Source organism: Chloroflexota bacterium (genome assembly GCA_026708035.1).
Classification (GTDB): domain Bacteria; phylum Chloroflexota; class UBA11872; order UBA11872; family UBA11872; genus JAJECS01.
Genome location: JAPOVQ010000024.1, coordinates 1 through 57,671, shown reverse-complemented (window position 1 = coordinate 57,671; position 57,671 = coordinate 1). Strand labels below are relative to the sequence as shown.

General features: G+C 69.5%; 51 protein-coding genes (1 of these 51 running past the window's edge). 26 read left to right on the top strand and 25 right to left on the bottom strand.

Annotated features, from left to right (window positions below; genetic code table 11):
• Together OXG33_10215 and OXG33_10210 are read right to left on the bottom strand one after the other, a co-directional pair.
• A protein-coding gene (locus OXG33_10215) for a gluconokinase (GenBank protein ID MCY4114296.1) crosses the window boundary here: on the bottom strand, positions 1–840 show its 5' portion. The gene continues 678 nt to the left of window position 1, outside the view; 840 of the gene's 1,518 nt are visible here — the first part of the coding sequence; it begins with the start codon at positions 838–840; the stop codon falls past the left edge of the window.
• A 115-nt stretch (positions 841–955) separates the two neighbouring features.
• The gene (locus OXG33_10210) at positions 956–1,369 is read right to left on the bottom strand and encodes a hypothetical protein (protein ID MCY4114295.1); all 414 of its coding nucleotides are present in this window, start codon (positions 1,367–1,369) and stop codon (positions 956–958) included.
• A 94-nt stretch (positions 1,370–1,463) separates the two neighbouring features.
• Between OXG33_10210 and OXG33_10205 the strand changes: the two genes are divergently transcribed.
• Positions 1,464–2,462, top strand: coding sequence for a Gfo/Idh/MocA family oxidoreductase (locus OXG33_10205; protein ID MCY4114294.1), 999 nt, complete (start codon positions 1,464–1,466; stop codon positions 2,460–2,462).
• Positions 2,463–2,473: 11 nt separating this feature from the next.
• Here OXG33_10205 and OXG33_10200 read toward each other — a convergent pair whose 3' ends face one another.
• Positions 2,474–2,875, bottom strand: a complete 402-nt coding sequence (locus OXG33_10200; protein ID MCY4114293.1) for a hypothetical protein — start codon at positions 2,873–2,875, stop codon at positions 2,474–2,476.
• A gap of 102 nt (positions 2,876–2,977) precedes the next feature.
• Here OXG33_10200 and OXG33_10195 point away from each other — a divergent pair, with 102 nt between their 5' ends.
• Positions 2,978–3,820 carry a sulfurtransferase gene (locus tag OXG33_10195; protein MCY4114292.1) on the top strand — a complete coding sequence of 281 codons (843 nt, stop codon included), beginning with the start codon at positions 2,978–2,980 and terminating at the stop codon, positions 3,818–3,820.
• 389 nt (positions 3,821–4,209) lie between these two features.
• Here OXG33_10195 and OXG33_10190 read toward each other — a convergent pair whose 3' ends face one another.
• The 5 genes from OXG33_10190 to glpK are packed head-to-tail and all read right to left on the bottom strand — an operon-like array spanning position 4,210 to position 10,635.
• Positions 4,210–4,980 (bottom strand): sugar phosphate isomerase/epimerase, encoded by a 771-nt coding sequence (locus OXG33_10190; protein MCY4114291.1) that lies wholly within the window; start codon positions 4,978–4,980, stop codon positions 4,210–4,212.
• Between the two features lie 39 nt (positions 4,981–5,019).
• Positions 5,020–6,186, bottom strand: coding sequence for a hypothetical protein (locus OXG33_10185; GenBank protein ID MCY4114290.1), 1,167 nt, complete (start codon positions 6,184–6,186; stop codon positions 5,020–5,022).
• 22 nt (positions 6,187–6,208) lie between these two features.
• A complete protein-coding gene (locus OXG33_10180) occupies positions 6,209–7,150 on the bottom strand; it encodes an NAD-dependent epimerase/dehydratase family protein (protein ID MCY4114289.1) in 942 nt (313 codons plus the stop codon).
• A gap of 51 nt (positions 7,151–7,201) precedes the next feature.
• Positions 7,202–9,154 (bottom strand): acetoacetate--CoA ligase, encoded by a 1,953-nt coding sequence (locus tag OXG33_10175; GenBank protein MCY4114288.1) that lies wholly within the window; start codon positions 9,152–9,154, stop codon positions 7,202–7,204.
• 5 nt (positions 9,155–9,159) lie between these two features.
• Positions 9,160–10,635: a glycerol kinase GlpK gene (glpK, locus tag OXG33_10170; GenBank protein MCY4114287.1), complete on the bottom strand. Its 1,476-nt coding sequence runs from the start codon at positions 10,633–10,635 to the stop codon at positions 9,160–9,162.
• A 63-nt stretch (positions 10,636–10,698) separates the two neighbouring features.
• On the opposite strand from glpK, the gene dcd reads away from it, so the two are divergent.
• From dcd to OXG33_10150, 4 genes are all read left to right on the top strand, one after another.
• Complete coding sequence (gene dcd / locus OXG33_10165; GenBank protein ID MCY4114286.1) at positions 10,699–11,298, top strand: dCTP deaminase; 600 nt, start codon at positions 10,699–10,701, stop codon at positions 11,296–11,298.
• On the top strand, positions 11,295–11,780 hold the full coding sequence (locus tag OXG33_10160) for an NUDIX domain-containing protein (GenBank protein MCY4114285.1): 486 nt from the start codon (positions 11,295–11,297) through the stop codon (positions 11,778–11,780). Before dcd ends, OXG33_10160 begins: the two co-directional genes overlap by 4 nt.
• Before the next feature lie 102 nt (positions 11,781–11,882).
• Complete coding sequence (locus OXG33_10155; GenBank protein ID MCY4114284.1) at positions 11,883–13,394, top strand: peptide ABC transporter substrate-binding protein; 1,512 nt, start codon at positions 11,883–11,885, stop codon at positions 13,392–13,394.
• A complete protein-coding gene (locus OXG33_10150; GenBank protein MCY4114283.1) occupies positions 13,375–15,006 on the top strand; it encodes a peptide ABC transporter substrate-binding protein in 1,632 nt (543 codons plus the stop codon). Before OXG33_10155 ends, OXG33_10150 begins: the two co-directional genes overlap by 20 nt.
• A gap of 156 nt (positions 15,007–15,162) precedes the next feature.
• Here OXG33_10150 and OXG33_10145 read toward each other — a convergent pair whose 3' ends face one another.
• Both OXG33_10145 and OXG33_10140 read right to left on the bottom strand, forming a co-directional pair.
• Positions 15,163–16,329 carry an MFS transporter gene (locus OXG33_10145; GenBank protein ID MCY4114282.1) on the bottom strand — a complete coding sequence of 389 codons (1,167 nt, stop codon included), beginning with the start codon at positions 16,327–16,329 and terminating at the stop codon, positions 15,163–15,165.
• 54 nt (positions 16,330–16,383) lie between these two features.
• Complete coding sequence (locus tag OXG33_10140) at positions 16,384–17,649, bottom strand: lactate racemase domain-containing protein (protein ID MCY4114281.1); 1,266 nt, start codon at positions 17,647–17,649, stop codon at positions 16,384–16,386.
• Between the two features lie 385 nt (positions 17,650–18,034).
• On the opposite strand from OXG33_10140, the gene OXG33_10135 reads away from it, so the two are divergent.
• The 5 genes from OXG33_10135 to OXG33_10115 all read left to right on the top strand — a co-directional run bounded on the left by OXG33_10135 (position 18,035) and on the right by OXG33_10115 (position 22,747).
• Positions 18,035–18,775 (top strand): metallophosphoesterase family protein, encoded by a 741-nt coding sequence (locus OXG33_10135; protein MCY4114280.1) that lies wholly within the window; start codon positions 18,035–18,037, stop codon positions 18,773–18,775.
• 66 nt (positions 18,776–18,841) lie between these two features.
• Complete coding sequence (locus OXG33_10130) at positions 18,842–19,675, top strand: hypothetical protein (protein ID MCY4114279.1); 834 nt, start codon at positions 18,842–18,844, stop codon at positions 19,673–19,675.
• Between the two features lie 2 nt (positions 19,676–19,677).
• Positions 19,678–20,589, top strand: coding sequence for an ABC transporter ATP-binding protein (locus tag OXG33_10125; GenBank protein ID MCY4114278.1), 912 nt, complete (start codon positions 19,678–19,680; stop codon positions 20,587–20,589).
• Positions 20,586–21,425, top strand: coding sequence for an ABC transporter permease (locus OXG33_10120; GenBank protein ID MCY4114277.1), 840 nt, complete (start codon positions 20,586–20,588; stop codon positions 21,423–21,425). Before OXG33_10125 ends, OXG33_10120 begins: the two co-directional genes overlap by 4 nt.
• Before the next feature lie 47 nt (positions 21,426–21,472).
• Positions 21,473–22,747: a Gfo/Idh/MocA family oxidoreductase gene (locus tag OXG33_10115; protein MCY4114276.1), complete on the top strand. Its 1,275-nt coding sequence runs from the start codon at positions 21,473–21,475 to the stop codon at positions 22,745–22,747.
• A gap of 131 nt (positions 22,748–22,878) precedes the next feature.
• On the opposite strand, the gene OXG33_10110 is transcribed toward OXG33_10115, so the two are convergent.
• The 7 genes from OXG33_10110 to OXG33_10080 are packed head-to-tail and all read right to left on the bottom strand — an operon-like array spanning position 22,879 to position 30,535.
• On the bottom strand, positions 22,879–23,976 hold the full coding sequence (locus OXG33_10110; protein ID MCY4114275.1) for a glycosyltransferase family 4 protein: 1,098 nt from the start codon (positions 23,974–23,976) through the stop codon (positions 22,879–22,881).
• Positions 23,973–25,031 carry a glycosyltransferase family 1 protein gene (locus OXG33_10105; GenBank protein ID MCY4114274.1) on the bottom strand — a complete coding sequence of 353 codons (1,059 nt, stop codon included), beginning with the start codon at positions 25,029–25,031 and terminating at the stop codon, positions 23,973–23,975. Before OXG33_10105 ends, OXG33_10110 begins: the two co-directional genes overlap by 4 nt.
• Positions 25,032–25,046: 15 nt before the next feature.
• Positions 25,047–25,718, bottom strand: a complete 672-nt coding sequence (locus OXG33_10100; GenBank protein ID MCY4114273.1) for a glycerol-3-phosphate acyltransferase — start codon at positions 25,716–25,718, stop codon at positions 25,047–25,049.
• Positions 25,719–25,739: 21 nt separating this feature from the next.
• Entirely contained in the window at positions 25,740–26,915 is a 1,176-nt protein-coding gene (locus OXG33_10095) for a glycosyltransferase family 1 protein (protein MCY4114272.1), read from the bottom strand.
• 8 nt (positions 26,916–26,923) lie between these two features.
• Positions 26,924–27,958: a lysylphosphatidylglycerol synthase transmembrane domain-containing protein gene (locus OXG33_10090; protein MCY4114271.1), complete on the bottom strand. Its 1,035-nt coding sequence runs from the start codon at positions 27,956–27,958 to the stop codon at positions 26,924–26,926.
• Positions 27,955–29,595, bottom strand: a complete 1,641-nt coding sequence (locus tag OXG33_10085) for an O-antigen ligase family protein (GenBank protein MCY4114270.1) — start codon at positions 29,593–29,595, stop codon at positions 27,955–27,957. The genes OXG33_10090 and OXG33_10085 overlap by 4 nt, the downstream gene beginning before the upstream one ends.
• Positions 29,579–30,535, bottom strand: a complete 957-nt coding sequence (locus OXG33_10080) for a GDP-mannose 4,6-dehydratase (protein ID MCY4114269.1) — start codon at positions 30,533–30,535, stop codon at positions 29,579–29,581. Before OXG33_10080 ends, OXG33_10085 begins: the two co-directional genes overlap by 17 nt.
• 1,236 nt (positions 30,536–31,771) lie before the next feature.
• Here OXG33_10080 and folK point away from each other — a divergent pair.
• From folK to OXG33_10045, 7 genes are all read left to right on the top strand, one after another.
• Positions 31,772–32,308 carry a 2-amino-4-hydroxy-6-hydroxymethyldihydropteridine diphosphokinase gene (folK, locus tag OXG33_10075; protein ID MCY4114268.1) on the top strand — a complete coding sequence of 179 codons (537 nt, stop codon included), beginning with the start codon at positions 31,772–31,774 and terminating at the stop codon, positions 32,306–32,308.
• A 446-nt stretch (positions 32,309–32,754) separates the two neighbouring features.
• Positions 32,755–33,720 carry a DHH family phosphoesterase gene (locus OXG33_10070; GenBank protein ID MCY4114267.1) on the top strand — a complete coding sequence of 322 codons (966 nt, stop codon included), beginning with the start codon at positions 32,755–32,757 and terminating at the stop codon, positions 33,718–33,720.
• Positions 33,721–33,852: 132 nt separating this feature from the next.
• Positions 33,853–34,566 (top strand): hypothetical protein, encoded by a 714-nt coding sequence (locus tag OXG33_10065; GenBank protein ID MCY4114266.1) that lies wholly within the window; start codon positions 33,853–33,855, stop codon positions 34,564–34,566.
• Between the two features lie 62 nt (positions 34,567–34,628).
• Positions 34,629–35,735 carry a mandelate racemase/muconate lactonizing enzyme family protein gene (locus tag OXG33_10060; GenBank protein MCY4114265.1) on the top strand — a complete coding sequence of 369 codons (1,107 nt, stop codon included), beginning with the start codon at positions 34,629–34,631 and terminating at the stop codon, positions 35,733–35,735.
• 96 nt (positions 35,736–35,831) lie between these two features.
• A complete protein-coding gene (locus tag OXG33_10055) occupies positions 35,832–36,632 on the top strand; it encodes an aldolase/citrate lyase family protein (GenBank protein MCY4114264.1) in 801 nt (266 codons plus the stop codon).
• A gap of 154 nt (positions 36,633–36,786) precedes the next feature.
• On the top strand, positions 36,787–37,428 hold the full coding sequence (locus OXG33_10050) for a thiamine diphosphokinase (GenBank protein MCY4114263.1): 642 nt from the start codon (positions 36,787–36,789) through the stop codon (positions 37,426–37,428).
• A 368-nt stretch (positions 37,429–37,796) separates the two neighbouring features.
• Positions 37,797–38,126, top strand: a complete 330-nt coding sequence (locus OXG33_10045) for a hypothetical protein (protein MCY4114262.1) — start codon at positions 37,797–37,799, stop codon at positions 38,124–38,126.
• An 81-nt stretch (positions 38,127–38,207) separates the two neighbouring features.
• Here the strand turns inward: OXG33_10045 and OXG33_10040 are convergent, their stop codons facing one another.
• Entirely contained in the window at positions 38,208–38,573 is a 366-nt protein-coding gene (locus OXG33_10040) for a helix-turn-helix domain-containing protein (protein ID MCY4114261.1), read from the bottom strand.
• A 543-nt stretch (positions 38,574–39,116) separates the two neighbouring features.
• Between OXG33_10040 and OXG33_10035 the strand changes: the two genes are divergently transcribed.
• The 7 genes from OXG33_10035 (at position 39,117) to OXG33_10005 (ending at position 46,884) form a co-directional block, all read left to right on the top strand.
• Positions 39,117–40,868, top strand: coding sequence for a cation:proton antiporter (locus OXG33_10035; protein MCY4114260.1), 1,752 nt, complete (start codon positions 39,117–39,119; stop codon positions 40,866–40,868).
• A gap of 122 nt (positions 40,869–40,990) precedes the next feature.
• A complete protein-coding gene (pdxS, locus tag OXG33_10030; GenBank protein ID MCY4114259.1) occupies positions 40,991–41,872 on the top strand; it encodes a pyridoxal 5'-phosphate synthase lyase subunit PdxS in 882 nt (293 codons plus the stop codon).
• 12 nt (positions 41,873–41,884) lie between these two features.
• Positions 41,885–42,463 carry a pyridoxal 5'-phosphate synthase glutaminase subunit PdxT gene (gene pdxT, locus OXG33_10025; protein MCY4114258.1) on the top strand — a complete coding sequence of 193 codons (579 nt, stop codon included), beginning with the start codon at positions 41,885–41,887 and terminating at the stop codon, positions 42,461–42,463.
• A gap of 865 nt (positions 42,464–43,328) precedes the next feature.
• A complete protein-coding gene (locus tag OXG33_10020) occupies positions 43,329–44,333 on the top strand; it encodes a hypothetical protein (GenBank protein MCY4114257.1) in 1,005 nt (334 codons plus the stop codon).
• A gap of 3 nt (positions 44,334–44,336) precedes the next feature.
• Complete coding sequence (locus tag OXG33_10015; protein MCY4114256.1) at positions 44,337–45,815, top strand: AAA family ATPase; 1,479 nt, start codon at positions 44,337–44,339, stop codon at positions 45,813–45,815.
• Positions 45,812–46,558: a dTMP kinase gene (gene tmk / locus OXG33_10010; protein MCY4114255.1), complete on the top strand. Its 747-nt coding sequence runs from the start codon at positions 45,812–45,814 to the stop codon at positions 46,556–46,558. Before OXG33_10015 ends, tmk begins: the two co-directional genes overlap by 4 nt.
• Positions 46,555–46,884, top strand: coding sequence for a cyclic-di-AMP receptor (locus OXG33_10005; GenBank protein MCY4114254.1), 330 nt, complete (start codon positions 46,555–46,557; stop codon positions 46,882–46,884). The genes tmk and OXG33_10005 overlap by 4 nt, the downstream gene beginning before the upstream one ends.
• Positions 46,885–47,056: 172 nt before the next feature.
• Here the strand turns inward: OXG33_10005 and OXG33_10000 are convergent, their stop codons facing one another.
• Positions 47,057–48,211 (bottom strand): pyridoxal phosphate-dependent aminotransferase, encoded by a 1,155-nt coding sequence (locus tag OXG33_10000; GenBank protein MCY4114253.1) that lies wholly within the window; start codon positions 48,209–48,211, stop codon positions 47,057–47,059.
• A 170-nt stretch (positions 48,212–48,381) separates the two neighbouring features.
• Between OXG33_10000 and OXG33_09995 the strand changes: the two genes are divergently transcribed.
• Positions 48,382–49,281 carry a GNAT family N-acetyltransferase gene (locus tag OXG33_09995; protein ID MCY4114252.1) on the top strand — a complete coding sequence of 300 codons (900 nt, stop codon included), beginning with the start codon at positions 48,382–48,384 and terminating at the stop codon, positions 49,279–49,281.
• Between the two features lie 150 nt (positions 49,282–49,431).
• Here the strand turns inward: OXG33_09995 and OXG33_09990 are convergent, their stop codons facing one another.
• The 6 genes from OXG33_09990 to dinB form a co-directional block, all read right to left on the bottom strand.
• Positions 49,432–50,193 carry a methyltransferase domain-containing protein gene (locus OXG33_09990; GenBank protein MCY4114251.1) on the bottom strand — a complete coding sequence of 254 codons (762 nt, stop codon included), beginning with the start codon at positions 50,191–50,193 and terminating at the stop codon, positions 49,432–49,434.
• Positions 50,190–50,828: a hypothetical protein gene (locus OXG33_09985; GenBank protein ID MCY4114250.1), complete on the bottom strand. Its 639-nt coding sequence runs from the start codon at positions 50,826–50,828 to the stop codon at positions 50,190–50,192. The genes OXG33_09990 and OXG33_09985 overlap by 4 nt, the downstream gene beginning before the upstream one ends.
• Positions 50,821–53,838, bottom strand: coding sequence for a hypothetical protein (locus tag OXG33_09980; protein ID MCY4114249.1), 3,018 nt, complete (start codon positions 53,836–53,838; stop codon positions 50,821–50,823). Before OXG33_09980 ends, OXG33_09985 begins: the two co-directional genes overlap by 8 nt.
• Positions 53,835–54,914: a hypothetical protein gene (locus OXG33_09975; GenBank protein MCY4114248.1), complete on the bottom strand. Its 1,080-nt coding sequence runs from the start codon at positions 54,912–54,914 to the stop codon at positions 53,835–53,837. Before OXG33_09975 ends, OXG33_09980 begins: the two co-directional genes overlap by 4 nt.
• A gap of 45 nt (positions 54,915–54,959) precedes the next feature.
• Positions 54,960–55,565, bottom strand: coding sequence for a DUF4130 domain-containing protein (locus OXG33_09970; protein MCY4114247.1), 606 nt, complete (start codon positions 55,563–55,565; stop codon positions 54,960–54,962).
• Between the two features lie 573 nt (positions 55,566–56,138).
• Positions 56,139–57,380: a DNA polymerase IV gene (dinB, locus tag OXG33_09965; protein ID MCY4114246.1), complete on the bottom strand. Its 1,242-nt coding sequence runs from the start codon at positions 57,378–57,380 to the stop codon at positions 56,139–56,141.
• Positions 57,381–57,671 lie beyond the last annotated feature (291 nt).

Here is a 57,671-nt window from a genome sequence, read left to right as displayed (position 1 = left end):
CCGTACCGCCGCGCTGGTGCCCAGGTTGACGACCACCGCCGGCGTATCCGTTTCCGCCGTCCCCACGTTGCTGGCCACACCGTCGCCCACGGCCGGGAACCAGGCCGCCTCGGCAAGCGCCGGCCACCGTTCCGCCCAGGCAGGCGCAAGCCCGCGCACCGGCGAGCTCTCCGTGTCGATCCGCCCGAGCGCGTCGGCATCGAGACCCAGGGCGTCCAAGGTGGTGCGATCCCAGCCCATCGCTCGACGGTCGAGCAGGCCACTCCACGCAGCCGCCGATACCCCAAGGCCACACGGGCGGCCGAACAGGCGTTCGTAGAGGTATTCACCGAATGAAACCCAGCGATCAACGCTCGCCAACAGCTCCGGCTGCGTGCGCGCCAGCCAGCGGAACCGCGGCGCCAGGTAGCTGGCGTGCAGCGGGCACCCGGTGCGGTCATAGAGCGCCGGCGCGTCCCACTCGTCACGCAAGGCGGCGGTGTCGGCGGCGTTTCTGACGTCGGCGTAGGTATAGACCGGCGTGAGCGCCTCGCCCGCCGCATCCACGCCCACAATGCTCGACGCGAACACGCTGCATCCGACCGCCGCGATATCGCGGGTTCGCGAGTCGGCCCGCGCCATGGCTTCGTCGATGGCCTCGATCACGCGGTCGCTCAGCGCCTCGGCGTCGGCGGTGACGCCGCCGTCCGTCGTCGAGAGGAACCGGTGATCGATCTTCGCGGCCGTCTTTCGGACCCGGCGGCCGCGGGCGTCGTAGAGCGCCGCGCGCGCCGACGAGCTCCCGATATCCAGGCTGAGCGCGAGCGGCGCGGCGGCGTCCGCCAACCTGACCCTGCTCATGTTCGGCAAGCGTGACGCGTCATCGCTTCACCTCCCTAGCCATCGAACCCCTACCGCCGAACCACCGGATTCGCCGCCACGTCATTGATTATGTCAAGCCGAGGCGCTGCGGGCGCTACGCGCCGCCGGATTCCTTTGGCGGCTCCTTCTCGTCCTTCGCCGCCTCCGGGCGCAGGCGCTCGCCGACGTCCTCGATCACGGACTCAACCTTCCGGCGCAGCTCTTTCGCTTCGGGCCGCTGCATGGCGGCATCCACCGCGCAACGAGCCTTCTCGCCAATCTGCTGTACGTCCTCTCGCACCCGCTGCACGTCATCTCGCGCCAGGGTCTCCTCGACCTGGCTGCGAGCCTTCGCGCCGAGAGCCTTCGCGTCCTCGCGCAGGCGCTGGGCCTGATCGCTCGCCAGGGCATCATCCACCGCCGCCCGCGCCTCGCCGATTCGCTGCTGCACGCGCTCGCTGTTCAGCTCGGCCTCGGCCTGACGCGCCAGCTCGCGCGCCTTCTTCTGCCACGACTGCTTGTCGGTCAAATCTCAGACCCCCAATGTCCAGAGTTTCTCTGCTGCAAGCCTACTCCTACGGTGCATGGTACGGTCCGATACCCGCGCGCATCTGTGATGTTGCATGCCAATTCCGCGACGCGTTGCCGTCACCGAAGTCAACCACTGGCACTCGTCCTACGACGCCGCCTACCTGCAGGTGCTGCGCGATCTCGACGTCGACATCGTCGGCGTATCGGACGCGGACCTGGCCCTCGCCGAGGACCGCGCACAGCGCTACGGCAGCCAGGCCTTCACCGACTACCGCGCCATGATCGACGAGACCAAGCCCGACTTCGTCGTCGCGCTGGGGCGGCACATCGACATGCCGGCCATCGCCCGCTTCCTCATCGAGGCCGACATTCCCTTCATGATGGAAAAGCCGATGGGCACCACCGCCGAGGACGTGACGGCATTGGCGGACCTGGCCGAGGCGCGCGGCGCCTGGGCCGCGGTGCCGTTCCCCAACCGCCTGCTGCCGTGGGCCGTGCGGGCCAAGGCCATGATCGAGGCCGGCGAATTCGGAAAAATCTCGCACGTCGTGATGCGCCTCATCCGCCCCACCATGCAGCGCTATGTGGAATGGGACTCACCCTGGATGTGGGACCGGGAGCTTGCCGGCGGCGGCGCCCTGCTCAACCTGGGCGGGCACGGCATGGACCTCGCCCGGATGCTGTTGGGACCCGACGTGTCGGTGGCGACGGCGGTCATCAGCAACCGCGTGCACCAGGCGCAGGTCGAGGACTACGCCCTGGCCACGCTGCGCAATGGCGACGGCGCGCTGATCCACGTCGAGGTCGGCTATACCTGGCCCACCTGGCCCGCCAACGAGAGCGATCTCGAGTTCAAGGTCGCCGGCGAAAAAGCGGCGCTGCGCGTGGTTCCCGATGGGTTGCAGGTCATCGCGCCGGGACGCGACGATCGGTATCCCGGCGCCGCTTCCGCCGCCGGAAACTATCCGCCCCTCATCTCGGACATGCTCGAACGCGCGGGACGCGGCGACCCGCCGGCCATCACCGCCAGGGACTGCGCCAACGCCATGCAGCTGGTCCACGACGCCTACCGCCTCGCCGGACGCCAGTAGCCCCGCCTGAGCTAACCCGGCAGCGGCAGGTCGATCCCCAGCGGCTCCAACTCCGCGGCTAGCTCGATCAGCTCGTCGACGGCCTTCTCCAGGCCGGCTGCTATCCGCGCCGCCGTCTCGTCCGCCCCGTCCGATCCCGACGGGAATTGGATCTCGCGCGAGTAACACCCGGCGAACGTGCAGGCACCCGGGAAGAAACGTGATCTCCTGACCGGCGTAAATCCCATTACCCGCAACGCGTGACTTTCCCGAAAACGACGCGACATGCTCGTGATGGCCGGCGCCGGCTGCACGTGCAGCCACCAGGCCCCGCCGGCCTCGCGCGCGACCACGAAGCGAAACCGCCCGGACGACCGCCGCGCCACCTCCACCGCGGCCTCGGAGTGCCCCGGACCCGAAAACGGCTCACGCATCAGGGCTCACGTTTTCCTGTTGTAGCTCGCAATTCCGGCTGCCAAGATACATAGGCGACCAGCCCGACAAACTTAACAACGGCACGACGCGAGGAGAAACCTATGGCTGAATACGCAAACCCCGACGCGCTCGTCAGCGCGGACTGGGTCGCCGAGCACGGCGCCGACCCGAACGTCCGGCTCGTCGAAGTGGACGTCGACACCACCGCCTACGAATCGGGTCACATCGCCGGCGCCGTCGGCTGGAACTGGCAGTCCCAGCTTTCCGACCAGGTCCGCCGCGACATCGCTACCCAGTCCCAGTGGGAAGAGTTGCTGAGCGCCTCCGGCATCGCCAACGACACGCACGTGGTCCTCTACGGCGACAACAACAACTGGTTCGCGGCCTTCGCCTACTGGATCTTCAAGCTCTACGGGCACGAGTCCGTGAGCCTGATGAACGGCGGGCGCTTGAAGTGGGAGAAGGACGGGCGTGCGCTGACGACCGATGCGCCGTCGGTTGCCCCCGCCTCCTACCAGGCCAAGGCCCCCGACGCCGCCCTGCGCGCGTTTCAGCACAACGTCCTCGACGCGCTGGGCGACAGCGAGTCGGTGATGATCGACGTCCGCTCGCCGGCCGAGTTCAACGGCGAGATCATGGCGCCTCCGGGCCTGCCCGAGACCGCGCAGCGCATGGGCCACATCCCCGGCGCGCACAACGTGCCCTGGCTCACAGCAGTCAACGAGGATGACGGCACCTTCAAGACGGCCGACGAGCTGCAGGAGATATATGGCGGCAAGGGCGCGGCCGCCGACAAGGACATCATCGCCTACTGCCGTATCGGCGAGCGGTCCTCGCACACCTGGTTCGCGCTCAAGGAGCTGCTCGGGTTGCCCAACGTGCGCAACTACGACGGCTCGTGGACCGAGTGGGGATCCATGATCGGCGTGCCGATCGAGAAGTAGGCCGGCGGCAATCGGGGCACTCCGAGTCCGTCAGTCCCGCGAAGATCGCGAACCGGGCGCCCACAAGGGGCGCCCCTACAGGGGCTGGGTCGGTGTAGGGGCAGCCCTTGTGGCTGCCCGCGATTTTCGGTGGCCCGCGCTGCGTGCAGCGTCGGACGTGCCGCGGGCAAAACGCCCGTCGCCTCCTCACGGCAGGCGGCCTTCCGTCAAACCCATGAAGAGACTGCCCCGTACCCGAGTACGGGGCGGGAATCTAGGCCCGCCTAACGGGAAAGCGCGAACCGGGCGCCCACAAGGGGCGCCCCTACAGGGACTGAGTCGGTGTAGGGACAGCCCTTGTGGCTGCCCATGCCGAGCCGGGGACTAAGCCGGAAACTCGACCCGCCAGCCTACGCCTGGGCCATCACCCGCTTGAGAATCTCGAAACTCCGGATCATCGCGTCGCGGGGGTCCGGCAGCTTCGGGTTCATTTCGATTGATATCTGCCCTTCGTAGCCGTGGCGCCGCAGCGCGCGCACCGCGTCCACCAGGTCCTGCTCCTGCTGCAGACCGTCCAGCAGCGCCATGTGATCGTCGAGCTCGCCGCGATTGTCGTCGAAATGGACGAACGTCATCAGGTCGCCGAGCGCCGCCACCGCGTCCGGCACGCTCTCGCGGCTGATCTGCGCGTGGCCGATATCCAGCAGCACGTACAGGTTGGGATGGCCCACGTCCTCGACGAAGGCCAGGGTCTCCGCCACGCTCGGCAGCGCGTAGCCGGGAAAGTGCTCGATGCCGAACTTGATGCCCAGGCGCGCGGATTCCTCGGTGAGCGCCACCACGGCCTCGCGGTAGCGCTCCCGCGACGCCGGATCTACCGCCGACGCCGCTGCCGGCGGCAGGTAGACGAACTCGGCGTTCAGCTCCGCCGCCTCGGCCAGCCCCGCTCGCACGTGGTCCAGCGCCGCGGTCCGCGCTGCGTCATCGGCGGCCTCCAGCGCCGCGCCCTCGGGGATGAGGTGAGCAATCGCCACGCTGGCCACCGGCAAGCCGTTCGCCGCGTCCCACCCGGCGGCGAATCCCGGGTCCACGTCGATCGCCTCGAAGCCCACGTCCTTGGCCCAGGCCGCGGCCTCGTGGGGGTCTTCCGGCAGGGACCACAAGCAGGCGCCGATCCGCATTTCGAGCTCCTTCGGCAAGTGCGACGTTTCGCGGGCGTTTCAGTCGGCTTGGAGCGAGGCCTCCAGCAGGAGGCACGCGCCATCGAGCGCACGCAGCGTAGCGCGTAGACCGGCGGGGATGCCCACGTGATCCCGCGGGCCGAGCTCAATCGAAACCCCGGCCATGGCGAGTTTCAGACGTCCCTCGCGCACGGAAAGGATGTGGAACTCGTCGAAGCTGAGCGACATCGCCTCGTCGCCCACGTGCATTGCCGCCAGCTCCAGGCCGCCGGTGGCCGGACGGGCCGTGCGCTCGGCGTCGATGAGCACTCGTCGCTCACCGGCCGGCGCCTGCCGCAGGGCCGCCAACGCCGGCTCCAGGTGGACGGAGCGGTTCATGCCCGACGACTCCAGCGGCGTCTCCGGCCAGTCGTGCGTCGGCGACGGCCGCGGCTCGACGTCGAAGAACACGCCCCACCCGTCCAGCGTCCGCGAGCCGAACACGAACGGCACGAAATGGTCGTGGCCGCTCAAGTTGTCGAACCCGTGGTCCAGCATCGGCGGAATTGGCATGGCGTACGGTGCGGTCACCGTCGCGGCCCGGCCGTCGAGCAGCGTCCGCCCGTGAACGCCCTCGTAGCCCAGGTGAATCTCCACTTGCAGCGCGTGCCGGTGCGTCGTCGCGCCGCCGCTGGCCGCCGTCACGAAGGCGGTGTTCCACGAAATGTGGTCGCCGTAGACCAGCGGCACGATCACGACTTCGATGCCCGGCACCTTGTAGCTCGCCTGCTCGGGAAGGTCGTCGTCGCGCATTGGGAGGATGCCGTCCGACGCGCGAATCGCATCGATCACGGCCCGAAACCGGTCCCGTATCTCATTCGCCTCCACCGGCGCCTCGGGACCTGAGAGCGCGGCTAGAACCTCGTCGCTCCAGGCGTGATACCAGGCCAACGTCGGCGCCGCCGCGCGCAGGTCGGCCGGCACGGGACGCATCGCCTGCGCCTGGAGGTCGCGCAGCCGGCGCTGCGCCGCTCGCACAGCGGGCGCGTCGCTGAACGGGTCCAGCGCCAGGCGCGTGGCATGGAATGCCCCAACCGTCTGTGTGCGATAGGCGTAGGCGTAAAGGCGGGCCAAGTCGATGTCGGGCTGCGTGAGCTCCGACACGTCGCGGCGACCATCGATTGCCGCCTGCGCCAGCGCCGCCAGGTCGCGATAGCGAGGGTTCATTGGCGGTTGCGGCGACCCCGGCCTAGGCCGGCGCGCCCAGGGCGTCCAGGTTGGCGGCGGTCATGCGCTCCAGGTCGAAGCGCGGCTCCCAGCCCCAATCCGCGCGCGCCGCCGCGTCGTCCATGCGCGACGGCCAGCTTTCCACGATGTCCGCCCGCACCGGGTCGATCTCGAACCGCAGCCGGGCCTCGGGCAGCCGCGCCTGCACCGCGTCCACCATCTCCTGCACACTCGGACCGGCCCCGATGATGTGGTAGACGCGGCGCGACAGGTTGCCCTCGTCGGCGTCGTTGAGGAGCTGCAGCGCGCCCACCACGTCGTCCACCCAGACGATCGGGACGCGGGTATTCGGATAGACGTACAGGTCGTAGGCGCCGTCACGCACGGCGTTGACGAACAGATCGCAAACGAAGGCGCTGGCCGCGCCGCCTGCCGGCGCGGTCGGGGCCACCATCGCCGCCAGCCGCACCGCCCGAAAGTCCAGCCCGAAGCGCTGGTGGTAATAGACCCCCAGGCGCTCGCCGAGCACCTTGGTCACGCCGTAAAGACCCGACGGCCACTGCGGCACGTCCTCCGTGATCGGCTCGGGCAACCCGGCGCCGTAGGTCGCCACCGTGCTCGTAAACACGACCCTGCCGATCCCGAACCTGCGAGCCGCCTCCAGGACGTTGCGCGTCCCATCCACGTTCACCCGCCATGCCAGCTCGGAATCAGTTTCCGCCAGCCCGGACAGGATCGCCGCGAGATGGAAGATCGTGTCGGGCCGAAACTCCGCCACGACCTCATCCACCGCCGCCGCGTCCTGGACGCTGCCGATGCGCGCGTCGACCTGCGCGAAGGCGTCCGACGGCACGACTGGCTCGGCGCTGACGTCCAGCGACAGCACCTCGTCGCCGCGGTCGACCAGCGCCGCCGACAGTCGCGACCCAATGCTCCCCGCGCCACCGAAGATCAGTGCCCGCATCGCTCTGCGCCTCTCAGTCGAAACCGCGCAACGGCGGCCCAATCATGATATTCACTTCGCGGCAGCCGCCAGCAGGTCGTCCCGCGCGCGTTCGAACGCGTCCAGGCACTCGGGGTTGGCCAGCGCCTCGCGGTTCGGCACGCCCTCGCCGCGCAGCACGCGCGTCACCGCCAGCTCCGCCAGCTTGCCGTTGCGAGTTCGGGGCACGGCTGGAACCTCCACGATCCGTCGCGGCGCATGCCGCGGGGACGCCTCGCGCCGGACGACCGTGCGCAGCTCGTTCACGCGCTCTCGAGAGAGCCCCGCGCCGTCGCCGACGACCACGAACAGCACGATCTCCTCCGACGCGCCCCGTCGCATACCCGCCGCCAGCGCATCGGCGACCCATTCGATCCGCTCGAGCGGACGGTAGATCTCCGCCGTGCCGATGCGCACGCCGCCCGGATTCAGCGTGGCGTCGCTGCGGCCATACATGATGACGCCGCCGCGTGGCGTGATCTCGATGAAATCGCCGTGACGCCATACGTCGGGATAGGTCTCGAAGTACGCGCGGCGATAGGCGCGTCCGTCGGCGTCGTTCCAGAACCGCACCGGCATCGAGGGAAACGGCCGGCGGCACACCAGCTCGCCCTGGGCGCCGACGACCGGCGTCCCGGCGCCATCGAACGCCGCCACGTCCATGCCCAGGCCCAGGCACTGGATCTCGCCGGCGTACACCGGGAGCAACGGATTGCCCAGCACGAAGCACGACACGAGATCCGTGCCGCCCGCGATCGACGAGATGCGCACGTCCGCCCCGGCCGCCGCCTGGGTCCAGCGAAACGCCGCCGGCGACAGCGGCGATCCGGTCGAGAGCACCGTCCGCAGAGAAGGATGCGCCCACGTTGGCGTCCGCCGCCGCATGCAGGTTTCCAGGAACGGCGCGCTGGTGCCGAAGATCGTTATGTCAAGCTCGTCGATCAGCCGCCACAGCCGTCCCAAGCCCGGATGCGCCGCGCTCCCGTCGTAGAGCACCAGCGTGCAGCCCGTGGCCAGCCCCGTCACCAGCCAGTTCCACATCATCCAGCCGCAGGTCGTGACGTAGAGCATCACGTCCTCGGGCGTCACCTCGGTGTGAAGCTGATGCTCCTTGCGGTGCTGGACCAGGCTGCCGCCCGCGCCGTGGACCATGCACTTCGGCGGGCCGGTCGTGCCCGACGAATACAGGATGTAGAGCGGGTGATCGAACGACAGCGGCGCGAAGGCTAGAGGTTCGGCCTGCGGGCGGTCGACGAATTCGCTCCACGCGACCCAACCCAAATCGGCAACCGTCTCGCTCTCCGGCGCCACGACCACGACCTGGCGCAAGCTCGGCAGTTTCTTGGCAACCGCGCGCACGGTGTCCAGGCAATCGAAGTAGCGGCCGCCGTAGCGATAGGACGCGCTGGCGATGAGCAGCTTGGGAGATATCTGGCCGAGGCGGGCCAGCGCCGCCTGCGCCCCGAAGTCCGGCGAACACGCGCTCCAGATGGCCCCGATGCTGGCGCCGGCGAGGAACGCCACGATGGCCTCGACGCCGTTGCTGACCATGCCGGCCACGCGATCGCCCGACGTGATCCCCGCCTCGCGCATGGCGTCGGCGCAGCACTCAACCTGGCGGTGCAGTTGTCGATAGCTGACCACGGCGGTCACGCCCTCCTCCGTGACGGCGATTAGCGCCGTGTGGTCGTCACCATGCCGCAAGCAATTCTTGGCGTAGTTGAGGCGCGCCCCTGGAAACCACTCCATGCCGGGCATGCGGTCGGGCCCCTTCACGCGCTCGGCCGTCCGGTCGAATTGAATGTCGGCAAACTCGGCGTAGAGGCCCCAAAACGCTTCCCGCTCATTCACCGACCAGCGATGCAGCGCGGCGTAGTCGGCAAACGTCCGACCCGCGCGCGCCTCGGCTTCCCGCCAGAACCGACCCAGCTGCGAGTGCTGGTGGGCATCCGGCGGCGGTCGCCACAACGGCTCGGCGTGTTTCACCTGGGTCAAGCGTCCGGCTCCTCCGCGGGCGCCCACCGGCGAGCCCGGTCGACGGCGGCGCGCCAAGTCTCACGCGACGCGGCTCCCAGATCGCCGCGGGGTTCGACCACGCGATCGGGCGGACGGTGACATCGAATCTCCTCTGCCGTGCCCCAGACGCCCGCCGCCAGTCCCGCCAAGAATGCAGCGCCCATCGCTGTCGTCTCCAGCTGCGCGGGACGAACCACCGGACGCCTCGCGATCGCGGCCTGCAGCTCCAGCAGCAAGTCGCTGGCGGCCGCGCCGCCGTCCACCCGCAGCGGCGCATCGCTGGGGTCCATCACGTCGAGCACGTCCGCGATCTGGTGCGCGATGGCTTCCAGCGCGGCGCGGCACAGGTGGTTGGCAGTCACCCCCGCCGTCAGTCCCACGATCGCGCCGCGCGCCCGCGGGTCCCAGTTGGGCGTTCCCAGGCCCGCGAACGCCGGCACGATCACCGCGCCCGCGGCATCCGGCACGCGGCGCGCGCGCACCTCGCACTCCGCGGCCTGCGCGATCAGCCCCAGACCGTCGCGCAGCCACTGGATCAGCGCGCCAGCCACGAACACGCTGCCCTCCCGCGCATAGGTCACGCGTCCCTGGTGGCGCCAGGCGACGGTCGTCAGCAGTCCCTCGACGTCCGGCGGCCGTTCCCCGCCGGCGACCTGGAGCAGAAACCCGCCCGTGCCGTAGGTCACCTTGGTGTCGCCGGGCGCGTGGGCCAGGTGCCCGAACAACGCCGCCTGCTGGTCCCCGGCGAAACCGGCTATGGGGACTCCGGCCGCGATGCCCGAGCCCTCGGCGGTCTCGGCGATCTCGCCCGCGGAGTCGACGATCGTCGGCAACGCCGCGCGCGGCACGCCGAACAGCTCCAACAATTCGTCGCACCACGATTGCGTCGCCAGGTCCATCAGCATCGTTCGAGAGGCATTCGAAACATCGGTGACGTGCGCGCCGCCGGTCAGGTTCCACAGGACCCAGGCGTCCACCGTGCCCAGCCGCAGGCTGCCGCGATCCGCCGCGACGCGCACCGGGTCATGGTGGGCCAACATCCACTCATACGCCGTGGCCGAGAAGTAGGGATCGACGGTCAGGCCCGTCAGCGACGCAATGCGCGGCCCCCAGTCGGCGCCGCGCAACGCCTCGCAACGCGGAGCCGTGCGCCGGTCCTGCCACACGATCGCCGGCGCCAGCGGGCGGCCCGAAACGGCGTCCCAGGCCACCGCCGTCTCGCGTTGATTGGTGACGCCGATAGCCGCCAGCGGCGGGTCGCCGGCGTCGGCGAGCGCAAGTTGCGCCGCGCGCTGTACGCTACGCCGGATTTCCGCCGCATCCTGCTCGACCCAGCCGGGCCGGGGGTGACGGGCGGTGATCGGGACGCGTCCCTGACCCGCCACGGTTGCGTCCGGCGCCACGACCAGCGCCGCGGTTCCGCTGGTCCCCTGGTCGATCGCAAGGATCACGGCGGTGCCTGAGTCCGAGGGGTCGGGTACGGTAGCATGACGTTCAACAGGGGTTGCGCACGAGTGGTTCTCAGCGATAGGAGCCTACGCGAGGTCATCGCCTCAGGGCGCCTTCGCATCGAGCCGTTTGACGATGCCGCGGTACAGCCGTCCAGCATCGACCTGCGGCTCGGCACCGTCATGCGGGTATTCCTGAACCACACCGACACGCACATCGACCCACGCATAGATCAGGAAACGTTAACTGAGCAGGTCGCCATTAGTCCCGGTGAGCCGTTCGTGCTCCATCCCGGCGAGTTCGTGCTCGGCGGCACCATGGAGCATGTCGCCATGCCGGACGATTTGGTCGGTCGCATCGAGGGCAAGAGCTCGCTCGGACGCCTCGGCCTGATGGTGCACAGCACCGCCGGGTACGTTGACCCGGGTTTCCAGGGCAAGTTCACGCTGGAGCTGGCCAACATCGCCACACTGCCGATCCTGCTCTGGCCCACCATGAAGATTGGCCAACTCTCCATCATGCACTTGACCACCCCTGCCGAGCGGCCCTACGGATCACCCGGTCTCGGCAGCAAGTATCAGGGCCAGCCGGAATCAACGCCCAGCCGGGCGCATCTGGGATTCTCCGACGTCCCGCACCACCATGGAGGCAACGAATCAGGATGACCGCCGAACCGCAGCAACCGTCCGCCGTGAACAACGAAGACGAGCCGTATCTGGAATCCTCCGGCGGCGTCGTCTACCGCGTGCGCCGGGGCCGCATCCAGGTGGCGCTCGTGCAGACGCAGCGCGGCGCCTGGGTCCTGCCCAAGGGCGCCGTCGAGCGCGGCGAGGCGCCCGACGATGCCGCCGTGCGTGAAGTCCTCGAGGAGACCGGCATCGTCAGCGACGTGCAGGAAAACCTGGGCGAGATCCGCTATGAAGTTCGGCCCGACCTTTGGACGGGCTTCGTGCCAAAGATCGTGCACCAGTACCTGCTGCTGGCGCGCGGCGGCAACATTCGGCCCGACCCCGCCGAACACGTGGAAGCGCGCTGGGTCAGCGTGTCGGATGCCATCCGCATGCTGCATCACGCCAACGAGCGCACGGTGATGGTGCGCGCCGAGGAGAGTCTGCGGCGGATGGTGCCCGAGGGCGCCACACCCTAGGAGACGCCCGCGCTGCATCGCCGCGACGTCCTGAGGCTTGGCGCGGCGGCAATTGGGGCGCTCGCCGCCGGCAGCCGGCCGGCAGCCACCCGCGCCGGGGCCGTGGGCGGGACGCTTCGGCTCGACACCACCACGCCGGAAACCATCGACCCGGCCATCGTGCGCGATGCGGGTTCCGCCGGATTCGCCATCGAAATCTTCGCCGGGCTCACGCGCATCAACGCCGAGCTACGCCCCGAGCCGGCCCTCGCGCGCAACTGGGAGGTCGCGGACGGCGGGCACCGCTATCTGTTCGAGCTCCGCGACGGACTCCAGTTTCACAATGGGAAGCCGCTCACGGCCGACGACGTGCGCTGGTCGTGGGAACGCGCGCTACACCCCACCACCCAATCACCCACGGCCAGCGTCATGCTGGGCAACATCGAAGGCGCCGATGCGCTGCGCAGTGGTGACGCCGACGCCTTAAGCGGCGTCCGCGTGCTCAGTGACAAGCGCCTCGAAGTGCGCCTCGTGCAGCACGCGGCCTACTTTCCGGCGCTGGTCGCCCAACCCGCCAGCCTCGTCGTCGACCGGGAGAACATCGCGGAGGGACCGAATTGGTCCATGCGTCCTAACGGCTCCGGACCCTTTCGGCTCACGTCCTTCCAACCGCGGTCCGAGGTCGTGCTGGAGTCGGCGCCCACCTACCACCCGCGGCAATCGGGCCCAGCGGTCGTCCGCTTCACCGAGCACGATCCGGGCGAATCGCTGCTCCGCTTCGAGCAAGACCAATTGGACATCGTCTACGTCGGCGGTTCCAACGTGGATCGTTTCTCGGACCCGCGCGAGCCGAGGGCGGCGCAGCTTCAGCGCACGCCGACACTCGCACTGGCCTACCTGGCCTTCAATACGTCGCGGCCGCCGTTCGACGACCACCATGCCCGTCGCGCCTTCGCGCATGCCGTCGACCGCCCCCGTATCAATCGCGTGACCCTGCGCGGCCACCACGCGGAGGCTCGCGGCGTCCTGCCGCCCGGGATGCCCGGATATCGCGCGGACTATGCGGGCCTGCCGTTCGACCTCGACGCCGCGCGGCGCGAGCTCGAGCTATCGCGCCACGGACCCATCGCGGAGTGGCCTGAGCTGGTCGTGGCAACGTCGGGAGCCGGACTGACCGCCGGCCCGACTACCCGAGCCGTCGTGGAGCCATGGCGGGACCAGTTGGGCGTCGGCATTTCGGTCGAGCAGTTCGATTTCCTGGAGTTTCTGGACGTCGTGGAAAACATCACGACCGCCGAACGCGCGCGGCACGCCTTCCTGCTGTCCTGGATTGCGGACTTTCCCGACCCCTTCGGCTTCCTGGACATGCTGTTTGGATCGAAACGCCCCGACAACTACGGCGGATTCAACGACGGTTTCGTGGACCTGCTGCTCGAGTTGGCCAGCAGCGAGCCCCGGCACGAGCGACGCCTGGCGCTCTACCGACTGGCGGAGTCGCGCATCGTTGAACGCGGCGCCGTGGTCCCCCTCTATCACAGCGTGTCGCACGAGCTCGTGCAACCATGGGTGACGCAGTACCCCGGTAAACCCGTGGTGCGTGAATGGCTCACCGACGTTGAGATCGCGCCCCGTTAGCCCTAGCCCCAGGCTGCCGCGCCGGCGCGTCCTGGCCGGCCTCGGCGCCGTGGCGGGCGCCTCGGTCCTGGCGGCGTGCGGCGAACCCGGCGACGCGAGACCGTCCGCCGGCGAGGGCAAGATCGAGCTTTGGATGCGCGAGCCGCTCACGCTCGATCCCGCGCTGGCGTCCACGCCCAACGAGTTCACCATCCTCGATGCGCTGTTCGAGCCGCTGGTCGACGTCAGCGCCGACGGACTGCCGACGCCGGCGGCGGCCGCGAGCTGGGACGTGAGCAACGCCGGACACACCGTCACGTTCAAGATCCGCCCGGAGGCCCGCTGGATGACCGGCGAACCGCTGACCGCGGACGCCTTTGCGTGGGCCTGGCGCCGGAATCTCGATCCCCAGATCGGCGGCGCGTTCAACTATCTCCTGTTCCCCGTGCGCGGCGCCCGTGACTATGCCTATGGGCTCTACAACGATCCCGCAGTGGTCGCCGTGGGCGCGCCCGACGACTCGACCCTGAGCGTGGGACTCGCCGAGCCGTCCCCAGGGTTTTCCGCCCGGGTCGCGGCGCCCATTTTCTATCCCCTGCCCGAAGGCGAAATCCGGTCCTATGGCTCCACGTGGACGCAGCCGCGACGACTGCGGGGCAACGGCCAGTATCAGCTGGTGCAGTGGGACCAAGGCCTCGGTCTCACGCTGTTTCGCAACGAGCACTACTGGGGCGATCCGGGGACCTTTGGCGAAGTGGTGGTGCGGTTCCCGGAGGAAGACGGCTCGCCGTTGCTGGCGTTTCGCGGCGGCGCCGTGGACGTGGCGCCGGTGAGCGGCGCCGCCTACCGCTCCGCGCGCGGCGACGACCAGTTGCGGGACCGCCTGCGCCTCTTCGAGCGTGGCGGCAGCTGGTTCCTCGTGTTCAATACCGCCAAGCCCCCTTGGAATCGAGCGGAAGTTCGCCGGGCCCTCGGCATGGTGTTGAACCGCGAGGAAATGGCGGCGGCCGTATTCGAGGAGCCGACGCTTCCGGGCTGGACGATCGTGCCGCCGAGCACGCTCCCACGAGAGATCGCCCAACCGGGCCCCGACGTGGACGCCGCGCGGGGCCTGCTGTCGCAGGCCGGATTCCCCGACGGCCAGGGCCTGCCGCCGCTCCGCTTCACCTATCACACCACCGACACGTGGAAGCGCCTGACCGCCTACCTTGCCGCGACGTGGCGCGAGACGCTGGGCATCGAGGTCCAGCCGGACGAGCGGTCGTGGCGCGACTTCCTGTCGTTCACCGACGACCCGGGCGACTTCGATTGCTACCGGGCCGGGTGGACGTCGGAGTTCGCCGACCCGGCGAACTGGTACGACACGCTTTGGCTTTCCGAGGTCGATTATCTGGGCGCCCGCTGGCGAAACACGGAGTTTGATCGCCACGTGCAGGAGGCCGGAGCGGCCACGGACTCCGAGACGCGGCGCAACGCCTACCTCGCCGCCGACGCGGTGCTTCAAGCCGAGCAGCCGGCCATCGGCATCGGGCACCACGCCGACGCCTATCTGCTGCACCCACGCATCACGGGATTCGGCATCGACCCCGTGACGGGCGCCATTGACCTTCGGGCCGTCATCGCCGGCAACTAAGCCGCAGCCTTCGGTGTAGGGGCAGCCCTTGTGGCTGCCCACGGCCCGAGACCCTCGGTGTGGGGGCAGCCCTCGTGGCTACCCGCCGGAAATTCGATGCGCCGGCGGCGTCCCAGACTGCCTCGCGATGCCGGGTATGCCGAGGCTTCGGATTGCCTAATTGCCGCCGCCATCCACCTCCCGCCGCATAAGCGCCCGAATCGCAATCAACGCCACCACCGTCGCCGCCATCGCCGCGGGAGCGATCAACATGGCGCCGCGCAGCGTGAACGCATCGGCGGCGCGTCCGATGCCCAGCGACGCCCCGATGCCGCCCAGGCCCAGAATCGCGATCACCGCGCCCAGCATGGCCCCCGCGTCGGCTGGTCGATGCCGGGCCGCCAATGCCAGCAGCGAGGGAATCAGCGCCCCACTCGCCACGCCGGCCAGCGCCGCACCGGCAACCGCCATCCACGCCTCCGCGGCCAGCGCCGCCAGCAGCGCCGCCAGCGCCGTGGCTGCCGCGGCGCCGATCAGCCACGTCATCAGGTCCAGCCGTCCGCTGAGCCAGGCCCCCAGCAACCGGCCGACGAATCCGCCCACCCAGAACAGCGTCACCGACGCTGCCGCCGCGGCTCGATCGAGGGCGAAGGCGTATTCGAGGAACGGCGCAAAGAACCCCGCCAGTCCCGTCTCCAGCACCACCACCAGCGCCGACGCGAGGCCGATCAGCAGCAACACCGGCGCCGCGGCCGCCCGAATCACCCCCCGCAGGGAGGTCGGTCGCTGAACGCTGGGCGCGCTCGGAATGCGGGTAAACGCCGCCGCGACGCTCGCGGCCAGCAGCGCGCTCAGCACCACCGGCGGTCGCCAGCCCCAATCGAGGATGAACGAGCCACCCACGATGGCCGGCGCGACAATCGCCCCGGCCGCGAACCCGAGCTGCGCCAGGTTGAGGTCCCGCACCGACAACGCGGCGCCGGCGCGGGCGATCAGGGCCGTGACGGCAACCTCCGTCGCGCCCCATCCAACCGACGCAATCGCCAGCCCTCCCAGGAATGAGGGATACGCGGGGCTAACCCCGGCGAGCAGCATTCCAAGGGCCGCCACGGCCGAGGCGACGATGATGCTCGGACGGGTTCCGACCCGATCCGAGATCGGCCCGCCCAGCAGCGATCCAATCGTGTAGCCAAAACCGACTGCCGCCAGCGCCATGCCCGCGCCGACGTATTCGAGCCCAAATTCTTCGCGGATGGCTTCCAGCGCCGGACCGAGGGCGTTGAACGCCACGCCCAACGACGCGTAGAACCAGCCGCCGGCGAGCAGGATTCGCTGGCGGTTCACGGGCGACGGCCGGAAACGCGCGTCAGGCGGCCCGCGGCGCTTGCGCGCGACGCGTCAATGGGCGTAAGCGCCGGATTCGACGATCGATCCGTCCTTGCCGAAGTCGAACGACGCGCAACCGGCGACCACATCGCAGCTCCCGGGCAAGTCGGGCAACGCCGCCTCGCTGAGCCAAAAGACCTCCAGCTCCATCGTGGAGGCAATACGCGCCACGCGCAGCGGCTCCACTGACGAGCGCCTCGCCAATGCCAGCCCCATCGCCACGCACTCGCGGTCGTTGGGCAGCGTCAGCGGCACCTTCGCCATGCCCACGGCCATGCTCGTGAGCACGTTGGCATGCGTCGGCACCGGGTCGATGGCATCTGTGAGCTTGCGGCTCGTCAGGTCCGCCATGCCGATCCCAACCGCGTTCCCGTGCGATTGCTCGGTCAGGCCCAGCACGGCCAGCCAGCGATAGTCCGGCTCGTGCGCCAGCTCCGGAAAGCGCCGCCACATGCCAATCACGTTCGGGTCCATGCCGGTGCCGGAGACGTTCTTGCCCATCCGATCGACCACCAGCAGATCGAGCCGGTCGAGCGGGAGCCGCGGGAGCACGCCGCGGGCGACTTCCAGCAGCTCACCGTCGGTGGACTCGAAGGCGTCCGGCCCGACGACCGCGAGCCGATGGGGACGGTCGAAGGCATTCTCGACCAGCCCCACCCCCATGCACACCGGCGCCTTCGCCAGCGCGACCCGCGCCGCTGCCGGAATCGTGGTGGCGAGGTCGTGCGCGTGGATCGTCTCGGCGCCGCGGCGGTTGCCCAACCCGATGGCGAGCATCTTGCACAGGCCGCTCTCGACGGTTCCCCGAAATGACGTATGCGGCTTGATCCGCCCGATGACCACGATGCCGTCCGCGGCAGCCGCCGCCGCGTCCAGGTGCACTCGCACCCCGTTCGCGGTCGCGCCGAGATCGACCGTATCCATGGTCGCCTGCACCGGCACGCCCAGCGCGGCCTCGCTGATGCCGTATCCGGCCAGCACCTCCGCCTGCCCGTCCGCCGTGCCCCCGCCGTGGCTCCCCATGGCGGGCACGATGAATGGCTCGGCCTCCAGCGAGCGAACCGCCTCGCTCACGATCCGCACCACCCGCGCCACCGGCGACACGCCGCGCGAACCGACGGCAACGGCGATGCGGGAACCCAATCCGACGCCCTGCGCCGTGAGCACGGCCCGAGCCTCGGCCGCCAGCCGCCGGTCGAAATCCGGCACCTCTGAGGCATCGAATTGCTGCCGCACCAGGTGCATGCGCGGCGGCGACGCGTGATCGTTAACGGCCACGTCGGGAGTGTAGCCATCTGTCTTTCCGAGCGCAGCGAGGAATCTAAGGGGCTGGGAAACGATTCGGCGCATCGGGCAGCTAGCCGCTTCGCCTGCGAGGCTGTCCGGTCCCCTCTCCCTTGATGGGGCCCTTGGCAGAGTCCGGGAGGGGCGGGTCTCAGACCCGCCCGCCGTCGAGCATCCGGCGTGCCTTCAGATTCGATCGGACTGGATTCCGGCCTCCGCCGGAATGACGGAGGGGTTTCGCAAAGATATCCGTAGGCGGGAGTCCACCCCGGCGATTCACCGGGGGAATCAAGGGTGTCGACCAGTGTTGGCTCACCACGCGCCGCTTGGGAGTCAAAATCGCCCACCACCCACGCGCCCATGCACTACCCTTGCCGCCATGCGCGTGGCCGTTGTCACCGACATTCATGGGAATCTGGGCGCCTTCTTCGCCGTGCTGGCGGACCTCAAGATCCAGGCGCCCGACCAGGTGATCTTCGGCGGTGACGCTGCACTCTTCGGCGCGCATGCGCTCGAGTGCTGGCAGCGTCTGCTGGAGCTTGGATGGCCCTTAGTCCAGGGAAACACGGACCGCTACCTGGCAAACCCGCGCCCCGCCCTGGAGGCCATGCGCCGGAATTCTCCGGCGGCGGCGGAACACCTGGAGCGCAACCTCGGCTGGGCGCGGGCGCGGCTTGGCACGCGGTTGATCGAGCGCATGGCCTCGATGCGCACCGTCATTCGCGTGCCGTCGTCCGCCGGTCCCATGCTTGTGGTTCACGCCTCACCCGGCAATGACGAGGCCGGCATTCTTCCCGATTCGTCGGACGAGCAGGTGGACGCCCTGCTCGCCACGGTGGACGCCCGGGTGCTGGTTTGCGGCCACACCCACCGCGCCTTCGTGCGGCACGTAGGACAGCTGCTCGTCGTCAACTGCGGCTCGGTGGGCCGCAGCTACGACGGTCAACCCGGGCAAGCCACCTACGCGGTGCTGGACGACGGTTCTGGTCGCTGGTCGGCCGCCATCCGGCGGGTGCCCTACGACGAGCGCGCGGCGCACCGCGACACGCGCGCCCGCGGCGTGCCCCTCTCGGAGCCATTTCTCGATTCCCTGCTGACGGCCCGCGATCCCGCCGCCTGACATCGTGCAACGGCATTTCGCGCGCTTAGCGTTCGACCGCGACGCACACTCGAAACACCGAGCACGTTGACCAAAGTCCTGCGGTCCCGCGGCCTATGGGCGGGACTGGGGCTGACGGCCGCGGTCGTGGCCCTGCTCGTGACCGTCGAACCGGTCCGGCTCGCCGTCCACCACGTGCTCAACGGTCTGCGCGAGCAGCCCATTGCCATTGAAGCGGGCGTCGACGCGCTACCGGTCGCCGACACACCCGCGACCACCACCGACCTGCAGCCGGACACCTTTGTCGTCACCGAAGTCGAGGCGCCGATCGAAACGATCATCGGCCCGGCCGAGTCGCTGCCGACTCTCCCGTTCGAGCCGATCGAACTCGGCGCCCCGGACGGATTCACACCGGCGGCCGAGCGGACGTTGCGGCAGGGCGGCGCCTGGCGCGTCGACATCGACTTCGAGCAGCTGCAGAGCTTCCTGGCGGGGTCGCAGGTGCGCATTCCGCTGCCCGAACGGCTGCGCACGCGGGCGGTGACTGTCCAGGGCCCCGAAATGCTGATCACCACCTGGACCAGCGCGGCGCCAAGTGGCGACGACCTGGTATTCGTGCAATTCGCCGCGCCGCGAGTATCCGCACCGCCTGAGGTCGATCTCGAGCTGATCAGCCGGGCGCTCGTGCGAGAGTTCCTCCCGCCCGTGCTGGCGCGCCGCATCGAGCTGGGCGAGATTGCGCTCTATCGCGACATCCTGGGACTCGAACCGCTCGACGACGGCGCCCAGCCGCAAACGCTGCAGCTGCCCGACGGGCGCGCTCTCGTCCTCTGGCGAGCCGACGGCTCCTACGCGGCGCTCCTGGGACCGCTCGGCCCCGAAGCGCTGCTGCGCCTGGCCGGACTAGAGCCCGGAGCCTAGGCGTGGACCAAACCGCCATCCGCGCCACCGGCTTGCGCAAGTCGTTCGGGGACACGCACGCGGTGCGCGGCATCGACCTGGACGTCCCTCGGGGCGAAGTCTTCGGCTTCCTCGGTCCCAACGGCGCGGGCAAGAGCACCGTGGTGAAGATCATTCTCGGCCTGGTGCAAGCCAGCGCGGGAGAGGTGACCGTGCTCGGTCACCCCGCCGGCAGCCTGGCCGCTCGGCGGCAAATCGGATTCCTGCCCGAGACCTTTCGCTTTCACCATTGGATGCATGCGTCCGAGTTCCTCGACTTCCACGGTCGCCTCGCCGGTCTCGACCGGGTCACCCGTGGCAAGCGGGTGACCGAGATGCTCGAGCTTGTGGGACTCGCGCATCGTCGCCGCGACCGCCTGGCGACGTTTTCCAAAGGCATGCACCAGCGCATCGGGCTGGCGCAGGCGCTGTTGGCCGAACCGCCCCTGGTCGTGCTGGACGAGCCAACCTCCGCGCTCGATCCCATCGGCCGGCGCGACGTGCGCGACATCATCCGCGACCTGCGGGCGGCGGGCATCACGGTGTTTCTCAATTCCCACTTGCTCTCGGAGGTCGAGCAGGTATGCGACCAGGTCGCCATCATCAACCGCGGTCGGATCGTGGCCGCCGGCGACCTGCGCCAATTGCTGGCGGCGCGCGAGATCGAGCTGCGCCTCGGGGAAGGCGCCGACGCGGCCCTGGACGCGGCCGGGCTCCAGCCGGTGTCGGCGAAGCCGGCTGAGGGCCGGTACGTCCTCACGGCCACCGGCGACGAGGACATCGCGCGCATCACCGCCCATCTCGCCGGCGCCGGCGTCTCCATCTACGAGGTCCAGGTTCGCTCCAACAGCCTGGAGGACCTGTTCGTGCGCCTCGCGGACGCCACCGACCAATGAATCTCTGGGTCATCGCCGAGCACACGCTCCGTGAGGCCGTGCGCCGCCGCGTGGTGCTCGCCGCCGCAGTCGTCATCGGCGGCTTTCTGGCGCTCTACGCCGTGGGCGTGTGGTTCGGCTACCGCGACATCTCGACCGATCCCGATCTCACGATGTCGATGCAGCGGGTGATCGTGGGCTTCATGCTGCAAGGCGGCATGTGGAGCCTCAATTTCGTCGCCTCACTGCTGGCCATTTTCCTCGCGGTGGGGTCCATTTCCGGTGAGATCGATCAGGGCACCATGCACGCCGTCGCGGCTCGGCCGGTGCGTCGCTCCCATCTCGTGCTGGGCAAGTTCCTGGGCAACCTGATGCTTCTCACCGTCTTCATCGGCGTCTCGACGGCAGTCATGATCGCCGTCGTCTCCATCATCACCGGGCAGTACGCCGAGCGCGCCTGGACGGCGCCCTTCGCCATGCTGTTCGCCGCCGCCATCTTGCTGGCCCTCACCATTGCGGGCAGCACCCGGTTGGGCACGCTGGCCAACGGCGTGGTCGTGTTCACGCTCTACGCGGTTGCGCTCGTCGGCGGCGTGATCGAGCAGATCGGCAATTTCCTCGACAATCCGGTGACGTTCGACATCGGCATCGCCACCAGCGTGCTGCTGCCCACGCGGGCGCTCTGGGACCTCGCCGGCGCACAGTTGGCCCAGCAATCGGCGTCCACGGGCGGCATGACGGGAGGCCCCTTCAGCTCGCTCAATCCCCCGTCCGGATGGATGCTGCTGGTAGCCGGTGTGTATCTGGTGCTTGCGCTGGCCTACGCGATTCGCACCTTCCAGCGTCGAGACATCTGAGCGCCGCTCTACAATGCCGGCCATGAAGCCGGCGACAAGGCGCCCACATGGCTGATCCCCTGCGCGTCGCGGCTGTGGGCTGCGGCGACCACATGGTCGCCCGGCTGCTGCCGTCGATTCAGGACTCTCCAGACGTCGTGCTCACGGCGGCCGTGGACACCGATCCAACCGCGACGCGAGAGGTCGCGCACGGCGGCGTGCAGGCTTTCCATGACGCCGAGTCCATGGCCGCGAGCGGCGTCGCCGACGCGGCCGTGATCGCCGTGCCTCACGACGCTTTGGCCGACACGGCGCTGACGTGCATCGACGCCGGACTTCATGTGCTCGTCGAGAAGCCCCTGGCTCGAGACCGCGCCGAGGCCGAGGGCGTCGCCGCGGCGGCGCGTGAGCGCGGCGTCGTCGCGATGCCGGGCTACTGTCTCCGCTTCCATCCCGCCCGCACGCACCTGCGCGACCTGCTGGCGCGCGGTCTAACCGGCGAGATCGTTGGCATCGTCGCATTCAAGGGCGGTCCGCCGCTCCAAGGCTGGCTGGCCGAGCCCGCGCGCGGCGGCGGACAGCTTGCCTTCGTTGGCAGCCATCTCGTCGACCAGGTGTTATGGCTGCACCGCGCCCGAGTTGTCAGCGTGAGCGCGCGCGTCGTGAATCGCCCAGATACGGGCAGCGACGAGACCTCCTCGATCCTGATGACTTTCGACGACGGCGTGACGGCCGCGCTCGTGGTCTCGCAGGCATCGCCGGCGCACGGCGACGTCATCGATCTGGTCGGTCGTGCCGGTCGCCTGCGCAGCGACGTGTTCGCCGCCACCGTCGAAGTCAACGCCGCCGCCAGTCGCACCTTCGACCGGCCCGCCACCCTGCATCACTTCGGCGACGCCTGGCAGGCCATGTTCGACGGCGAGGTTGCCGAGTTCGCCCGCGTGGTGCGGCAGCGCACCGCGCCGGTGGTCACCAGCCTGGACGCCGTCCGTACCCTTGCCGTGCTGGACGCGGCGCGCGAAGCGGCCGAGTCAGGCGGATCCGTCGCAGTCGATGACCCGTGGGACGGGCGCGGCCCACGGGCCGTTTTTCGGCGCGGGCCCGCGCGCATGCGCGTGCAGCTCACCTATCCCGCCGACAAGATTCAATCGCCGATCGTCAACGAGCTCGCGCGGCGCTTTGACCTGCGGCTCGATATCCGCCGCGCGGACATCGACGGCGGTATCGGCTGGGTCCAGCTGCTGGTCGAAGGCGAGCACGACGAGATTGACGCCGCCGTCGAGTGGACCGAGGCCCAGGGAATCCGCGTGGACCCCGTGGAAGGCGAGATCGTCGGCGGCTAGCGACTTCGATCGCAATAGCTCGAAACGACCCGAGGGCTTCACCCCAATCCGTTCGCCCTGAGCCTGTCGAAGGGGTGCCGAACGGATTGGGGTGCATGTCCGCCGTGGGTCATGTGATGCGTGGGGGCGTTCTACCGGCCGGAGCCGTCCAGCACCGCCCGATAGAACGCCGCCGTCGCCTCGGCAATGCGTTCGTGGGTGAATGCCGCCAGCACGCGCGCTCGTCCCGCCTCGGCCAGCCGCGCGCGCTCTGCGGCATCCTCGCGCAAGTCGTCCAACGCCTGCTGCAGCGCATCCAAATCTCCGGCCGGAACTACCCGTGCCGCCTCACCCACCACCGCCGGCAACTCGCCCGCGTCCGACACGATCACCGGCGTTCCACAGGCCATGGCCTCGATCGCCGCGCGCCCGAACTGCTCCGTCCAGCCGCGCCGCCCCAGGGTGGGCAGCACGAGCACGTCCAGGTCTCGATAGAACCCCGGCATTGCCGCGCTGGGTAACGCGCCGAGCAGTCGCACACGGTCATCGCCCGCCGCCCGCCCGCGAACTGCGTCCTCCAGCGGCCCCGCGCCGGCGATCAACAGCTCCACGTCGCCGTCGATCCGCCCCGCCGCCTCCAGCAGCAGCTCGATGCCTTTCGCCTCGATCAGCCGACCGGCGTATCCAATGCGAAATGCGGCGCTGCCTTCACCGCCTCCGGGCGCGAACAGCTCCGGGTCCACGCCGAATTGCGGGATGACCGCCAGCCGGCCGCGAAAACCCTTGGCCCGCAGCACGTCGGCCGCCGTCGCCGTCCCGGCGATGCCCGCGGCGCGCCCAAAGACGTATCGCTCGAACCACGCGAATGGCGGCGGATACCGCCGACGTATGTTCTGCCAGGCGAAGAAGACCACCCGTGCGCCCCGACGGCGAGCGACGCGGCAGGCATGAGCCGTCGCCGCGTTGTACGGCTCTTCGTCGATGTGCACGATTTCGGGCCGGAACTCCTCGACGGCTCCCGCGAGCCCGGGCCACCAGTGCAGGTGAAAGCGTCCGTTAAGCCGGAGACGCTGATAGCACAGACCGTATCGCTCGGGCGTCACCGGCTCGGCGCGCTGCCGCCGCCCGTTCTCGATCCAGGAATCGGGCGCCAGCGCCAGCAGCTCGACCTCCGGCTGCGCGCCCAGGGCTTCGAGCTTGGCGTGATAGGCGCCCATCACCAGCGCCTTCGACGCCATGAGGATCTTCATCCCGCCGCCTTGGCGTAAACCGCCATCGTCGCCTCGGCGGCGCGTTCCCAGGTGAACGCACGCGCCCGCGCGATGCCCGCGTCGCGCAGCGACGCCGCTCGGTTCGGATCGCTCAGCACGTTCGCCACGGCCGTCGTCCAGCCATCGGCGTCATCCGGACTCACCGACACGGCGGCGTCGCCCACGACTTCCGGAATCGACGTCGCATTGGATGCCACCACCGGAACGCCGCACGCCATGGCCTCCACCGGGTCCAGCCCGAACCCCTCGTAGCGTGACGGAAACACAAAGACGGCAGCGGCCCGGTAGAGGGCTGCCTTGTCCTCCTCGGGCACCTCCCCGATCACGTGCAGCCAGGGCACATCGCGGTGCTCTCGGAACCAGTCCACGTACACCGGGCTTGCGGGGCGGGGCGCGCGTCCCGCGACCACAAGTGCGACGCGGGTCGCCGACCATATGCCCGGCCACGCCCGGAGCAGCACGCCCAGGTTCTTGCGAGCGTCCAGCGCCCCCAAGTACAGCGCAAAGCGCGCCGGAAGGCCGAAGCGCCCTCGAACCGCCTCGTCGCGGCCGTCGGGCGTCGGGCTGAGGCTCGCGGCAATGCCGTTGTGGATCACGTGAATCCGGTCGGCCGGCACGTCCAGCACCGTGGTGAGCTCGCGCCGGGTCCAGTGCGACACCGCGATCACGTGACGGGTGCGCCGCAGGCCCGCGCGAGTCAGCAGGTTGTAGAGCCGCCGTGGTCGGCTGGCGCCGTACTCGGGCAATACGAAGGGGATGACGTCATGCGCGGTCACAATGGCGCGCGGGGCCACAACCGGCGGCGCGAGATGCGGCGCATGCAGCACGGCGCGGGTTCGGCGCGCCGACATCGGCCACGCCATCTGCTCCCACCAGACTTTCCCGAATCGCCCTCGCGCCCGCCCCCCCGGCACGCGCTCGACGATCTCGACGTCCGGGTATCCGGCCCGCAGCGCGGCGACCAGATGTTCCAGGTGCTGGCCGGTGCCCGTCAGCGGATAAAGGCGAAAGAGGCCATTGAGCTCGACGCGCACCGGAGGCTGGCGCGCCTAGCGGTTTTCGTTGATGCCGAACCGCCGGTAGACGCCCAGGGCCGTGGCGTCGTCCCCACTAAAGGCGACCTTGAGCGTCAGCAGCGCCGCGATCACGGCCCCACCGATGGCAAACGTCCACGAGCCCTGCATGAGCCCAAAGACCACCGGAATCGCCGCATGCAGCACGCGGGCCGCGGGCACGTTGCGCCGCAAAGCCAGAATCGCCGCCAGCCACACGCCAAAGAGCACCAGCAGCATGAGCGGTGCGGCTACCAGGAGCGCCCAACCCACCGTGGTGCTGCCGCGGCTCCCGCGAAACTTGGCGAAGAGTTGCCACATGTTGCCCGCGGTGAGGCCCGCCATGGCAACCATGAGGCCGACGTCGTCCCGCATCGGAACCCACCAGTCGGCGGGATACTGCCATCCCCAGGGAAACCACCCCTCGGGGAACCATCCCGCCAGAAACACGGTGAGCGCGGCCAGGATGCCGTGGCCGACGATCGTGAGCAGGCCGGGCAGCTTGCCCACGTTGAACATCGTGTTGAGCACGCCCAGGTTGCCGGAACCGATTCTTCGCAGGTCCGTCCGCTTCAGCACAGCGGACATGATCAACGCGACCGGCACGCTGCCAAGCAGGTAGGCCACAACGCCTAGGACGGCGTAGCTCAAGATGTCGGGAGGTGTCATACGCCTTGCCTCGGCCGCAGTCTACCGCTTCGCGGCGACCCCGCTGACCTGGGGCGACGGCTCCCCGCGCCGCGCCTCGGCGTACACGTCGAGCATCAGCCGCGCCGAGCGGGACCACGAGAAATCCTCGAGCCGGCGCCTCCCGCGCTCCACCAGCTCCGCGCGCCGATCGACATCCCGCGCCACGCGCACGATGCCGGCGGCAATCGACTCCGGGTCGTGCGGGTCCACCAGTTCCGCCGCGTCGCCGGCTGCCTCGAGCATCCCCGATCCGTTCGACGTGACGACCGGCGTGCCGCAGGCGAATGCCTCCAGGATGGGAAGGCCAAAGCCTTCCGCAAAGCTCGGATACACGAGCGCCGCCGCCTGGCGATAGAGCGCGCGCAGCGTGGCGTCGCCGATTTGGCCGACGAAGCGAATCCCGGGCGATCCGGCCGACTCGATGTCGGCGAACACGCGCTCGCACAGCCAGCCCTCGCGTCCCACGTGCACCACCGGCAGCGTCCGCCCCAGTTGCCGGCCGCTCAGCGCGGCGGCGCGAGCCAGTCCCCCAAGATTCTTGCGCGGATGGATCGTGCCCACGCTCAGCAGGAATTCCTCGGGTAGCCGCAGCCGTCGTCGCACCTCGGCCAGCTCCTCCGCGCCGTCGCGCTCGTGGAACTCGGAGCTCACCGCGTTCGGCACGACCCGGATTCGGTGCGGGCGCACGCCGTAGCGCGTCATCAGGTCCCGGCGCGTCGTCTCCGAGACCGCGACCACCAATCGCGCGCGGTCGATCGACCACGGCACTGCGGATTCCAGAAACCTCCGCTGCGCCGGGTGTGCGTCCTCGGGCCGGGTGGCAAACGCCAGGTCGTGCACGGTGACCACCCCGGCCGCGGCGACGCGCGGCGGCAATACGAAGTCGGGCCCGTGCATCACGTGCAGCGGACCCAGCAGCGCTTCGACGGGCAGCGGCAATCGCGCCTTGTACCAGCCCGCCAGCATGACGCGCGGACTGAGCGGCAACCGCCGCAGCTTGACCCGCTCGTGAACGCCCAGCGCGTCGGCCGCGGGCACCGGGCCGCGGTGGGCATAGACCAGGTGCAGGTCCGGACAGTCGGGCAACCGCAGCAGGGCGTTCACCAACTCGCGCGTCGCGCGGCCAATGCCTTCCCGTTGGGTGGCGGCGGACGTGTAGTCGATGCCGACCCGCACGCAGTGACCTACCGCTTCATTCGCGTCAAGGCAAACATCGCCGCGCCGGAGACCGTGACGCACCAATAGGAGATGAACCGGTCGATGATCGCCACCACTCCCGCAGGTCCGGCGCTCACGCCACCGGCCACTCGCAGCAGGCCGATGATCCCGCCATCCACCGCTCCCAGGCCGCCGGGCGTCGGAAACGCCAGCAGCAGCGACGCGGCCGCGCCGCTGAAGAAAATCGTGCCCAGGCCCAGCTCGAGCCCAACCGCCCGCGTCACCAGGGTCAGACGGCACATCTCCGCCGACCAGATAGCGAAGCTCAGCAGCCAGAGCGAGGGTCCGCTGCGCCAGGTCCAGCTATCGAAGACGCCGCTGTGGAAGCGCTCGTAGATCTCCCCCACGCGCTTCGGGAAGCGCCGGAATATCGGGCTGCCGAATAGCAGCATTGCGAACACCGCCGCGGCCAGAACGGCCAGCGCCACCACCGCCACCATGATGATCCGGCCCACGTCCTCGCCAACCTCAGTCTGCTGCAGCACGAACACCGAGCTCACCAACACGATCAGGATCAGGGTCACCACATCGAGCACCCGCTCGGTGAACACCGTCCCCAGCGTGCGCGTGAGCGATGTGCCGTAGTTGGCGCGGGCCATGTAGGCCCGGTAAACGTCTCCCATCTTGAGCGGAATGACACCGTTCACGAACCATGAGATGTAGAGGATCTGAAACAAGCCCCACATCGTGTATTTCGGGGAGGTCTCCTCATGCTTGACCGCGTTGTTCAGCAAGATTCGCCAGCGCAAGGTCCGCAGCGGAAAGTTCAAGGCATAGACCACGAACGCGGCCACGATCAACCACGGATTCGCGCGAGACAGGCGATCAAGGATTTCCTCGACCGACAGGTCGTTCAGGAACCACACCAACACCAGCAGCGCCGCGGCGATGGCGAAGCTCAGCAGCGTCCGGACGCTCAGAAAGCCACGGCGAAGGGCCGGTCGGGCGACCAGCGGCCCCTCCGGTCCGGCGCCGTCCGGCGGGATCTCCGGCTCGCTCATGACGCCGCTCCCGCGACGTGAGGCGCCTGCCGGCGACCGCAGTCCCACTCAATCGCGTAGCTCAACCCGATGAAGAGCGCGAAGACCAGACCCATGCCGTTCACGAACAAGCTGTCCACCAGGTTGTGCAACGAAAACGCGACCATACCGCCCAGCGCCCCGATCGTCGCCCACTCCCACGGCGTGCCCCGCACCCACTGCACCGCGCGAACGCAACGCCAGATCGCCCAGACGCTGAGCGCCAGAAACGCGGCCGTCGCCGGTAACCCGGCCTCAGCCGCGAAGTTCAGATAGATGTTGTGCGCATGTCCCGGCAACTGCAAGAACGGCTCGAAGTTGAACCTGGAGTACGCCTCGTCGTAGTTGCCCGCGCCCACGCCGATCAGCGGAGCGCTCATGAACATCCGCCAGCCGGCCTCCCACTGCGCCAGCCGCTCGCTGATGGCGAAGTCGTCGTCCACCACGATGCGCAAGGCGTCGCGAACTTCCGTCCGGCCTTCCACCGCCGCTCGCGCCGGATCGGGCAGCGCCCGTTCCAGGCCTCCCGTGAGCTGCCACCCGGCAAAGGCCAGGAATCCGGCGATGATCAGCGCCACCGTCGCCGCGCCCAGTACGCGGACCCGCGGCATCGCCGCCAGCAGCACTATCGCCGTGCTCCCAATCATTCCAATCCAGGCTCCTCGCGAGCGGCTGATCACCAGCGCCACCAGCACTAGCAGCCAGAGCGCGGCGATCCACGGCCGGCGTGACCGTCGGGCATAGATCGCCCCGGCCAACAGCAACGGCAAATGCAGTCCAAGGTACCCCCCGAAGGGATTGGGCTGCTCGAACGTCCCGAACGACCGGATCAGACCACCCACGTTGAACGCCGCCGGTCCGATGCCCGTTATCGCCTGGACAAGCCCCACCGCGGCCTCCGCCGCCACGGCGACGCCGACCAGCCAGGCCACCGCAATTCGGGCGTCGGCGTGGCGCAGCACATCCGCCAGCAATACCACCGCCACGGCTACCTGCAGCCACTTGATGGTCTCCTTGAGCACCGGCGCCGGATCGAGGGCCAGCACGCCCGTGATGCCGAGCCATGCGGCGAACAGCGCGATCGCCAGCGCCAGCCGGGGGATTTCGATGCGCCCGCGGCCATGGCCCCCAAGCCACACCACCAGCGCCGCCCCCAACGCGAAATCGCTCAGCCCCACCACCGACGGTCCCACGGCAATCTCACCCAGCCCGCGAAACGGGACCAGGGCAACGGCCGCGGCCGCCAGCATGGCCGTCGTGGTCCCCGCGTCCGGCAGCTTGCCGGCGATGCGCAGTCCCCCAATCAGCACCGCCCCGCCCAGCGCCACGAGCGCCATGCTCAGCAGCGCCGGCGGCGTTTGCACGATCGCCACGGCCACGAATGCGGCAACCGCCGCCGCCGCCAGCCAACGCAGCCCGCGCGCTCGATCTTGAGCTGTCCACCACGCGGCGGACGCCAGCGCCGCCCCAAGCACCGGCGGCGCAACCTGCAACACGCCGCCAAGCTCCGCCGCCGCCAACGCTCCGTAGCTGCCCGACACCACGACGGCGGCCAGCGCGAGCAACAGCTGCGGCGTCCAGGCCGAGACGAGGGCGCTTGGGCTAGTTCGGCTCAGCAAGCGCCAGATGCTCGCGGTACCAGTCAACCGTCCGACGCAGTCCGTCGGCGGGCGGCACTTCGGGTTGCCAGTCCAGGACCTTGCGCGCGCGGCCGATGTCCGGCCGTCGCCGCTGCGGATCATCCGGACGGGCCGGCACGTGGCGGATCTCGGACGACGAGTCCGCGATGTCGCGAATCCAATCCGCGTACTCCGCCACCGAGTGCTCGCTGGGGTTACCGAGGTTGAAGACCTGGCCGTCCGTGGCGGGCCGATACATCGCGCGGGAAATGCCCTCGGCCATGTCGGTCACAAAGCACAGACTCCGCGTCTGGCTCCCGTCGCCCACGACGGTCAGCGGCTCGCCGCGCAGGGCGTTGGTCACGAACTCGATCGACATGCGCCCATCCCCGACGCGCATGCGCGGCCCGTAGGTATTAAAAATCCGCACCACGCGCGCGTTCAGCCCGTGCATGCGGCGTCGCATCATCACCAGCGCCTCGGCGAAGCGCTTGCTCTCGTCGTAGGGGGAACGCAGGCCGATCGGGTTCACGTTGCCAAAGTAGGACTCGCGCTGGGGGTGCTCCAGGGGATCGCCGTAGATCTCCGAGGTCGAGGCCAGCAGCAAGCGCGCGCCGTCTCGCTGCGCCAGGTCGCAGAGGTTGCGCGAACCCAGCGCGTTCACCCACATGATCTCCTCGGGAATGCGGCCGAAGTCCGTCGGGCTGGCCGGACTCGCCAGGTGAAACACCGCGCCCACCGGCTCTGCAACGTCCAGCGGCTCGCAAACGTCGTGCTCCAGCAGGCGAAAGTCCGGGTGATCGGCCAGGTGCGCCACGTTCTCGGGACGCCCAGTCAGAAAGCTGTCCACCGCAATCACGCGGCGACCGGACGCGAGCAGACCGTCACAGAGATGCGAGCCGATGAAGCCGGCACCCCCGGCCACGAGTGCCGTGTTCACGCGGACTTGGGGTCCTCACCTAGGCGCCGCACGCAAACCACGCCGACACCATCCTGCGGGCGCCCATTCTATAAGGTCGGCGCCGAAGTCTCTCAACGACCGTCCGTCACTCGGGCGCACGACGGGGTAAGGGAACCCGTCCCATTTAGTAACACCCCTTGTGAGTAGTCGCCTCGCGCGTTTTGGGCAGCCACCAGGGCTGCCCCTACACCGACCCACCTCTTGTAGGGGCGTCCCTTGTGGGCGCCCGCCCCGCCGCCGCGCACGCGCCACCATCGAAGTCCCGTAGGGGCGTCCCTTGTTGGCGCACGGATTTCGAGCCATCAGGACCGGCACAGCGCACCCACCAGGGCTGCCCCCTACCATGGATAGGCATACATGCCCCCAAGGATTTTGATTTGCCTCGGCTGACCCTCCCGATCAGATGCGCCGTCGTCGCCCGCTCCGACTAGAGGGCTACGACTACTCCCAGACTGGCGTCTACTTCGTGACCGTTGCTTTGCAGGGCCGGTCGTATCTCTTCGGCGACGTGATCGGTCAGCACATGCACCTCAACGCAGCCGGGGAGATGGCCTGTCGGGTCTGGCAAGCATTGCCTGAGCGGTTTCCAAACATTTGTCTCGACGCCTTTGTCGTCATGCCCAACCACATGCACGGAATCATCGGAATTGACGTCCCTGTAGGGGCGCCCCTTGTGGGCGCCCAGACTCCAATCCCTCAGCACCAGGACCGGGCAGCCACAAGGGCTGCCCCTACACGCCGGCGTGTCGCGCAAGGCGATGTCGTCGGCGCGGATGTAGGGGCGCCCCTTGTGGGCGCCCAGACTCCAATCCCTCAGCACCAGGACCGGGCAGCCACAAGGGCTGCCCCTACACGCCGGCGTGTCGCGCAAGGCGATGTCGTCGGCGCGGATGTAGGGGCGCCCCTTGTGGGCGCCCGGCCTCCATTCCATCAGGACCAGGACCGGGCAGCCACAAGGGCTGCCCCTACGCGTGGGGGTGTTGCGTTGGGCGATGTCGTCGGCGCCTACAAATCACTCGTAACTGTGGAATACATCCGCGGCGTCAAGGAACTCGGCTGGCCGCCATTCGACCGGCGATTGTGGCAGCGGAGGTACTACGAACACATAGTTCGGAGCGAGGATTCACTCAGTCACGTCCGGAAGTACGTCCGCGACAACCCCGCTCGGTGGGCATTTGACCGCGAGAATCCGCTGGCTGAACGGCCAGAGGACCCATGACCCCACATCCACCTAACACCCCCCTCCCCGCCCTCCTGGTCCTGGGCTCGAACATGGGCGACCGGCTGGGGTTCTTGCGCGTCGCGGTGGCGGGGCTGGGGATGGTTGGACGCATCGACGCGGTGTCGCCGATCTACGAGTCGCCGCCGTCCGGGCACGTGCACCAGGGGCCGTTTCTGAACCTGGCGCTGCGTCTCACCACCGGGCTGGGGCCGGTGCGGCTCTTGATGTGGGGCAAGGGCCTCGAATTCGCAGCCGGTCGCCGGCCGGGCATTCCCTACGGCCCGCGTCCGCTGGACGTGGACATCGTGAGCCTGGGCGGACTGGAGATCGTGAATCGGCGGGTGTCCATTCCGCACCCCCGGGTCGCCGAGCGGCCCTTCATGACGGCCCCTCTGGCCGACATTGCCCCGAGTGAGACGTTGGCAGGCCACGACGCGACGCTGGCCGAGCTCGACCGCCGGCTGGGCCGCGAGGACCTCGCGCCGGTGGCGGGACCGGACGCCGTCTGGACCGGACCCCCCTCACCCTGACCCTCTCCCTCGAGGGAGAGGGAACAGGACCGGCTTAACAATTCCCGGTGGAGGGATTTCGCAAAGGTAACCGACGCGGGAGACCAATCGGCGCCTGCCCGGATTCCCGGCGTCGGCCGGGTCTGAGACCCGCCCCCGTATCGAGTACGGGGCAGCCCCTACCCCGAATGCCCGGCGCGCGCTGGGATTGATCGGACTGGATTCCGGCTTCCGCCGGAATGACGGAAGTGTTAGGCAGAGGTTTGCAACGCGGCAGACGAGCCGGGGCCGTCCGGATGGCGGGGATGGGCGATCACGCGAGCGAATCGCCCCGCCACGCTGAGCCGCCCCATAGACATCACCATCCGAGCGCAGACTCGGCCTGTGAAATAATCCGCCGCCCCAGCGCCCCTTGAAAGCCGCCTCGCATTCTCACGGAACCGGACCTCCCGGCCGCGCGGCGCCGCGTGATCGATGCCATTCATCGCGCGCGGCGTCCTTTGGTGCTGTCGCACCGGGATTCTGACGCCGACAGCCTGGGCTCCGCGCTGGCGCTCGGGGGCGCCTTTGCGCAGCTTGGCGCAGAGGCGGTGCTGGCCGTCCACCAGCCGGACCGCATCACCCCGCCCTTGAACGAGCTGCCGGGCGCCGATGGCGTCGTTGCGCTCACCGCCGCGCTTGGCGCCGCGGACCGCGACATGGTCTTTGTCGTCGATACCGCCAGCCCCGCGCTCCTGGGCGGCGAGCCGAGCGCGCGTGACGCGCTCCTGAGCGACCGGCCCGTCGTCAACATCGACCACCACGACTCCAACCAGCACTACGGCGCCGTCAACTACGTGGAAACCGCCGCCGCGGCCACGGCCGAGGTCTTGTGGGGACTGCTGACGGAGGCCCGCATCCCGCTGACGGCGGATATGGCAATCAATCTGCAAGCGGGCCTGGTCGGCGACACGCTCGGATTCCAGATCGCCGACACCTCGCCCCGGACGCTACGGGCGGCGGCCGGCCTGCTGGAAGCCGGCGGCGCGACCCACGGCCTTCCGCGTCGGGTCCTCAACGCGCGCACCATCGCCGCCACGCGACTCTACGGCGCCGCCCTGGCGGCGGTGCAGGCCACGGCCGACGGTCGCATCGTGTGGACTTGCGTCACCCAGGCCATGGCGGCCTCGGTGGAGGCCAGCGTCCACTATTCACACGGTCTTCCCAATGCCCTGCAGGAGATCGTGGGCGCGGAGATCGCGGCGGTGTTCTACGAACTCGGCCCCGAACGGACCCGCGCCAGCCTGCGTTCCACCGGTCGCCCGATCCGGGAAGTCGCCGAAGAGTACGGCGGCGGCGGCCACCAGCTCGCGGCCGGCCTCACGATTCAGCAGCCGATCCAGGTCGCTCAGCAGCTCGTGATTGGCCGTCTCCAGGCCCTGCTCGGCGCCTGAACGCCTGCATCTGAGCACCGGTGGCGATTGCTAGACTCAGCGGGCGCGCGGTAAAGCGACCCGCGCCATTCCCTGTCCCGTAATCCGTCCACCCGACTCAGTGGGCGGGGGCACGGCCTAGAGGCGAGGTCGATGCGCAAACGGCTCTCCCGGCTGGCGCCGATCATCATCTTGGGCGTGACGGCATGGCTGCTCGCCGCCTGCGGTGACTCCGAGGTCGTCGCCGAGCCGGCCCCGGAGACTCCGACGCCGACCGTTGCCGAGGTCACGGTCGCCTCGACCGCGCCCCCCACACCCGCTCCAACACCCGAGCTCCGGCAAACGCCGAACCCCCAAACGCCAACCGCGTCGCCGCAGAATCGCACCGCCACGCCGCTGCCCACGGTGACCGTCACGCCAACGGCCGCGCCGCCGACCACCCCGTCGCCGGTCGCCACCCCGGCGCCCACCACTCCGACTCCGTCCGCCAACAGAACTCCGACCGCCATCGTCCCCCCGCCCAATGCCCGCGCCGCCGTGGGTCGCGTGGACACGGCCGAGGGGGTGGACGGCCTCCAGCGGCCCGTGGGTGAGACCAGCACCTTCGAGCCCAACCAGCGCGTCTACATCGCGGTCGAGTTCCTCAACGTCAGGGCCGGCGCCGAGCTCGGCTTCTCCTGGCAGGCCGACGAAGGTTGCCGCGGGAGCTACAGCCTGCCGGCGGGCTCGGCCATGCGGCGCGGCTTCTTTGGGTTCTACATCGACGAGACCGAGTGCCTCGGCCGCTACGTCGTGCAAATCCTGGTGGACGGTGTGGCCCACGCCGGAATCACCTTCTCCATCGGAGCCGCCCAGCCCAGCGGTTGACCCCCGACGCCGCCGATGGTTTGCTGCATACATCCCCGCTCCACGACTGCCCGAGGTGCCCCGTGAAGGTGACGCGCGTTTCCGCCGAGGTCTACGCCAAGCCGCATGATCCGCCGATAACCAACGGCAAATACACCTACACCCACTCCAAGAACGTCGTCGTCCGCATCCAGACCGACGAGGGCATCGAGGGCGTGGGCATCTGCGGCGGCTTGGGACTTCCCTCTGGACGCGACGTGCTGGTCACCGTGATCGAGAACATGTCCGAGGCCGTGATCGGCGAGGACCCGTTCAACGTCGAGCGCATCTGGGACCGGCTCTACCAACCCAAGATCTTCGGCCGCAAGGGCCTCACCACGCGCGCGCTCTCGGCCATCGACATCGCCCTGTGGGACGTCGTGGCCCGCGCCGTGGGGCAGCCGCTCTACCGGCTCCTGGGCGGCTACACCGACGAAGTGCGCGCCTACATCGCGGGCGGCTACTACGAGGCGGGCAAAGGCATTCCCGAGCTGCAGGACGAGATGCTCGGCTATGTCGAGCAGGGCGCCACCGCCGTCAAGATGAAGATCGGCGCGGTGTCGCTGCGCGAGGACGAGCGCCGCGTGGCCGCCGTGCGCGACGCCATCGGCGACGAGGTGGACCTGCTCGTGGACGCCAACAACGCCTATGTCACGGCCGACGCCGTGCGCATGGCCCGCATCCTCGAAAGCTACGACGCCTTCTGGTTCGAGGAGCCGGTCTCGCCCGACAACATGGCCGGCAGCGCCGCCGTCGCCAACTCGTCGAGCGTGCCCGTCGCCGCCGGTGAGAACGAGTACACCCGCTGGGGATTTCGCGAGCTGTTCGAGTCCGACGCCGTGCGCATCGCCAATCCCGACGCCATGGTGCTGGGCGGCATCACCGAGTACCGCCGCGTCGCCGCCCTGGCCTCGGCCTACGAAATCCCCATCGCCCCGCACGGCCTGCAGGAGATTCACATCCACCTGCTGGCGGCGTTCCCGTTCCCGCTGATCCTCGAGTACTACAACCCCAACGTCGCGGGACTCAACGAGGTCATGTTCCACGAGAAGCTGGAGCTCACCGACCGCGGCACGGTCATGCTGCCGCAGGGGCCCGGCCTCGGCGTCGAGTTCAACTGGGACGCCCTGCGGCAATACCGCGAGGAGTAGCGCCGGACTCGCTCGCGTGCGTGCCCGTCGCCCGCGCGTTCGACCACGCGCGAGCGGTGTGGAACTATCGCCGGGTTCGATCCCGCCCCGAGTGCGATGCGACCAAACAAACTGCGTGAATTGCTCAATACCGGCCAGCCATCGGTCGGCACCCACATTCTGGTCTCATGGCCAGGCGTCGTGGAGCTTGTCGGCCAGACCGGCGTCATCGACTACGTGGAGTTCGTCGGCGAATACGCGCCCTACGACCTCTACGCGCTGGAGAACATCGGGCGTGCGATCGAGCTATTCGACCACCTCAGCGGCATGATGAAAGTGGAGCAGGAGCCGCGTACCCACCTCGCGATTCGCTCCATCGGCTCGGGAATCCAGAACATCCTGTTCGCCGACGTGCACTCGGCCGAAGAGGCGGCGGAGTGCGTGGCGGCGGTGCGCGCCGAGACCCCGTCCACCGGCGGACACCACGGCGCCGGGTCCCGCCGCGACGTCGGCTACGGCTGGGAGAACGCCGGCGGAGGACAGGCCTTCGTCCAAGCACTCGAAGACTCCGTGGTGGCGCTGATGATCGAGAAAGACGGCGCCGTTAGGGACATCGAGAACATCCTCGCCCTCAAGGGCGTCGACATGATCCAGTTCGGCCCCGCCGACTACGCCATGAGCATCGATCTTCCCGGCGAATACTGGCATCCGCGCTGCAAGGCGGCGGAGGAGCACATCATCAAGACCGCGCTCGCCATGGGTAAGCATCCCCGGGCCGAAATCAGCTCGCCCGACCAGGCCAAGTACTACCTGGACCAGGGCGTGCGCCACTTCTCGATCGGCACCGACGTCCAGATTTTGCGCGACTGGTGGGCGCAGAACGCGGAGGGCGTTCGGGACGCCATCGCCGGGCACTAGGCATTGGGTGGCTTCCCCCTTCCAGGGGGAAGGTTAGGATGGGGTCAGCGGCTGCCGTCCTAGGTGGGAAGGTTCGGCCACCGCCCACAAGACGTCGCGGTCGCAGGAAACCCGCAGTGACTCCTAGAGCTTCGCCAAGACTTCGACGCACCCCATGCACGCCGTCGTAGCGCTCGGCGGTGACGCCGACCCAAGCCACGTCCGGCAGGTGCTCGCGCGCGCGCAGCTCGTCATCGCCGCCGACGGCGGCGCCGCGCACATCGAGGCCGCCGGGGGCGTCTGCGACATGATCGTCGGGGACCAGGACTCGGTTCCGGCCGCGACCCTCGACCGGGCGCGCGCCGCCGGCGCGGACATCCGCAACTTCCCCACCGCCAAGGACGCCACGGACGGTGAGCTGGCGCTGCGCGAAGCGGCGAGCCGGGGCGCGTCGTCCATCACCATCATCGGCGCTCTCGGCGGGCCGAGGGTGGATCACCTGCTGGCCAATGTCGCGCTGCTGGCGCACCCGAGTCTGCGGGGCGCGGACACCGTGATCGAGGACACGGGATATCGGATATGGCTCGTCAGCCGATCGTCATCCTGGGGCGGCGCGGCCGGCGATTGCGTCACCCTGCTTGCGGTTGGCGGTGACGCGCACGGCGTGACCACGCAGGGTCTTCGGTATGTCCTCCGGGACGGCACGCTCGCGCACGGCTCCAGCCTCGGCGTCAGCAATGAGATGGCCGGCCCGCACGCGGAAGTCTCCGTCGCCCACGGTACCGTGCTCGTGATCCACGAACGGCAATCGGGATAGGGGCCGCGAACTTCCGGCCGAGTAGGGGCGGCAGGCGGAGGTTCGGGTAAGGGCAGTTCGCGAACCGCCCGATTTTTTGGTTCTGATCGCCCGTCCTGTCCCTCCGAACGCCGCGAGGAAGCCAAGGACGCGGCGCCTGCTCCCGGCGCCTTGGAATTCTCGCTCCGCTCGAAATGACATGGGGGAGGGCTCGAAATGACATGGGGGAGCGCTTGAATTGACAGCGGGGAGGGCCTGAAATGACTCCGGGGAGGGCTCAAAATTAAAGCGGTTTCGCCGTGGGAAAAAAGTCCACGTCCGCAAAGTGCGGTGTAGAATCTCACGCTGGGGGGCAATGGCGCCCGCCCATGTGAATCTGGAGGCCGCAGATGGGATCCAGGAAACAGGTCCTCGTCGGGACCGCAGTGCTCACCGCCGCCGCCGTCGGGACGCTGCTCGGCATATGGCTATGGCTGCTCGTGTCGCCCATCCCGCCATCTGCCGAGACCGTGTCGATTCCCTACGGCACCGCGACGATCCAGCAATCGGGCGTCACCGCGAGCGGCTTCGCCGAAGGGGTGGCAGCCATGCTGGTGGGCGTGATCTACGTCAGCGCCGTCGTCGCCATTCTGTGGTTCCTGCTCGCGCTGGCCTGGCGGGCCTTCGTGCACCTCGGGCATCGGAACCGGGAATACGAACGGCGGCATACGGGCGTCTGACGCGGGTCTAGGCTCGGTGGTCCGCGCTGGGTGGGACAGTTCCGGCGGACCGGTAACCGCCGGCACGGGAATCGTGCGGCCTCAGGTTTCCGACGTGAGCCCCGCCACCATGGTTTCGACTAGCTCGGGTTTCTCCGGCGGCAGGTCCTCGTCGTACATGCCGAATCCCTCCCGGTAGCTCGTCGTCGTCCGCGCCAGCCAGGCCAGCCGGGCGCGCCAATGGCCGCCGCCGCCCCCGCGCTTGAGCAACTGCAACACCTCCTGCCGGGCCTCGGCGCGCGCCCGCCGGAAGGCCCAGGCGAACTCCTCGTCGGTGCGCGACCAATTCCGCAGCGTCTCCCTCGAGACACCCACCAGCGCCGCGCAGTCCTGCAGCGTCAAGCCGTCGGCAGCCGCCTCCAACACGCGGCGGCGCACTTTCGGGGTGAGCTTTGTGGGTCGTGCCATTACGCTACCAGTGTAAGCAAATTGTTTCCATTATCCCAAGACTGATTTCGAGGTGTTGGCCGGTACGCCAGGCATCTGGCGCTGCATTCGGCTCGACCGGACTGGATTCCGGCTTCCGCCGGAATGACGGAGGGGTTTGCTGAAGACTGCCCGGTGGCCCAGGCTGCGGGCAGCCTGGGAGATTCACCCGTAGCTGGCCCACGCTGCACGCAGCGCGGGCCACCGGATGCGGACCACCGGATCCCCTCACCCCGACCCTCTCCCCGCGGGAGAGGGAGCCGGACTCCCGTGGGCGAGGGAGCCGGACGGCGCCGGCGATTTGCCGAAATCACGGCGGTCTGGCGCATGCCCGGCTGGTGGCGCACAGGGCCTCCACTCCTTGTAGCAGGGAGTTTTTTGGCGTGTTCGGGGTTTAACTTCGATTTCGAAATAACCAGCGGCCGCGGAAGCGCCCTTCTTGCTCCACGCTTTGCGGGATTCAGGTCCAGCAGCCCATAGACTTGAGCGCCGGCACAGAGTTGCGTGAGCCGGGGGGCGCGATTGGTGGAACTGGAGCTATTTGGCGAGCTGGCGGTCATCGGCGGCCTGGCCGTGGCCACTGCCATCGGGCTGCACCGGTTTGGCCTGCCCTCGACCGTCGGCTTTCTCGTCACCGGCGCCATCGCCGGACCGCACGGCCTCGGACTCGTCGGCGACCCGGAGCATATCGAGCAAATCGCCGAACTGGGCGTGATCCTGCTCCTGTTCGCGGTTGGGCTCGAGTTCTCACTCACGCGCCTGCGCTACATCTGGAAGGCGGTCGCGTTCGGCGGCTCCTTGCAGGTGGGAGTCACGACGCTGGCCACGCTCGCCATTCTGGTGATCGCGGGAGACACGGTGGCGCGCGGCATCGTGTTCGGCCTGGTGGTGGCGCTTTCGAGCACCGTGGTCGTGCTGCGCGTGCTCACGGTGCGCGGCGAGCTGGACGCGCCCCATGGGCGCTTCATCGTCGGGGCGCTCATCTTCCAGGACTTGCTGGTCATCCCCCTCACCTTGCTGGTGCCGGCGCTGGCCGGCGGCGAAGGCGCGGGCGCCGCGCTTGAGGTCGCGTGGGAGCTGATTCGCGCGGCGCTGGCCGTGGTCGCCCTGCTCGTCGTGGCGCGATTCCTGATCCCACGAGTCTTTCGCGCCGTGGACGCAACCCGCACGCGCGAGGTGTTCCTGCTCACTGTGATCTCGATCGCCCTCGGCTCGGCCTGGCTCATGAGCCAGCTCGGACTTTCCGTGGCCTTGGGAGCGTTTCTGGCCGGGATGCTCCTCGCCGACACCGACTACGGGCACCGCGCGACCAGCGACATTATTCCCCTCCGCGACGCGTTCACCAGCTTCTTCTTCATCTCGCTGGGCATGATCTTCGACTGGCGGGTGTTCGCCGACACCCCCCTGCTGGCGGTGCTGATCGTGTTCGGGCTCGTTTTCGGCAAGGCGTTGGTGGCTTCTCTCGCGGCGCTGGCGATGCGCAACCCGGCGAGCGTGGCCTGGCGGTCGGGCATCTCGCTGGCGCAGTTCGGCGAGTTTGGCTACGTGGTGCTGCTGATCGGCGCCAGCGTGGGACTGGTGACCGACCTGGAGCTGCGCCTGGTTGTCACGACAGGCGTTGTAAGCATCGTGGTTTCGCGAATCCTCATGCATTGGACCGGCGGCCTGCATGCGGGCGAGACGCTGCTCCGTCCGCTGGAACGGCTGCTGCGCGCCCGCGGCATGGACGAGCCGACGGCGCAGGACCTTCACCTCAGCAACCACGTCGTGATCGCGGGCTACGGCGTCGCGGGCCGGCTGCTCGCGCGCACGCTGGCACAGGCCGACGTGCCCTATGTGGTCCTGGAAGTCGACCCCGATCGCGTGCGTGAGGGTCAGCGCGAGCACGCGCACGTCTACTACGGCGACGTCACCAGCCACGAGGCTCTCGAGCACGCGCGCCTCAGCCACGCGCGCGTGCTGGTCATGCTCGTCAACGACCGCGTCGCCATGCGCAGGGGCATCCGCCTCGCGCGGGCCGATTGCCCCGACGTGCTCATTCTCGCCCGCACGCGCTACCTGTCGGACCGGGACGATCTGGTGGCCCTGGGCGCCGACCACGTCGTTTGCGAGGAGGTCGAGGGCGGCACGGAGATGACCGCGCGCGTGCTGAAATCCCTGGGGCTCGCCTCACCCGCCATCTACGACCAGATCAACACCGCGCTCGGCTCATCCACCGACGAGTTTCTCACCGGCGCGATGGAGGACTGGACCAAACCGGCCGATCAGAAGCCGTGATCGGCCTCCTATCGGGCGGCGATACGGCGCATTGGTGCGGCGCCGCGGGCAGAGGCTTAGAATTGGGCGAGTGAACGTGACGCGATCGCCGTGATCGCCACGCGCAGCGAGTAGCGCCTCATATGGAAAAGAACACTCTCACCGTCAAGCGCGGGCTGGCCCAGATGCTCAAAGGCGGCGTCATCATGGACGTCGTCACCGCCGAGCAGGCGAAGATTGCCGAGGACGCCGGCGCGGCCGCCGTAATGGCCCTCGAGCGCGTGCCGGCCGACATTCGCGCCCACGGCGGCGTGGCGCGCATGGCCGACCCAGAGAAGATCATCGAGATCCAAGCGGCGGTGACCATCCCGGTGATGGCCAAGTGCCGCATTGGCCACTTCGTCGAGGCCGAACTGCTCCAGGCGCTTGGCGTGGACTATGTCGACGAATCGGAGGTCCTCACGCCGGCGGACGAGGCGCACCACGTGGACAAGCACGGGTTCGACGTGCCGTTCGTCTGCGGCTGCCGCAACATCGGCGAAGCCTTGCGCCGCATTGGCGAGGGCGCGGCCATGATCCGCACCAAGGGCGAGGCCGGCACCGGGGACGTCGTCGAGGCCGTGCGCCACATGCGCGCGGTCATGGGCGACCTGCGCCGGCTCACCACCATGCGCGAGGACGAGTTGGCAACCTTCGCCAAGGACGTGCAGGCGCCGCTCGACCTGGTCGCGTCGGTGGCCCGCGAGGGCCGCCTGCCGGTGGTGAATTTCGCCGCGGGCGGCGTGGCCACGCCGGCGGACGCCGCGCTGATGATGCGGCTCGGCGCCGACGGCGTCTTCGTCGGCAGCGGCATCTTCAAGTCCAGCGACCCCGCCATACGCGCCAAGGCCGTGGTGGAAGCTACCACCCACTACCAGGACGCCGGCATCATCGCCACGGCCTCCCGCGGCCTTGGCGAGCCCATGACGGGCATTGCCCGCGACACCCTTGCGCCGGAGGAGCTCCTCGCGACCCGTGGGTGGTAGGCCGCCGCGCGCGTGACCCCCGTCATCGGTGTGCTGGCCCTGCAGGGCGATTTCGCCGAGCACACCGCCATGCTGCGCGGGCTTGGGGTCGAATCGCGCGAGGTGCGCGTGCCCCACGACCTCGAGGGGCTTGACGGGCTGGTGATTCCGGGCGGCGAGAGCACGACGATCGGCAAGCTGCTGGAGATGTACGCGCTGCTGGAGCCGGTCCGCGATCTCGGCGCGTCCGGGTTTCCCATCTGGGGAACCTGCGCCGGGCTGATTCTGCTCGCCAAGGACGTGGGCAAGCCGCAGCCCCTGCTGGGCCTGATGGACATGACGGTGGAGCGCAACGCGTTCGGTCGACAGATCGACAGCTTCGAAACCGAGCTCGACATCGACGGCCTGCCCGGCGGCGCGTTTCACGCCGTCTTTATCCGTGCGCCGGTTGTCGGCCGCGTGGGCGACGCGGTGGACGTGCTGGCCAGGCTGGACGACGGCCGCATTGTCGCGGTGCGGCAAGGCAATCTGCTGGGCACGGCTTTCCATCCCGAGTTGACCGCCGACGCGCGCCTGCACCGCCTGTTTGTCGACATGGCGCACGCCGCATGAGCGACGTGGGTTTCACCCTTTTCCCCGTCGTGCTTACGGGGAAGGCTCGATCCTGGTCCCGTCGGGAATCCTCGGCAAGTCCTCGCGCGGGCGGGTTTGAAACCCGCCCCTACCGCGGGCCGCCTGCTCGGCGGCCGGTTCGACCGGACTGGATTCCGGCTTTCGCCGGAATGACGGAGGGGAGAGGCACCGGTGTGCACCAGGGGAGAAGGAACCGGACGCCCAGGCCCGGCAGCGCCCATGTCCGCGTAGGGGCGCCCCTTGTGGGCGCCCGCCTGGTTCGATCCGGGCAGCCACAAGGGCTGCCCCTACACCGACCCAGCGTTGCCCGGTGGCCCAGGCTGCGTGCAGCCTGGGAATTCGTCCCAGCCGCGAGCTGCCCCCTCATCCCCCTCGTGGGTACGGGGAAGGCTCGATCCTGGTCCCGTCGGGAATCCTCGGCAAGTCCTCGCGCGGGCGGGTTTGAAACCCGCCCCTACCGCGGGCCGCCTGCTCGGCGGCCGGTTCGACCGGACTGGATTCCGGCTTTCGCCGGAATGACGGAGGGGAGAGGCACCGGTGTGCACCAGGGGAGAAGGAACCGGACGCCCAGGCCCGGCAGCGCCCATGTCCGCGTAGGGGCGCCCCTTGTGGGCGCCCGCCTGGTTCGATCCGGGCAGCCACAAGGGCTGCCCCTACACCGACCCAGCGTTGCCCGGTGGCCCAGGCTGCGTGCAGCCTGGGAATTCGTCCCAGCCGCGAGCTGCCCCCTCATCCCCCTCGTGGGTACGGAAGGGGCTCGGTCCTGGTGCCGTCGGGAATCCTCGGCAAGTCCTCGTGCGGGCGGGTTTGAAACCCGCCCCTACCGCGGGCAGGCGGCAATCGCATGACCGTCACCGGTTCCACGCTCGGTCCCTGGCACATTCCGACCATCGTCGGGACCTTCGTGCTGGCCAATCTGCCGCGCGTGGACGTGATCACCTACCAGGGCCGCCATGTGCCGGCGCTCATGGCCGCCGGCGCGGCGCTGCCCACCGTGGCTCCCGACCTGCAAGCGGTTGGGGCCTGGACCGGCGCGCGTCTGCGAGGCTTCGGCCTGCTGCGCTGCGCCCCGGCGGCACGCCGCGCCAGCGTCGAGGCCCTGACCTTGCTGGCGCCGCGTGAGTCCAGTACATCCGGCGACCCGGTCGGCCCGCTCCAAATGGAAACCGCCGAGGCCATGCTGCAACGTCTTGCCGGATGCGCGGCCGCCCAGGGGCGTCCGATCCTCGTGGCGCGCCTGTGGGAGGACAGCCCCTACACCCCGGCCTTCACCGCCAACGGCTATTCATCCGCCGCTATCGAACACGAGTACGAGCGGTCGCCGGGGCCGGTGAGCGTGGCGCCGGACATCGACGGACTGCGGCCACAGGAAGCCCCCGATGCCTGGGACGTGATGCAGCTCTATCGCGCCACCACGCCGGCCGCCGTGCAACGCGCCGAAGCGCGCACCATGGAGGAGATGGAGCAGCTGCCGCCGCGCAGCGCCGGCCTCTGGCGGTGGCTGAGCGACGTGGCCATCGAACGCCACGTGGTCGCCGACGATCACGGACTCGTCGCCTGGCTGGAGCTGCGCGTCGACGCCGGTGAGAGTCATCGGCTTACGCTCATGCTCCACCCACGCGGACACCATCAGGCACGTGAGCTGCTGCACTGGGCGCTGTGGCGATTGGGCAGCGCGGCGCCGCGTCCCGTGCGGATCCAAGTCCGCGAGCCTCAATCGCCGATCGGCTCGGCTCTCGACGCGCTGGGATTCACGCACGCCAACAGCCATATGCTCATGGTCAGAGAGGTGGCCGTGCCGGCGGCGGCGCAGGTGCGCGGCGTCGTGCTGGACGGAGCGCCCGGGTAGCCCATGGAACCGACGACGACGCCGCCCGCCGCCGCCAACGGACCGGTGCCGCATCCCGCGGCGTCCGACGGCGAGGAGCTCGACCGGCTCCTGACGGCCCTACCGTCCGAGGTTCGCGATGCCCTCCAGGCGCTGTCCGACTGGGACACGCTGGTCGAGATCGTGCTGGATATCGGGCGCTTTCCGGAGGCCCGGCTGGACGCCCGGTCGGTGGCGCTGCTGGAACGGGAGGTCACGGGCGACGACCTGGACCAAGTCGTGTCGTCCGTGGGTGCCTTTACGGCCGACAATCGCGCCGGCATCGCTCGCACGCTGCACCGGTTCTCGGCGCTGCGCAATCGCTCGGGGCGCATCGTGGGGCTCACCATCCGCCGCGGGCGTGCCCTGCACGGCACCACGCACGTTGTGGCCGACATCATCACGTCCCCGCGAAACCTGCTGCTGCTCGGCCCACCGGGCGTCGGCAAGACCACCATGCTGCGCGAGATCGCGCGCGTACTCGCCAACGACGCGGACCGCCGGGTGGTCGTGGTGGATACCTCGAATGAGATCGCGGGCGACGGCGACATTCCCCACGCCGGCATCGGACGGGCGCGCCGCATGCAGGTGGCGCAGCCCGACCTGCAACACCGCGTCATGATCGAGGCGGTCGAGAATCACATGCCGGAAGTTGTCGTGGTCGATGAAATCGGCACCGAGGCCGAGGCTCGCGCCGCCCGCACCATTGCCGAGCGCGGCGTGCAACTGGTGGCCACCGCCCACGGCCAGACGCTGGAGAACGTGCTGCTCAATCCGTTGCTGGCCGACCTGGTCGGCGGCGTCGAGGCCGTGACGCTGGGCGACGAGGAGGCGCGCCGCCGCGGCACGCAGAAGACCGTACTGGAGCGCCGCGCGCCGCCCAGCTTTCACACGCTCATCGAGCTGCACAGCCGCGACTCGTTCGTCATCTATACCGACGTGGCCGAGACGGTGGACGCCGTGCTGCGCGGGCTGCCGGCGCCCGGCGAGCGCCGCGTGCGCCTGGCCGACGGGCGCACCGAGCGCGAGGCGTTCAACGAGCCGCCACGCGATCCCGAGCGTCCTGCCGCCGCGTTGCGCGGAACCGACCCGACGCAGCGGCGCCGGGCATCGTCTGGAAGCTTGCAGATTCTTCCGTTCGGCGTGGGGCGCAATCGGCTGGAACAGGCCATCATCAACACTGGGATCGATGCGCGCCTGGTGCGCGATCTTGGCGGGGCCGACGTCGTGATGACCCTGCGCAGCTTCTTCCGTCGCCGCCCCCGCCTGCTGCGCGATGCCGAGGCCCGCGGCACGCCGGTCTACGTGCTGCGCAGCAACACCGTCTTGCAAATGGAGTCGTGCCTGATGGAATTGGTCGAGGACGGCGCCACGGTTGACGGCGACGCGCCGTCCCGGCCCGGCTCAGACGCCTCGGGTCCGGCGCAGCGGCTGCGCCTGGCGCTGACGAAGCCGCGCTCGTGAGCGTCGACGGCAGGCGGCGCGGGCTGTTCATCGCCTTCGAAGGGCCCGAGGGCAGCGGCAAATCCACCCAGGCGCAGATGCTGGCCGACCGGCTGCAGCAGGCCGGTCTCGACGTGCTCCTGACCCGGGAGCCCGGTGGCACCGAGCTTGGCGAACGCCTGCGGGCCCTGATGTTCCGCGAGCGCTCCTTGCCGGAAATGAATCCACGGGTGCAGGCGCTGCTGATGCTTGCGGCGCGCGCCCAGCACGTCGCCGAGCGCCTGCGCCCCTGGTTGAACGACGGCGGCGTGGTGGTGTGCGACCGGTTTGCCGCGTCGACGCTGGCGTATCAGGGAGCGGGATTCGGCCTGGAAATCTCCGAGCTGGACCAGATGAACGCGTTCGCGACGGCCGGTGTGCTGCCGGATGTGACGCTGCTGCTCGACCTGGACGTGCAGATCGGCGTGATGCGCAGCCTCAAGCAACGCGGGAGCGACTGGGAGAAGGCCGGCGGCATGAACGCGCAGAAACTTGAGTTTCACGCGCGGGTGCGCCGCGGATACCTGGAACAGGCCGAGACTGATGGTTGGGCAGTGCTCGACGCGACCCAGTCACCGGAAGATTTGAGCCAAGAGATTTGGCGGCGTGTGGAGCCCGAAATCGGGGCGCGCACGCTGCGGGCGGCCGAGGCCGTCCAGCCGCCGCTGCCCCTGGCGGCCGGCACGGCGCAAGGGCCGCCCATCGATGCGGCAGGTCGCTCGTGAAGCTCTTCATCATCATCGTGCAGCAGCAAGACGCCGACGGCCTGGCGGGTCTGATGCGAGACGCCGACATTCGCTTCACCCGCATCGATTCGGCGGGCGGCTTCCTGCAACAGGGCAACGTGACCTTCTTGACCGGCGTCGACGACGAGCGCATCGGCGAGCTGTTGGCCCTGATCAAGCGCGGGGCCACCACCCGCGTGCAGATGGTGAGTCCCATCCCCGCCATGGCGGAACCGGGCGAGCTGGCGGTGCCCTATCCGGCGGAGGTCCAGGTGGGCGGCGCGACGATCTTCGGCTTCGACGTGGAGCGGTTCGAACCGCTGTAGGGAGAGTTTCGAGAATCCCTCGCGGTGGTGGTGATCCGCGGGGAATCGAATGGCCCGCTTGGGTGGTCGGGGATGACCCCCATCCTGACTTTCCCCCTTTCAGGGGGAAGGAACCGGACCGCCGGGGAGAAGGCGCCCGAGGGGACTAGGCTCGAGGTGTGCTGGCCGCGATTCAGGCTCTGGCGCCGGCCAGCCAGTCGGCCATGCGCTTCACGCCCTCCCGCAGGTTCTCGCGCGAGTTGGCGTAGGACATCCGCAGCGAGTCGCGCCCCACGTCGCCGAAGGCGCTGCCGGCCAGCACCGCCACGCCGGCCTCGTCAAGAAGCCGCGCGGCGATCTCGTCCGCGTCGCGATCGAAGCCGGAGAGCTGCGGAAACACGTAGAACGCTCCCGCCGGCCGCTGACACCACACGCCGGGGATGGCGTTGAGGCCGTTGACGACCTGGTCACGACGCGCCTTGAACTCGGCGACCATTTCCGCGGCGGCGTCTTGCGGTCCCTGCAGCGCCTCGATGCCGGCGATCTGGATGAAGCTGGCGGTGCAGCTGGTGATGTTGGTCTGCAACTGCGAGAACGCGGAGGCGAGATCGACTGGCATGACGCCGAATCCCATGCGCCATCCGGTCATGGCGTAGGTCTTGGAGAAGCCGTCGAGGATGATCGTGCGGTCGCGCATGCCCGGCTCGGCGGCGATCGACGCGTGCTCGATCTCGCCGTACATGATGCGGCAGTAGATCTCGTCGGAGAGCACGTAGGCGTCGTGGTCGGCCAGCAATTCGCCGATGGCCCGGATGTCGTCGGGCTCGAGCACGCCACCGGTCGGGTTTTGAGGCGAGTTGAGAATCAGCAGCTTGGTGCGCGGCGACAGCTTTTCGCGCAGTTCGTCCAGGTCGAGCCGAAACTCGCGCTCCGGGCGCAACGCCAGCGGCACCGGGGTCGCGCCAACGAAATCGACCACCGACTGGTAGATGGGGAAGCCGGGGTCGGGATAGAGCACCTCGTCGCCGGGGCCGCACAACGCCGTGATGGCGAAATACATGATCGGCTTGGCGCCCGGGGTGACGACGACCTCGTCGGGATCGATGACGATCCCCCGAGTCTCACCCACGTGGGATGCGATGGCGGCGCGAAGCTCGGGCAGTCCGGCCGAAGGGCCGTAGTGGGTGAATCCGTCATCGAGCGCGCGCTTGGCGGCTTCGATAATGTTGGCGGGGGTGTCGAAATCCGGCTCACCGATTTCGAGGTGAATGACGTCGCGACCCTGCGCTTCGAGCTGTCGAGCGCGAGCCAGCACGGCAAATGCCGTCTCGGTGCCCAGCCGCCCCATGGCGGGCGCCAGGCCGGAATGCGTGAGCAACGCCACACTTGCCTCCTGCACGGGTGAACCAGACGGGCGGCCGACGAAGCCGCGACAACGAGGGCGATTCTAGCGTGCCGCACTCGCCAGCCACGGACTCTCGGTCGAGCGACGGTGCGAGTGCGCCGGCGGCGCGGCGCATGCGGTCGGAGGACGTCGACTCGGTAGCGCATGTGCTCACGCAGGCGTTTGCGCCGCCGCCCGGCGCCAGCCCCACGGGCCTCCGCGTCCTCATCTCGAACGGCATGGCGAGCCGCTGGCAGGCGCAATGCGCCGGGGCGTGGGTGGTCGACGCGCCCGGATTCGGACCCGTGGGCGCGGTCTTCGCCGTCGTCGAGCCGGATGTCGGCTGGATCGGCGGACTCGGGGTTCATCCGGCGTATCGCGGCGTGGGCGTGGGACGCGCGCTGACGACGGCGGCGCTTGAGTTCCTGGAAGGCGTCGGCTGCGCCATGGTCGGCCTGGAAGCGTCGCCGAACGATGGCGTGGCGCTGGGCGCCTATGCCCGGCGCGGCCTGCGGCCGGTGGACGTGACCCTGCGCCTGCGGGCGGATGCAGCCTCGTTGGCGACATTGGGCAGGGCGGCGGAGCTTGAGGTTCGGCCCTTGGATCCTCGAATTGGCTCAGATGAACCGATGACTGACGGATCGGGCGGGTCTGAGACCCGCCCCTACACCTGCCGGCGGGCGGCGGCGGTTCCCCTGTCGGATGCCGCCTTCATAGCGCTGGGGCCGGGCGCGTGGCTCGTCTGCGATCCCGAGGCGGTTCCTGTCGGCGAGGTCCTAGAGGCGCGAGTCGGGTACATGGGGTACGACGGTCACTCGGTGGCGGCCGCGTGCCGTGGCCTGGGGCGCCTGGCCGTGGCCCGGCAGTTGCGTTATGTCGAGTTGAATCTTCCCGTGGGGTCGGGAGAGGCGCTGCCCACCATGTCGCGGCTCGGATTTCAAACGGTCGCCAGCACGGTGCGGCTGGCGCGGCCGGCGGCGGCTTATCGGCAGGCGTCGGACGATGGGGTGGTGCTGGGGCGATGGTCGCTCTAAGGAGCGTCCGAAGAAGCACCAGACGCTCGCGATTTTGGGCCGCGCCGGACAAACCGGACTGGATTGCGGCCTCCGCCGCAATGACGGAAAGGGACAGTCCCCTCACCCCAACCCTCTCCCCACGGGAGAGGGAGTGGCGGTCGGCGATATCTACAGCTTGGTCGCGACCGCGATGAGGCGGTCGCCTTCGCCGTCGAACGGGTCGAGAGCCCAGGTGCCGTAGGTTTCGATCCGGTCGAATCCGGCGCAGCGCAGGGCCAGCTCCAGCTCGAATCGATGTACGTAGCGCAGGGGCATGCGGCTTACGCGGCGCTGCACGTGGCCGTCGGCACTGAGCGAGTCGTAGGTGTGCAGTGCGTCGATGCGCTGCGTGCCGGGGTCCACCACCCACGACACGAAATGCGTCACCGCCGTTCCTTCGGCGTCCCTGAAGCTGCCCTGGGTCCGGAGCACGCCGTCCCACGCCGCCAGCCGATCGAGCGTGGGATTGAAGACGTCCACGCACAGGATTCCTCCCGGCTCGAGCACGCCGCTCACGCCTTCCAGCGTGTCGAGCTGATCCTGCATGGACGCCAGGTGCAGGAATGAATCCAGCGCGCAGAAGACCGCGCCGAATCGGACGCGCGACGACAAGCGCCGCATGTCGCCCTGCTCGAGTTCGACTTCCAGGCCACGCTCCTCCGCTCGTCGGCGCGCGATAGCCAGGAGCGCCGGCGACGCGTCGACCCCGTGCACCTCGAATCCAGCCGCCGCCAGAGCCGTGCCCACGCGCGCGGTGCCGCAGGCCAAATCCAGAATCGGTCCGCCGACGCGCTCGGCCAGGTGGGCGTACAGCGGGAGATCGTAGTCCCAGTCGTCATGCTCGGCCGCATAAAGCTCGGCAATGGACGCGTAGGCGTCAGGCGTGCTCACCGGCCGAAGGGCATGCGCCGGATGAGCAACTCGGCGCTGATGACGACCAGGACGATCAGGATCACCGCCGCGGGCGTGGCGACGCTGTTTACCGCCGCCGTCGCCACCGCCAAGGCGCCCACGGCGACGAGGACGGCCTGCCGGGTGACGGTCAACGCGGGCAGTCGAGGCTCAGCGGCGTCGTCGCCGGTGCGCAGCCAGGCGCCTATGGCCCAGGCAAAGAAAAAGGCGCCGAAGCCGGACAGGGCCACGAAGGCCAAGACGTTTTCGGTGCGGTCCGGCGAGGTGAAGACCAGCACGTAGCCCAGCAGCGCCAGCGTGACCAGTCCACCCAGCCACATGAGGCTGGAGGTGACCCGGGTGTAATCGCGCGCGGCGCGCGGGCCGGAGCTGCGCGGCCGGTAGCCGCGCGGGGCCGGCGTTGCGAGATCCAGCTCCGACGGCGACGCGCCGTCGTCCTTTGCGGCGGGCGCCTTGGCAGGGGGCTCTTCAGTGGACTTGGCCGCCGGCTGGTCGGCGCCGGGCTTCGACTCGCGCTTAGGCTTGGGCTTGGCCGCCTTCGTGGCCGGTCGTGCCTTGGCATCCCCGCCAGCCGGCGGCGCCTCCCGCCGGATGACGAGCGAACCCTCAGCCAACGGCCTTGAGCCAGCGGGCGTCGGCCGCTTCGTCCGGCGACGGCGCCGACGTGCCGTCAACGATGTCTGCCACACGGTCGAATCCCGCGCGGGTCAAGCCCTCCCGGGTGGACGTGGCGATGACCTGTGGAAAGTATCGCTGAAAGTCGCCGTGAGTCAGCGACTCGAGCATGGGCGCAACGGTCTCGGCATCGGCGGCGTCCCCTGTGGCATCGAGCCACAGGAACGCCGGCGCAAAGGGCGCGTCGTGGGGGCGGACGGCGCTGAGAAAGGCCAGGCCAACGGCGAGCTCGATCGGGTCACGAAGCGCGTCCGCGATCTCCCCGAGAGGCTTCCAGGCTTCGGGAGCTTCGTCCCAGACATGCACGGCCTGGTCCTGGGAAATGCGGACGTCCCAGTACATCCCGCCGCTCACCCGGCCAATGATCCGACGCAAGGCAGCCTCCGTGGACTTCCGGACGCCGCTCGCCAGCGCATCGAGCGCGTGGGTCATCAGGCGCGACGCGGCGGCCCGCACCTGACGCCGGTCGACGAGATCGTCGAGCGCCGCGCGCGCCGCATCCAGGTCGACGTCGTGACGCACGGCGCCGGTGCGGAGCTCGAGCTGTCGGATCTGCTCGTCGAACTCCCGTCGGGCGGTTCGGGCCCGCTGCATCCGACGCCGAGCGCCGCCCGCGTCTTCCAGACGGTCCTGGTCGAGGTCGGGGAAGATGGCTCGAATTTCCGACGCGGTCGGGGTGTTGTCGACGTGCGCGCCCGTCGCCCGCACGGCGCCGGCCAACTCGGTCGTGGCCCGCGCGACGCCGCCCTGCGCGACTCGCGCTGTCTCGGACGCCTCGGTCACGCCTGACGCTGCCCGCAATTCGCCCACCGCGGCCACGATGTCGGCCAGGGCAACCAGTCCGTCGAGGCGGCCAATCGCTTCGTCAGGCGGTTGGCCCCGCGGCAACCCGGCGTCGGTGGCCACCAGCGCGTCGATGGCTTGGGCGATTCCCGGCAGCGCGTTCTCGGCGGCGTGGAGCTTCCACACCGCGCGCTGCCGCCCGGCCTCGAGGTCGGCGCCCCGGTCCAGGCGCTCTTGCATGGCGCTCAGCTCGCGCCGCTGGGCGTCGCGGGCACTGACCAACGCCCGGTGGTCGTCGGGCAGGTCGAGGGACCGGGCCAACTCAGCCGCGTCACCGCGGGCGCGCCCGCTGGCCTCGATCTGGCTGCGCAGCTCGGCTTCGGCGGCCGCCGCACGCTCCTCCACGCCGGAGCGCTCGAGCGCGTCGACGCGGGCGCGCAACCGGTGCACCTCGCGCTCGGCGTGGGCCAACTCCCGCTGGGTGCGAGCGCAGTCGGCTTCGAGGTCGTCGGTCGAGACCGAGCGGTCACCGTCGGCAATACGGCGCAATCGGGCGGTGGCGCTGTCGCGCAGTGTGCGGGCGCGCTCGGGCGACGTGGGGATTTCGAGGCCGAGGCGCTCCAGCTCCTGCTCGACCTTGGCCCGCTGCCGGCGACTGGCGGCCAGGCGGGTGGCGTGTTGCTCGCTGTCGCGTTGGTCGTGATCGAGCTCGGCCAGCTTGTCCAGAAGCTCTTCCGCGTGGGCGTGATCGGCGCGCTGGCTCCACAGCGACCAGGCGCCCGCGGCCGCGCCGGCGACGACCATCGCCACGCCCAACACCGCGAGCGGCGCCGTGCCGGATAAACCGATCGTCGCCAGGACGATGCCGAGCGCGACGCCAACAGCCGCCATCATCAGGCGGTTTCGGCGGCGCTGAGCCTCGATCGTCAGTGACCGAAGGTCCTGCTTGATGCGAGTGGTCTCGCGCGTCAGTTCCGAGGGGTCGGCCTCGTCGCCCGCGTGCCCGGACTCGGCATGGAGGATGTCGTTGAGCCGGCCCCACAGGCGGTGCGCGGTGGGGAGGTGCTCGTCTTCGTGGGCGCGTTTGCGCAGGGTGCGGGCCCGCTCGGCGCCGGCCTGAGCCTTGGCCTGCACCACCTCGGCCTCGACCAGATTGGAGCGAGCCTGTCGGAGTTCATGGGCGGTGGTTTGGTGGTGGTCGCGCTTCGCCCGGGCGCGGTCGGCCGCTTCCGACGCCGCAGCGCCCGCGGTGGCGGCGTCGCAGGCTTGATCGAGCGCCGCCAGACGCTCGCCGCCGGTCCGGGCCCGCTGTGCCAGGGACGCAAGATGGCCCAGCCGCGCATCCAATCGCCCGATGTGCTCGCGAGCGCGAGCGGATTCCGCGGCGCACCGCGCGTGATCCGCCCAGAGCGAGGCAAGCTCGCGGTAAGTGGCAAGGCGGTCGCGCTCGTCAAGGAATTGCCCGCGCAGCACGCGATATCGGCGCTCGGAAGCGTCGGCCTCCGCCGCGCGCTCCGATGCCGCGGTGAGCGCCTGCAAGGCCTGGCGCACGCGCCAGCGCTGCAGCGCGCGATCCAGGCGGTCGATCTCGTCCTCGTTGGCCGCCGCCCGGGCCACCGCCTGCGCCAGCTCGACGCGCGCTCGCGCGACAGCCTCTTCCTCGAGGTGCGCCGGGCTTTCGGCAAACTCGACTTCCATTTCCTGGATACGCCGCTCGCCGAGCAGGCGGCGCAGCAGCTCTCGGATCTCGGCTGGCGGGGGCAATTCGGAACGGGGCTCCGGCCGCACCAGCAATTCCAGCGTCGCTCGATCAAGTCCCAGCATCTTGTCGAGTGCCGCGCGCACCTGAGCCTCGCCGTGGATCGGTGTTGAGCGCGGTCCGCGGTTGACCACCAGCTCCGCCTCATCGCCACCGGTGGCCCGCAGCGTGCGTCGCACGGTGAGCGGGCGCCCGCCGGCGGCGAGCGCGCACTCGATCATCGCGCCGTCGGACCTTGCGCGCATGCCGTCGGGCGGGCCGTAGAGACAGGTCAGCAGCGCCGCGTGCAAGGCTTGCGCTTGGTCACGCGGGACCGTGATCAGATGATGTCCTTGCGGCTGAAACTCCAGGTCGACGCGGTGCAGGGCGCCAAGCTCGCGAACCGTCAGCCGCTCCAGGAGAATCATGCGACGCGGCTTTCGGCGCGTCGCCGGAATCCATCGACGACCAACCGGCGCGCCCGAGCCATGGTGCCCGCGTCATCCAACGGCGCGGCGCCGGCGGATAGCTGATCGGCCGCGCGCCGCACTTCCACCACGAACGAACGGGTTGGGGGTGCGTCTGTCGGGGCGCTTGTTATGTCGAGTTGTGACAGGTCAACGTGCACCAGCGTGCCGTCGGCGGATGCCCGGCGGATCAGATCGGCAGCCCGGCAGCGATGCCACAGCTCGCGCGAGAACTCGCCCGCGAATTCAAGCGTCACCAGCGGGGCGTCACCGATCAGCGGGGCCACTCGCTCGCGGATGACCCCGGCGGGGTCGCGGTCGGCCAGCTCCCCGGCGGTGAACGTGACGACGATGGGCGCGACGCCCGCGAGCTCGCGGAATTCCGCGGCAATCACGCCGTCCTGATCCAGATCCACGAGGGCAAACCCCGACTCCGAGAGCCGCTCGGTCACGGCGGGCGCGGACCACCCGGGGCAGATCAGGAAGACGCTTCCCAGCTGACGCTGCCCGGGCTCGGGCCGGTTGCCAAGGACGATGACGTCGGCGGCAATGGCCTCTTGTCGCTGCAGCGCGTCCGAGTCGGTGATCAGCGCGATACGGAGAGCTGCATGCTGAGGCGCAGGATCGGCATGGCCGAAAGCTGGAGCCGCGCCAACTTCAAGCGCGACGCCGGCAACGTCGACCGTTCGGCTCCGAATACCGCCGTCGGGCCGCACGCCGGCCAAGAGCCCAAGCTCTTCGAGGAAGGTAATGCCGGTGCTGTCGGTCGCGGGATTGTCGGCCTCGTCCAGGGCGATGGCCACGATTCCGGCGTCGCGGGCGCGCCCGAGACACTGGGAAGCAAAGCGAATGTCGTCGAGCCCCGGCTCCGACCGCGCGAACAGGCCGCCCGCGATGAGCATGAGGTCAGCGTCGTCGGCGATGGCCTGGTCGACGACGGCGGCGAAACTGCGCCGCGAGTGCGCCTGGAAAAGCGCGAGCTGTTCGGCGCTGAGTGATGGAGGCGCGGCCCCGATGAGGTTGCCCGCGGTGAGCACGGCACGTATTGATTCGGCCGATCCCCGCAGGAACCGCATACGCAGCTACGCCATCCCCTGCCTCCCAGGTGCGGCGACGAAATGCGCCTGACTTGACAGAATATCACCGCCCGACGGCGACGACCAGATCGAGGGCTCCTTGGCCCCTCGGCTGGGCGCCAGTTTCAAGCTGATTCCACACCCGTCCTGGACGTAGGTGCGGCGTCCGTCCCGGATCATGAGCGTGTGTCCGCGCCAGCGGCGGCGGAAGTGCCGCAATACCAGATCGACGACCGGGAACTGGAAGTGCCAGTCGGCGACGAGCTGGCGCGGTCCCGGTCCGCGGGTGAATCGCAAGTCACGCCGCGCGGCATGCACTTCGCGATAGACCTGGTGCCCCCAGCTCAAGGCCAGCTGGGCCTCGCGCGAACCGCGACCCAGCACGAACGAGGCGCCGTGCTCCAGCACCTGGCCGGCCACGGCGCGCAGCACCCGATCGCGGTCAGGGGCCGGATGGCGCAGGGCGTAGCCGTAGAGGCGTTCGAGCCGCGCCAGACGCCGGCGGTCGCGACGCACCGCCGCCAGGCGCGACCGCACCACGTCCGGTCCGCCGCCGCGCTCGTCGGCAACCTGCCGCAGCAGGGCAAAGAACGTGTCGGGTGAGCGGCTCATGCTGGCCTCCAATCGATTCCGGCGTCGACCATCGGGGGCGCGTCCAGCGCCGATTCCACAACTGCACGTGAGTTCAACGAACGAGAGGCATGCCGGCGGTCCCTCTGACCCCGGCCCTCTCCCTGGGGAGAGGGAGCGGGCGTTGCCGACGGCCACGGGCGGGGCGGCGATATCGGGCGGCCACAAGGGCCGCCCCTACCCGGTCGGAAATGGCGCCGGGCCCGGATTTCGGCGTGCGCCGGAATGACGGTCGTGGAATCTCTGCCGCTTGTCGGTTGCGGAAGTCCCCTCACCCCGACCCTCTCCCCAGCGAGAGGGAGCGGACGTTGGCAGCAGTCTCCCTCACCCCGGCCCGCTCCCTGGGGAGAGGGAGCGGGCGTTGCCGACGCGGGAGCCCCCCCCTTACCCCGACCCTGTCACCAGGGAGAGGGAGCGGACGTTGGCAGCAGTCCCCCTCACCCAGGCCGTCTCCCACAGCGGGGAGAGGGAGCGGACGTGGCCGACGCGGGAGAATCCCCTCACCCCGACCCTCTCCCCACGGGAGAGGGAGGCGGACGTGGAGTGACGGTCGCATCATCCGAGCACCGCGTCGCGCCAGGCGTATCGACTCGCGCTCATGCGCGCCTGGCTGGCGAGCAGCGACGCGGGCGCCAGCACGGCGTCGCCGAATCGCTGTCGGATCTGGTCCTGCGCTTCGTCCAGCCGCCGTCGCTCGCGCGTCTCCGCCGGCCGCAGCGGCAGCTGGCGGTAGTCGAAGCTCTCGAGCGCGGTGGCGTGAACCCCCACGAGGCGGTAGACATCGTCGGCGCGCGCCACGCGCAGAAACAGCTCACGGGCCACCGCGAAAATGGCGGCGCCGATATCCACGGCCGCCCCGACCGTGGTCTGTCGCGTAATGGTGCGGAAGTCGGCGTAGCGCACCTTGACGCTGATCGTGCGGGCGCGGAGGTGCTTGGCGCGCAGCCGCTGGCCCACGTGCTCGGCAAGCTGCTGCAGGTAGTCCACCACAACCGTCCCGTCGTCAACGTCGCGGTCGAAGGTGACCTCGTTGCCCACCGAGCGGCGCCCGCGCGCGGGATCCACGGCTCGCGGGTCCACGCCGCGCGAGCGCACGGCGGCCTGGGCGGCGCCGCCGCCAAAGCCCGCGTGGACCCGCTCCGGGTCGATGCGGGCCAGATCACCGATGGTGGTCACGCCGTGCCGCCCGAGTTTGGCCGCCGTCTTGGGTCCAATGCCCCAGACCATGCGGACGGGCAGCGGGTCGAGGAAGTCAGACTCGGCACCGGGAGCGATGACGCGGCAGCCGTCGGGCTTGGCGACCTGGGAAGCGATCTTGGCCACCGACTTCGTAGTCGCCACGCCGACGGAGATTGGAAGGTCTTCGTGCTCGCGCACGGCCGCCCGCAGGTGATGCGCGATTTCCGACGGCGTCCCGTAGCGGCGCTCGCAGCCGGTGACGTCGAGGAAGGCCTCGTCCAGCGACAGCGGCTCGACGAGCGGGGTGTAGGCGCGGAACAGGTCCATCATCCGGCTCGACACCTCGGCGTAGAGGTCCATGCGTCCGGGAACGAACTCGGCCTGAGGGCAAAGGCGTGCGGCCTGGCGCGAGGGCATGGCGGAGTGCACGCCGAACGCCCGCGCTTCATAGGAAGCCGCCGTGACGACGCCCCGTCCGTCGCGCGAGCCGCCGACGATTACGGGCTTGCCACGCAGCTCCGGCCGCTCGCGCTGCTCGACGGCGGCATAGAAGGCATCCATGTCGGCGTGCATGACCACCCGGCGCCCGTTCCAGGCGGCTGAGCCGAGATTCTGCATGTGCGCGGCGGCTGCGGTCGGTGTGCGGCGATAGTACCAGACAAATACCGAACGAACAAATAGCGAACAGGCGGCAGGTGCGTGCCTGCGGCGTTTGGGCTGGACTCCGCACCTCTCCCGAATGACGGCCGGGGAATCCCCTCACCCCGGCCCTCTCCCCATGGGGACCTTTGCATCAATGGGCGACATCCGATGCCCGAGTCTCGGATCCCCCTCACCCCAACCCTCTCCCACCAGGAGACCTTTGCATAAACCCAGGGGCGGGGCGGACCATGGGGCGTCGCCAGGCGG

Coding starts and splice junctions, on each gene's coding strand:
- OXG33_10160 (MCY4114285.1), top strand. CDS start 11,295: ATGACCGCCGAACCGCAGCAACCGTCCGCCGTGAACAACGAAGACGAG.
- OXG33_10120 (MCY4114277.1), top strand. CDS start 20,586: ATGAATCTCTGGGTCATCGCCGAGCACACGCTCCGTGAGGCCGTGCGC.
- dinB (MCY4114246.1), bottom strand. CDS start 57,380: ATGCAGAATCTCGGCTCAGCCGCCTGGAACGGGCGCCGGGTGGTCATG.
- OXG33_10020 (MCY4114257.1), top strand. CDS start 43,329: ATGACCGTCACCGGTTCCACGCTCGGTCCCTGGCACATTCCGACCATC.
- OXG33_10090 (MCY4114271.1), bottom strand. CDS start 27,958: ATGAGCGAGCCGGAGATCCCGCCGGACGGCGCCGGACCGGAGGGGCCG.
- OXG33_10065 (MCY4114266.1), top strand. CDS start 33,853: ATGCGCAAACGGCTCTCCCGGCTGGCGCCGATCATCATCTTGGGCGTG.
- OXG33_10115 (MCY4114276.1), top strand. CDS start 21,473: ATGGCTGATCCCCTGCGCGTCGCGGCTGTGGGCTGCGGCGACCACATG.
- OXG33_10205 (MCY4114294.1), top strand. CDS start 1,464: ATGCCAATTCCGCGACGCGTTGCCGTCACCGAAGTCAACCACTGGCAC.
- OXG33_10135 (MCY4114280.1), top strand. CDS start 18,035: ATGCGCGTGGCCGTTGTCACCGACATTCATGGGAATCTGGGCGCCTTC.
- OXG33_10185 (MCY4114290.1), bottom strand. CDS start 6,186: ATGAACCCTCGCTATCGCGACCTGGCGGCGCTGGCGCAGGCGGCAATC.
- OXG33_10000 (MCY4114253.1), bottom strand. CDS start 48,211: ATGGGGCGGCTGGGCACCGAGACGGCATTTGCCGTGCTGGCTCGCGCT.
- OXG33_09970 (MCY4114247.1), bottom strand. CDS start 55,565: ATGAGCCGCTCACCCGACACGTTCTTTGCCCTGCTGCGGCAGGTTGCC.
- OXG33_10045 (MCY4114262.1), top strand. CDS start 37,797: ATGGGATCCAGGAAACAGGTCCTCGTCGGGACCGCAGTGCTCACCGCC.
- OXG33_10055 (MCY4114264.1), top strand. CDS start 35,832: ATGCGACCAAACAAACTGCGTGAATTGCTCAATACCGGCCAGCCATCG.
- OXG33_10040 (MCY4114261.1), bottom strand. CDS start 38,573: ATGGCACGACCCACAAAGCTCACCCCGAAAGTGCGCCGCCGCGTGTTG.
- OXG33_09995 (MCY4114252.1), top strand. CDS start 48,382: ATGCGGTCGGAGGACGTCGACTCGGTAGCGCATGTGCTCACGCAGGCG.
- folK (MCY4114268.1), top strand. CDS start 31,772: ATGACCCCACATCCACCTAACACCCCCCTCCCCGCCCTCCTGGTCCTG.
- OXG33_10180 (MCY4114289.1), bottom strand. CDS start 7,150: ATGCGGGCACTGATCTTCGGTGGCGCGGGGAGCATTGGGTCGCGACTG.
- OXG33_09980 (MCY4114249.1), bottom strand. CDS start 53,838: ATGATTCTCCTGGAGCGGCTGACGGTTCGCGAGCTTGGCGCCCTGCAC.
- OXG33_10190 (MCY4114291.1), bottom strand. CDS start 4,980: ATGCGGATCGGCGCCTGCTTGTGGTCCCTGCCGGAAGACCCCCACGAG.
- OXG33_10200 (MCY4114293.1), bottom strand. CDS start 2,875: ATGCGTGAGCCGTTTTCGGGTCCGGGGCACTCCGAGGCCGCGGTGGAG.
- OXG33_10100 (MCY4114273.1), bottom strand. CDS start 25,718: ATGACACCTCCCGACATCTTGAGCTACGCCGTCCTAGGCGTTGTGGCC.
- OXG33_10050 (MCY4114263.1), top strand. CDS start 36,787: ATGCACGCCGTCGTAGCGCTCGGCGGTGACGCCGACCCAAGCCACGTC.
- pdxS (MCY4114259.1), top strand. CDS start 40,991: ATGGAAAAGAACACTCTCACCGTCAAGCGCGGGCTGGCCCAGATGCTC.
- OXG33_10015 (MCY4114256.1), top strand. CDS start 44,337: ATGGAACCGACGACGACGCCGCCCGCCGCCGCCAACGGACCGGTGCCG.
- OXG33_10195 (MCY4114292.1), top strand. CDS start 2,978: ATGGCTGAATACGCAAACCCCGACGCGCTCGTCAGCGCGGACTGGGTC.
- OXG33_10110 (MCY4114275.1), bottom strand. CDS start 23,976: ATGAAGATCCTCATGGCGTCGAAGGCGCTGGTGATGGGCGCCTATCAC.